Annotated in this window: 54 protein-coding genes and 2 pseudogenes (1 of these 56 cut by a window edge); 32 read left to right on the forward strand and 24 right to left on the reverse strand. The window is 72.2% G+C overall.

The genetic code is table 11. From position 1 onward, the window contains the following. On the reverse strand, positions 1-1,151 hold the 5' portion of the coding sequence (locus tag OG352_RS01135; protein WP_329213331.1) for a M4 family metallopeptidase. It extends 1,249 nt beyond the left edge of the window; only the first 1,151 of its 2,400 coding nucleotides appear in the window; it begins with the start codon at positions 1,149-1,151; its stop codon lies off the left edge, out of view. 495 nt (positions 1,152-1,646) lie between these two features. Here OG352_RS01135 and OG352_RS01140 point away from each other — a divergent pair, with 495 nt between their 5' ends. Next, positions 1,647-2,474, forward strand: a complete 828-nt coding sequence (locus tag OG352_RS01140; protein ID WP_329213334.1) for an MHYT domain-containing protein — start codon at positions 1,647-1,649, stop codon at positions 2,472-2,474. 93 nt (positions 2,475-2,567) lie between these two features. Beyond that, complete coding sequence (locus tag OG352_RS01145) at positions 2,568-4,073, forward strand: metallophosphoesterase family protein (RefSeq protein WP_329213336.1); 1,506 nt, start codon at positions 2,568-2,570, stop codon at positions 4,071-4,073. 131 nt (positions 4,074-4,204) lie between these two features. Here the strand turns inward: OG352_RS01145 and OG352_RS01150 are convergent, their stop codons facing one another. Further along, complete coding sequence (locus OG352_RS01150; protein ID WP_329213338.1) at positions 4,205-5,200, reverse strand: TauD/TfdA dioxygenase family protein; 996 nt, start codon at positions 5,198-5,200, stop codon at positions 4,205-4,207. Positions 5,201-5,331: 131 nt separating this feature from the next. Between OG352_RS01150 and OG352_RS01155 the strand changes: the two genes are divergently transcribed. The 4 genes from OG352_RS01155 to OG352_RS01170 all read left to right on the forward strand — a co-directional run bounded on the left by OG352_RS01155 (position 5,332) and on the right by OG352_RS01170 (position 8,926). Continuing rightward, a complete protein-coding gene (locus OG352_RS01155) occupies positions 5,332-6,162 on the forward strand; it encodes an aldo/keto reductase (RefSeq protein ID WP_329223653.1) in 831 nt (276 codons plus the stop codon). Between the two features lie 162 nt (positions 6,163-6,324). After that, positions 6,325-7,902, forward strand: a complete 1,578-nt coding sequence (locus tag OG352_RS01160) for an eCIS core domain-containing protein (RefSeq protein WP_443072126.1) — start codon at positions 6,325-6,327, stop codon at positions 7,900-7,902. Between the two features lie 62 nt (positions 7,903-7,964). Then, on the forward strand, positions 7,965-8,444 hold the full coding sequence (locus OG352_RS01165) for a hypothetical protein (protein WP_329213340.1): 480 nt from the start codon (positions 7,965-7,967) through the stop codon (positions 8,442-8,444). 35 nt (positions 8,445-8,479) lie between these two features. After that, on the forward strand, positions 8,480-8,926 hold the full coding sequence (locus OG352_RS01170) for a cupin domain-containing protein (protein ID WP_329213342.1): 447 nt from the start codon (positions 8,480-8,482) through the stop codon (positions 8,924-8,926). Here the strand turns inward: OG352_RS01170 and OG352_RS01175 are convergent, their stop codons facing one another. The 4 genes from OG352_RS01175 to OG352_RS01190 form a co-directional block, all read right to left on the reverse strand. After that, positions 8,927-11,269 carry an ATP-binding SpoIIE family protein phosphatase gene (locus tag OG352_RS01175; RefSeq protein ID WP_329213344.1) on the reverse strand — a complete coding sequence of 781 codons (2,343 nt, stop codon included), beginning with the start codon at positions 11,267-11,269 and terminating at the stop codon, positions 8,927-8,929. Positions 11,270-11,344: 75 nt separating this feature from the next. Next, entirely contained in the window at positions 11,345-11,812 is a 468-nt protein-coding gene (locus OG352_RS01180; protein WP_329213346.1) for a peroxiredoxin, read from the reverse strand. Continuing rightward, positions 11,809-12,207: a DoxX family protein gene (locus OG352_RS01185; protein ID WP_329213348.1), complete on the reverse strand. Its 399-nt coding sequence runs from the start codon at positions 12,205-12,207 to the stop codon at positions 11,809-11,811. Before OG352_RS01185 ends, OG352_RS01180 begins: the two co-directional genes overlap by 4 nt. Positions 12,208-12,312: 105 nt before the next feature. Beyond that, positions 12,313-12,831 carry a MarR family winged helix-turn-helix transcriptional regulator gene (locus OG352_RS01190; protein WP_329213350.1) on the reverse strand — a complete coding sequence of 173 codons (519 nt, stop codon included), beginning with the start codon at positions 12,829-12,831 and terminating at the stop codon, positions 12,313-12,315. 135 nt (positions 12,832-12,966) lie between these two features. On the opposite strand from OG352_RS01190, the gene ligD reads away from it, so the two are divergent. The 5 genes from ligD (at position 12,967) to hemC (ending at position 16,945) form a co-directional block, all read left to right on the forward strand. Further along, on the forward strand, positions 12,967-13,947 hold the full coding sequence (gene ligD, locus OG352_RS01195; protein WP_329213352.1) for a non-homologous end-joining DNA ligase: 981 nt from the start codon (positions 12,967-12,969) through the stop codon (positions 13,945-13,947). Between the two features lie 180 nt (positions 13,948-14,127). Further along, complete coding sequence (locus tag OG352_RS01200) at positions 14,128-14,904, forward strand: NPP1 family protein (protein WP_329213354.1); 777 nt, start codon at positions 14,128-14,130, stop codon at positions 14,902-14,904. Positions 14,905-14,976: 72 nt separating this feature from the next. Further along, a complete protein-coding gene (locus OG352_RS01205; RefSeq protein ID WP_329213356.1) occupies positions 14,977-15,495 on the forward strand; it encodes a hypothetical protein in 519 nt (172 codons plus the stop codon). Then, positions 15,492-15,959, forward strand: coding sequence for a GNAT family N-acetyltransferase (locus tag OG352_RS01210; RefSeq protein ID WP_329213358.1), 468 nt, complete (start codon positions 15,492-15,494; stop codon positions 15,957-15,959). Before OG352_RS01205 ends, OG352_RS01210 begins: the two co-directional genes overlap by 4 nt. A 50-nt stretch (positions 15,960-16,009) precedes the next feature. Then, positions 16,010-16,945, forward strand: coding sequence for a hydroxymethylbilane synthase (gene hemC / locus OG352_RS01215; protein ID WP_329213360.1), 936 nt, complete (start codon positions 16,010-16,012; stop codon positions 16,943-16,945). Between the two features lie 54 nt (positions 16,946-16,999). Here the strand turns inward: hemC and OG352_RS01220 are convergent, their stop codons facing one another. From OG352_RS01220 to OG352_RS01235, 4 genes are all read right to left on the reverse strand, one after another. After that, complete coding sequence (locus OG352_RS01220) at positions 17,000-17,521, reverse strand: hypothetical protein (RefSeq protein WP_329213362.1); 522 nt, start codon at positions 17,519-17,521, stop codon at positions 17,000-17,002. Positions 17,522-17,712: 191 nt separating this feature from the next. Then, positions 17,713-18,573 (reverse strand): ABC transporter permease, encoded by an 861-nt coding sequence (locus tag OG352_RS01225; protein WP_329213364.1) that lies wholly within the window; start codon positions 18,571-18,573, stop codon positions 17,713-17,715. Then, entirely contained in the window at positions 18,533-19,420 is an 888-nt protein-coding gene (locus OG352_RS01230) for an ABC transporter ATP-binding protein (RefSeq protein WP_329213366.1), read from the reverse strand. The genes OG352_RS01225 and OG352_RS01230 overlap by 41 nt, the downstream gene beginning before the upstream one ends. Next, the gene (locus OG352_RS01235; RefSeq protein ID WP_329213368.1) at positions 19,417-19,884 is read right to left on the reverse strand and encodes a MarR family winged helix-turn-helix transcriptional regulator; all 468 of its coding nucleotides are present in this window, start codon (positions 19,882-19,884) and stop codon (positions 19,417-19,419) included. The genes OG352_RS01230 and OG352_RS01235 overlap by 4 nt, the downstream gene beginning before the upstream one ends. A gap of 294 nt (positions 19,885-20,178) precedes the next feature. On the opposite strand from OG352_RS01235, the gene OG352_RS01240 reads away from it, so the two are divergent. Continuing rightward, positions 20,179-20,973 (forward strand): SigB/SigF/SigG family RNA polymerase sigma factor, encoded by a 795-nt coding sequence (locus OG352_RS01240; protein ID WP_329213370.1) that lies wholly within the window; start codon positions 20,179-20,181, stop codon positions 20,971-20,973. 3 nt (positions 20,974-20,976) lie between these two features. Here OG352_RS01240 and OG352_RS01245 read toward each other — a convergent pair whose 3' ends face one another. Beyond that, positions 20,977-21,312 carry an ANTAR domain-containing protein gene (locus OG352_RS01245; RefSeq protein WP_329213372.1) on the reverse strand — a complete coding sequence of 112 codons (336 nt, stop codon included), beginning with the start codon at positions 21,310-21,312 and terminating at the stop codon, positions 20,977-20,979. A gap of 106 nt (positions 21,313-21,418) precedes the next feature. Here OG352_RS01245 and OG352_RS01250 point away from each other — a divergent pair, with 106 nt between their 5' ends. Next, entirely contained in the window at positions 21,419-22,222 is an 804-nt protein-coding gene (locus OG352_RS01250; RefSeq protein ID WP_329213374.1) for a VOC family protein, read from the forward strand. Positions 22,223-22,250: 28 nt separating this feature from the next. On the opposite strand, the pseudogene OG352_RS01255 reads toward OG352_RS01250, so the two are convergent. Continuing rightward, positions 22,251-23,135: pseudogene (locus OG352_RS01255) on the reverse strand (hypothetical protein); the annotation flags it as partial. A gap of 44 nt (positions 23,136-23,179) precedes the next feature. Beyond that, entirely contained in the window at positions 23,180-23,692 is a 513-nt protein-coding gene (locus tag OG352_RS01260) for a pep a2 (protein ID WP_329213375.1), read from the reverse strand. A gap of 291 nt (positions 23,693-23,983) precedes the next feature. On the opposite strand from OG352_RS01260, the gene OG352_RS01265 reads away from it, so the two are divergent. From OG352_RS01265 to OG352_RS01320, 12 genes are all read left to right on the forward strand, one after another. Further along, positions 23,984-24,283, forward strand: coding sequence for a DUF5133 domain-containing protein (locus OG352_RS01265; protein ID WP_329213377.1), 300 nt, complete (start codon positions 23,984-23,986; stop codon positions 24,281-24,283). A gap of 75 nt (positions 24,284-24,358) precedes the next feature. Next, positions 24,359-26,314: an alpha-1,4-glucan--maltose-1-phosphate maltosyltransferase gene (locus OG352_RS01270; RefSeq protein WP_329213379.1), complete on the forward strand. Its 1,956-nt coding sequence runs from the start codon at positions 24,359-24,361 to the stop codon at positions 26,312-26,314. Positions 26,315-26,346: 32 nt separating this feature from the next. After that, positions 26,347-28,083: a maltose alpha-D-glucosyltransferase gene (treS, locus tag OG352_RS01275; protein WP_329213381.1), complete on the forward strand. Its 1,737-nt coding sequence runs from the start codon at positions 26,347-26,349 to the stop codon at positions 28,081-28,083. Between the two features lie 28 nt (positions 28,084-28,111). Next, positions 28,112-29,473, forward strand: a complete 1,362-nt coding sequence (locus OG352_RS01280; protein ID WP_329213383.1) for a maltokinase N-terminal cap-like domain-containing protein — start codon at positions 28,112-28,114, stop codon at positions 29,471-29,473. 5 nt (positions 29,474-29,478) lie between these two features. Further along, complete coding sequence (glgB, locus tag OG352_RS01285; protein WP_329213385.1) at positions 29,479-31,683, forward strand: 1,4-alpha-glucan branching enzyme; 2,205 nt, start codon at positions 29,479-29,481, stop codon at positions 31,681-31,683. Between the two features lie 70 nt (positions 31,684-31,753). Continuing rightward, on the forward strand, positions 31,754-32,848 hold the full coding sequence (locus OG352_RS01290) for a glutamate--cysteine ligase 2 (RefSeq protein WP_329213386.1): 1,095 nt from the start codon (positions 31,754-31,756) through the stop codon (positions 32,846-32,848). A gap of 198 nt (positions 32,849-33,046) precedes the next feature. Beyond that, a complete protein-coding gene (locus OG352_RS01295) occupies positions 33,047-34,954 on the forward strand; it encodes an AMP-dependent synthetase/ligase (RefSeq protein WP_329213388.1) in 1,908 nt (635 codons plus the stop codon). Between the two features lie 132 nt (positions 34,955-35,086). Then, entirely contained in the window at positions 35,087-35,533 is a 447-nt protein-coding gene (locus tag OG352_RS01300; protein ID WP_329213389.1) for an ATP-binding protein, read from the forward strand. A gap of 178 nt (positions 35,534-35,711) precedes the next feature. Next, positions 35,712-36,593 carry a SigB/SigF/SigG family RNA polymerase sigma factor gene (locus tag OG352_RS01305; RefSeq protein ID WP_329213391.1) on the forward strand — a complete coding sequence of 294 codons (882 nt, stop codon included), beginning with the start codon at positions 35,712-35,714 and terminating at the stop codon, positions 36,591-36,593. 46 nt (positions 36,594-36,639) lie between these two features. Further along, positions 36,640-37,029 carry an STAS domain-containing protein gene (locus tag OG352_RS01310; protein ID WP_329213393.1) on the forward strand — a complete coding sequence of 130 codons (390 nt, stop codon included), beginning with the start codon at positions 36,640-36,642 and terminating at the stop codon, positions 37,027-37,029. Between the two features lie 192 nt (positions 37,030-37,221). Beyond that, entirely contained in the window at positions 37,222-38,619 is a 1,398-nt protein-coding gene (locus OG352_RS01315) for an NAD(P)/FAD-dependent oxidoreductase (protein WP_329213394.1), read from the forward strand. A 23-nt stretch (positions 38,620-38,642) separates the two neighbouring features. Beyond that, a complete protein-coding gene (locus OG352_RS01320) occupies positions 38,643-40,892 on the forward strand; it encodes an FUSC family protein (protein WP_329223656.1) in 2,250 nt (749 codons plus the stop codon). A gap of 31 nt (positions 40,893-40,923) precedes the next feature. Here OG352_RS01320 and OG352_RS01325 read toward each other — a convergent pair whose 3' ends face one another. The 5 genes from OG352_RS01325 to OG352_RS01345 all read right to left on the reverse strand — a co-directional run bounded on the left by OG352_RS01325 (position 40,924) and on the right by OG352_RS01345 (position 44,713). Next, positions 40,924-41,355, reverse strand: coding sequence for a hypothetical protein (locus OG352_RS01325; protein ID WP_329213396.1), 432 nt, complete (start codon positions 41,353-41,355; stop codon positions 40,924-40,926). Between the two features lie 28 nt (positions 41,356-41,383). Beyond that, positions 41,384-42,220 carry a DUF1206 domain-containing protein gene (locus tag OG352_RS01330; protein WP_329213398.1) on the reverse strand — a complete coding sequence of 279 codons (837 nt, stop codon included), beginning with the start codon at positions 42,218-42,220 and terminating at the stop codon, positions 41,384-41,386. A gap of 5 nt (positions 42,221-42,225) precedes the next feature. Next, on the reverse strand, positions 42,226-43,146 hold the full coding sequence (locus OG352_RS01335; RefSeq protein WP_329213400.1) for an ANTAR domain-containing protein: 921 nt from the start codon (positions 43,144-43,146) through the stop codon (positions 42,226-42,228). A gap of 48 nt (positions 43,147-43,194) precedes the next feature. After that, entirely contained in the window at positions 43,195-44,040 is an 846-nt protein-coding gene (locus tag OG352_RS01340) for a SigB/SigF/SigG family RNA polymerase sigma factor (RefSeq protein WP_329213403.1), read from the reverse strand. 229 nt (positions 44,041-44,269) lie between these two features. Continuing rightward, positions 44,270-44,713, reverse strand: a complete 444-nt coding sequence (locus tag OG352_RS01345; RefSeq protein WP_329213414.1) for an ATP-binding protein — start codon at positions 44,711-44,713, stop codon at positions 44,270-44,272. Positions 44,714-44,855: 142 nt separating this feature from the next. Between OG352_RS01345 and OG352_RS01350 the strand changes: the two genes are divergently transcribed. Both OG352_RS01350 and OG352_RS01355 read left to right on the forward strand, forming a co-directional pair. Next, on the forward strand, positions 44,856-45,101 hold the full coding sequence (locus OG352_RS01350; protein WP_329213416.1) for a hypothetical protein: 246 nt from the start codon (positions 44,856-44,858) through the stop codon (positions 45,099-45,101). A gap of 347 nt (positions 45,102-45,448) precedes the next feature. Beyond that, the gene (locus tag OG352_RS01355; RefSeq protein WP_329213418.1) at positions 45,449-45,904 is read left to right on the forward strand and encodes a cyclic nucleotide-binding domain-containing protein; all 456 of its coding nucleotides are present in this window, start codon (positions 45,449-45,451) and stop codon (positions 45,902-45,904) included. A gap of 31 nt (positions 45,905-45,935) precedes the next feature. Here OG352_RS01355 and OG352_RS01360 read toward each other — a convergent pair whose 3' ends face one another. Further along, entirely contained in the window at positions 45,936-47,243 is a 1,308-nt protein-coding gene (locus tag OG352_RS01360) for an MFS transporter (protein ID WP_329213420.1), read from the reverse strand. Positions 47,244-47,332: 89 nt separating this feature from the next. After that, positions 47,333-47,674: pseudogene (locus OG352_RS01365) on the reverse strand (LysE/ArgO family amino acid transporter); the annotation flags it as partial. A 272-nt stretch (positions 47,675-47,946) separates the two neighbouring features. Between OG352_RS01365 and OG352_RS01370 the strand changes: the two are divergent. Then, positions 47,947-49,164, forward strand: a complete 1,218-nt coding sequence (locus OG352_RS01370; protein ID WP_329213422.1) for a saccharopine dehydrogenase family protein — start codon at positions 47,947-47,949, stop codon at positions 49,162-49,164. A gap of 101 nt (positions 49,165-49,265) precedes the next feature. Beyond that, positions 49,266-49,514 (forward strand): WhiB family transcriptional regulator, encoded by a 249-nt coding sequence (locus OG352_RS01375; RefSeq protein ID WP_329213424.1) that lies wholly within the window; start codon positions 49,266-49,268, stop codon positions 49,512-49,514. A gap of 197 nt (positions 49,515-49,711) precedes the next feature. Here the strand turns inward: OG352_RS01375 and OG352_RS01380 are convergent, their stop codons facing one another. Beyond that, the gene (locus OG352_RS01380; RefSeq protein ID WP_329213426.1) at positions 49,712-51,136 is read right to left on the reverse strand and encodes a M1 family metallopeptidase; all 1,425 of its coding nucleotides are present in this window, start codon (positions 51,134-51,136) and stop codon (positions 49,712-49,714) included. 172 nt (positions 51,137-51,308) lie between these two features. Here OG352_RS01380 and OG352_RS01385 point away from each other — a divergent pair, with 172 nt between their 5' ends. Beyond that, complete coding sequence (locus OG352_RS01385) at positions 51,309-51,668, forward strand: DUF488 domain-containing protein (RefSeq protein ID WP_329213428.1); 360 nt, start codon at positions 51,309-51,311, stop codon at positions 51,666-51,668. Between the two features lie 4 nt (positions 51,669-51,672). Here the strand turns inward: OG352_RS01385 and OG352_RS01390 are convergent, their stop codons facing one another. Both OG352_RS01390 and OG352_RS01395 read right to left on the reverse strand, forming a co-directional pair. Continuing rightward, complete coding sequence (locus tag OG352_RS01390; RefSeq protein WP_329213430.1) at positions 51,673-53,346, reverse strand: FAD-binding dehydrogenase; 1,674 nt, start codon at positions 53,344-53,346, stop codon at positions 51,673-51,675. Positions 53,347-53,382: 36 nt separating this feature from the next. After that, entirely contained in the window at positions 53,383-54,045 is a 663-nt protein-coding gene (locus OG352_RS01395; protein ID WP_329213432.1) for a TetR/AcrR family transcriptional regulator, read from the reverse strand. 238 nt (positions 54,046-54,283) lie between these two features. Here OG352_RS01395 and OG352_RS01400 point away from each other — a divergent pair, with 238 nt between their 5' ends. Together OG352_RS01400 and OG352_RS01405 are read left to right on the forward strand one after the other, a co-directional pair. After that, positions 54,284-55,033: an MBL fold metallo-hydrolase gene (locus tag OG352_RS01400; RefSeq protein WP_329213434.1), complete on the forward strand. Its 750-nt coding sequence runs from the start codon at positions 54,284-54,286 to the stop codon at positions 55,031-55,033. A 9-nt stretch (positions 55,034-55,042) separates the two neighbouring features. Further along, entirely contained in the window at positions 55,043-56,278 is a 1,236-nt protein-coding gene (locus tag OG352_RS01405) for a DUF4032 domain-containing protein (protein WP_329213436.1), read from the forward strand. 22 nt (positions 56,279-56,300) lie between these two features. Here the strand turns inward: OG352_RS01405 and OG352_RS01410 are convergent, their stop codons facing one another. Continuing rightward, complete coding sequence (locus tag OG352_RS01410) at positions 56,301-57,173, reverse strand: universal stress protein (protein ID WP_329213437.1); 873 nt, start codon at positions 57,171-57,173, stop codon at positions 56,301-56,303. Positions 57,174-57,190 lie beyond the last annotated feature (17 nt).

Consider the following 57,190-nt stretch of genomic DNA (forward strand, 5'->3'; position numbering starts at 1 on the left):
CCCGACTCACCGGAGTAGTCGAGCCCCGCCGTGTTGGAGGTGACGCCGTGGCTCATCTCGTGACCGGCGACGTCCAGCGAGGTCAGCGCGTGGGTGCCGCCGGAGCCGTCGCCGTAGGTCATGCAGAAGCAGTCGTCGTCCCAGAAGGCGTTGACGTACGACGAGCTGTAGTGGACGCGTGAGTACGCGGCCACGCCGTCGTTCTTGATGCCGCTGCGGCCGAAGGTGTTCTTGTAGAAGTCCCAGGTCTCCTGGGCGCCGTAGGCGGCGTCCGCGCCGGCCGTCTGGGTGTTGGAGCCGGCGCCGGTGCCCCACACGTCGTCGGAGTCCGTCATCAGGGTGCCGGTGCCCGACGTGCCGTTGTTCAGGCTGTACGTCTTGTGGCCGCCGCGCGTGGTGTCGTAGAGCTGGTACGTCGACCCGGACAGGGTCGACGACAGGCTGACGGTGCCGCTGTACTGCGTGTTGCCGGTGCCGGTCTCGACGCCCTCGTACTGGGAGAGCTTCGCGCCGGTGGCGGCGTCGGTGATGACGTGCAGCTTGCTCGGCGTGCCGTCGTCCTGGAGACCGCTGACGACCGTCTCCCAGGCGAGCTTCGGCGTGCCCTCGCCGGCCCAGATCACCTTGCGGGCGCTCTGCGCGGCTGGGTCCTTCGCGTCGAGCGCCTTGGCGGCCGTCAGGGCCTTGGTCTCGGCGGCCGTCTTGCTGTACGTGGCGGTCGTGGACCTGACCGAGACGGTACGGCGGTTGTTGTTGAACGTCGTGCTCACCGTGCCGGCGGCCACGGAGGCCGGGGGCGTGTGCACGACGAGGTCGCCGCCGAGGACGGGCAGCCCGGCGTAGGTGCGCTCGTAACGCGTGTGCACGGTGCCGTCGTTGTCCTTCACGACGTCCTTGACGACCAGCTTCTCCTGGGCGCCCAGGCCCAGGGAGTCGGCCGTCTGCGTCGTCTTCGCCTCGGCGCTCCTGATCAGCGTCGTACGCTGGGCGGGCGTGAGGTCGGCGGGCAGACTGCCGGTGCGCACGGGGCCGGGGTGCGGGGCTGCGGGCAGTGCGGTCGCCGGAACCGTCTGGACACCGAGGGCCAGGAGGGCGGCGCTGGAGAGCAGGGCCGCTCCGACCGTGGTCCGCTTGCGGGGGTTGGGTCTCACTCGTTCTCCTACTGCTGCGGCCGCGGGGTACGGCCGGTGACAGACCGGGCAGACGGGTGTGCTGTCCGGGACGAGCCGAGCTGTGCGGGAGCGAGAGGGGGTGGAGTCAACGTGCCGTTGGTGTGCGGCAGTTGGGAGGGAGAATGGCAGGCCTGTCGGTGGCATGTCATCCGGACAGTGGCGCTTCGAGGGTTATCCCTCGGTGCGGGACGCCCGCACGGACTTCACGCCCGTCCCGACTGTGCGTGAGCTGTGCGTTCACTGTCCGGGCGAGCCCGGCCTGGTCCGGCGAGGGGCGTTCGCGGTCACGGGCTATGGCTGAGACTGATCACGGCGAACACCATTGGCGACAGCCCGAATTCGCCTCGCCGCATACTCTTCCCGCATATGTCCGCGCGCGCTTCGCATCCAGGCGGACAGGCCTCGCTTGCTTTACCACTGCATTACACGTAGACCTTGCGCCACGAACTGCCATCACTCTGGGGGGAGTTGGCGATGCAGGGAACGATTGACGGGTTCCGGTACGGGGTGGTGACCCCGATCGCGGCGTTTGTGATGGCCTGCCTGGGAGGCGCGCTGGGGCTGCGCTGCATCGTGCGGACGCTGGTCAACACCGAGTCGTGGAAGCCGGGTTGGCTGGCGCTGGGGGCCGCGTCGATCGGCTGCGGCATCTGGACGATGCACTTCATCGCCATGATCGGCTTCCAGGTGGAGGAGACACGGATCGGCTACCACGTCGGCCTGACCGTGCTGAGCCTCGCCGTCGCGATCGTGGTGGTCGGCGTCGGCGTGTTCATCGTGGGCTACCGGGGCGCCGGCCGGGGGTCCCTGTCGCTCGCGGGGGTCGTCACCGGTCTCGGGGTGGCCGCCATGCACTACCTGGGCATGGCGGCGTTGCAGCTCAACGGGGACATCGAGTACGCCCCGCTCACGGTGGGGCTCTCCGTGCTGATCGCGGTGGTCGCCGCGACGGCGGCGCTGTGGGCGGCCGTCACGATCCGCGGTTTTCTGACCAGCCTGGGCGCCAGCCTGGTGATGGGCGTCGCCGTGTCCGGGATGCACTACACGGCGATGGCCGCGGTCAGCGTCCATGTGCACGGCGCGTCGTCGTCGTGGGCCGGCGACGCCCCGACCTCGCTGCTGCTGCCGATGCTGATCGGCCCGGTGATCTTCCTGCTGCTGGCCGGCGTGGTGGTGATGTTCGACCCGCTGCTCGTACTCGGCGACGGCGACTGGAACCGTCCCGCCCGGGCGGTCGGGGCCGACACGGCGCAGGAGACGGCCGGGCGGCCTGCCGCCGGCCGGTCGTGGAGCGACCGCTGACGCGTTCGCACCGGCCGGGAGGGCGAGGGAGACGGTCGTCATGGCCGGTCACCCGCCCGAAGGCGCGTTGTGGATCATTGCTACGGTGCACCGGTGTCTGACTCCTCACGCGATACCGCCGAAGGCGCCGGCTGGGGCGGCGCCGAGCGAGGCGCGTACCAACAACTCATGCCGGGCCGGGTCGAGAAGATCTCGTGGCTGAATCCCCGCACACTGTGGGCCGCCCGCAACGGCGTGCTGGCGTCCTGGTTCGGCGACCCGACGGGCCGGACGCGCGGCCGGTGGGTGGCGCAGCGGGCGGCGGCCGGCGCACCCGCCGACAAGGTGATCCGGCGTACGGACCCGGACACCTTCTCCTTCATGGTCATCGGCGACACGGGCGAGGGCGACGATCCCCAATACGCGGTCGTACCGGGCTTTCTGAGGGTAAGTCAGGACACGTCGTTCGCCGTCGTCGCCAGTGACGTCATCTACCCGGTCGGCAGCGCCGACGACTACGGCACCAAGTTCTTCCGCCCGTACCGGGACTACCGGGCCCCGATATACGCGATACCGGGCAACCACGACTGGTACGAGGATCTCGGCGCCTTCATGCGGGTCTTCTGCGGCGACGCCCCGCTCCTGCCCGCCGAGCCCGCCCGGCGCCCCCTGACCCGGGCCTGGCTGCGCTCCCTGCTGTGGCACCGGCCGCGCCCGACCGGCGGTCAACGCCTCGCCGAGACACGCGAGTCGAGGGCCGCTCCGGCCCAACAGGCCGTGCAGCCCGGGCCGTACTGGGCGATCGACACCGGGCCGGTGCGGATCATAGGCATCGACACCGGGCTGCTGGGCACCGTCGACGCCGAACAGGGCGCGTGGCTGCGCGAGGTGTCCCGGGGCCCGCGGCTGAAGATCCTCATCACCGGCTCGCCCCTGTACGTCGACGGCGAGCACCACCCGTGCCCCGTCGAAGGGGGCGGCACCGTCGACGACATCGTGAGCGCGCCCGAGCACCACTACGTGGCGGCCATCGGCGGCGACATCCACAACTACCAGCGTTACCCGGTGCGGCTGGCGGACGGCCGGACCCTGCAGTACGTGGTCTCGGGCGGCGGGGGCGCCTTCATGCACGCCACGCACACCATCCCCCGGGTGTCCGTCGCCGGCGTCACCGAGCGGGACTTCCGCTGCTATCCGCTGCGCGGCGACTCCCTCGCCTTCTACAGCCGCCTCTACGGGCACAGGCTGCGGCTGCGCCGTTTCTTCGCCCTCACGGAGGCCGAGGGCCAGGCGGTCGTCGCCGAGCGGCTGGGCATCGGGCCGACCCGGACGCCGGGCCCGGAGGTCCGGGTGACGCGGCGGATCCGGCTGATCGCCGGTCTGCTGGGCACCGGGAGCCGCCCGGACCGCCGCAAACGGTTCCGGCTGCCCGTGCGCAAGATCTACACCCAGTTGTTCTCGCCGGGCTCGGCGACGTACAGCCCGCCGTTCTTCAAGTGCTTCCTGCGGCTGGACGTCACCCCGGAGTCGGTCCGGCTGCGCTGCTACGCGGCCACCGGCAACCTCGCGCAGGAGCTGAACCCACCGGTCGAGGACGAGGTCACCATCCCGCTCACCTGAGGCCCCCTGGACAACCGCCGAGGAACAGGAAACCGGGGAACTGCGCGAAATACGGGGATTTCACGGCGAAGCGGCTGCCCCGTACGACCTCCCCGCAGCCCGGCACTCGGCCGGCTTCCGGGCGCCTGACCTCACCAGCGGCCCGGCTCGGTCCCCGTCACCGGCTGCGACGGCCTGCCGTCCACCCCGGCCGGCACGTCGCCGGTGAGCATCACCCGGTGCATGGTGCGGGGGATGCCGAGGTGAGCGTTGTCGCTCGGGGCGAGGTGGATGGTCGCGCGGTTGTCCCAGAAGGCCACGCTGCCCGGCTCCCAGCGGAAGCGGACCGTGTACTCGGGGCGGGTGGCCTCCGCGAGGAGCAGGTCCAGGATCGCCGCGCTCTCCGCCCGCGAGAGGCCGGTGATCTGCTCGACGTAGTAGCCGTTGACGTAGAGCACGCGCTCGCCCGTCTCGGGGTGGACGCGGACCAGTGGGTGCACCGAGGCGACCTGGTGGTCGAGGAGGTGGCGGACGTACGCGTCGTCGCCGGGGCGCGGCTGGTAGCCGACGCCGAGCCGGTGCTCGGCGCGCAGCCCGGCCACGAACTCCCGTACGGGCGCGGAGAGTCCGGCGTAGGCGGCGGCCAGGTTGGACCAGGTCGTGTCGCCGCCGTAGGGCGGCACGGTCTCGGCGCGCAGGATCGTCGCGGCCGGCGGGTCGACGCGGGCGCCGTGGTCGCAGTGCCAGCCGCGCAGGAGGGTGTGCCGGCGGCGCCGCAGCCACTCCTCGTGCTCCATGCCGAACTTCCCGCCCAGCTCCAGCCGGTCGGCGGTCGTCTCGACCTCCGGAAAGTCGGGCGGGGAGGCACTGCCGCGTCTGCGCGGCACGACGGGTTCGCCGAACCGGCGCGCGAACGCCACGTGCCCGGCGTGGTCGAGGCGCTGGCCGCGGAAGAACACCACCTTCCAGCGCAACACCGCCGCCCTGATCACGGCGACCTGGGCGGCGTCGAGGCCGGCGGCCAGATCGACGCCCTCGATGTCGGCGCCGATGTGCCCGGCGACCGGTCTCACCTCCAACCCGGCCGCCCCGGCGGCCTTCTCGTCCGCGAGGTCGTCGAAGTGGGTCGCCCGGCCGTCCGTCGTCATGCGCGCTCCGCTCGTCGTCACCCGTCTCACCGTCACCCGTCCGACCCCACCCCTGCCCGGCTCTCCGGTTGATCAATCCGCCCCCTGTCCCCGAGGCTGGGAGGACGACACAGTCGAGGGAAGGTCCGATGGTGATCAGCATCCCGGAGCACACGCTCAACGACGGCACGCGGCTCCCGGCCCTGGGGCTGGGCACCTGGCCGATGGACGACACGGAGGCGGAGGAGGCGGTGGCCGGGGCGCTCGGGCTGGGCTACCGGCTGCTCGACACGGCGACGAACTACCGCAACGAGAGCGGGGTCGGCCGTGGGGTGGCGCGTGGCGAGGTGGGGCGCGAGGAGATCGTGGTGACCACGAAACTGCCCGGCCGCCATCACGGGTACGAGGAGACCCTCGCGTCCTTCGAGGAGTCCCGTCGGCGGCTCGGCCTGGAGTACGTGGACCTGTACCTGATCCACTGGCCGCTCCCCCGGGTCGGCAGGTTCGTCGACTCCTGGCGGGCCATGATCAAGCTTCGTGAGGAGGGCCTGGTCCGCTCGATCGGCGTCTCCAACTTCACCGCCGAGCACATCGAGCGGCTGGAGAAGGAGACGGGCGTGCTGCCGTCCGTCAACCAGATCGAGCTGCACCCGCTCCTCCCGCAGGACGAGCTGCGCGCCTTCCACGAGGCCAAGGGCATCCGCACGGAGAGCTGGAGCCCGCTGGGCCGCGGTTCGGCGCTCCTGGACGACCTGGCCGTCGTCTCCGTCGCCGAGGCGCTGGGCGTGACTCCCGGCCAGGTCGTGCTGCGCTGGCACGTCCAGCTCGGCGCGGTGCCCATCCCGAAGTCGTCCAGCCCCGAACGGCAGCGCGCCAACCTCGACGTCTTCGGCTTCGAACTGGGCCCGTCGCAGATGGCGGTGATCGCCGAGCGGGCGCACCAGCGGCTGGGCGGGGATCCCGAGGTGCACGAGGAGTTCTGAGCAGGGCCCTGTGCATCGGCTCTGCAGGTCGGCTCCGTCCGCTGGTCCTGTCCGCCGGTCCTGTCCGCCGGGGCAGCGGAGTCTGCCCCCGCGTTCCTGTACGCGCCCGACGGCCGCCGTGTATGCAGAGGTGTACCGTCTCGCCCGCTTGGAAGGCACCTCGTGCGCACACCGCAGCCCAGCAGGACTCCCGACGACCCGGCCCGTCGGGGACCGGCGACCCCGGCGAAGGCCGGGGGGCCGCTTCACCGGCTCCTCGCCCTTCAGCGCGCCGCGGGCAACGCCGCCGTCGTGCAGATGCTCCGCGAGGAAGGCCACCCCCTGGCCCCGCTGTCGTCGGCGTCCCCGGCGCAGGAGTTGCACCGGCACGGCGCGGGCTGCGGGCACCAGAGCGCCACGGGGGCCGGGGCGGCTCCCGTACAGCGGTCGGCCGTCCACGAGGTGCTGCGCAGCGGCGGCCGGCCGTTGGACGACGCCACCCGCGGCGACATGGAGAGCCGCCTCGGCGCCGACTTCTCCGACGTGCGCGTCCACACGGACGCCGCGGCGAAGGCGTCCGCGTCCGAGATCGGCGCGCGGGCCTACACCTCGGGCAGCCATGTCGTCCTCGGCGACGGCGGGGGCGACAAGCACACCCTGGCGCACGAGTTGACCCATGTCATCCAGCAGCGTCAGGGGCCCGTGGCCGGCGCGGACAACGGTTCCGGGCTGCGGGTGTCGGATCCGTCGGACCGCTTCGAGCGGGAGGCGGAGGCCAACGCGACCCGCGTCATGCGCGCCCCGGCCCGCGCGAGCGAGTCCGACACCGGGGAAGCCCTGGCCCCGCAGCCGGGCGCCGCACACTCGGGGCCCGCGCAACCGTTCGTCCAGCGGGCGCTGAACCAGACCGCGGTGCCGACCGCCAGCAAGCACGAAGCGGTGCAGGACGGCCAGGGCCGGGCCGTCAGGTCCGAGATGCTCAACGACGGTTCCCTGCACGGAAGCTCGCCGTCGCAGGATCCGCCCGGCTACGACTACATCCGCTCGCTCAAACTCACCAGCCAGTGGATCCGCTTCCACTTGGTCAACGAGGTGGCGGGCGGCCCGGGCACCGCGAACAACCTGGTGCCGGCGGCGCAGTCGGACAACCAGAACTACGAGAAGAGCATCGAGAAGGACCTCAAGAGCGACGTGGCGGCCGCCAAAGCGACGCCCGGCGCCTACGTCTATTTCGGCGTCCAGGTGCACTACAACAACGCGGCCCCCTCCCAGGGCAGCGCCAGTCAGCTGAACTCGGCCCACGCCTTCCCCTCCAGCCTCACCATCACGCACAAGCTGTACGACCCGGCCGCGGGCTGGCAGGCCGGAAAGCACAACGGCGCCACCTTCGCCTTCCAGGTGGCGCAGCCGGCGGACAGCCGGGTCGCCCAGGCGATCAGCGGCATCGACCTCGCCACGCTGCGGCAGTACACCGGCTTCCCGCCGAGCTCCAAGGTCTGGGACACCCCCGACCTCGACTTCCTGAAGAGCATCGCCACGGGCGGCGGCCGCCAGGCGGAGTTCCAGGGGATCGTGGCGAACTACGGGGGCACGCTGAGCGAGCGGATCTTCCAGGCGTTCTACATGATTCCGTTCTCGCCGCCCCGGGTGGGCGGACGCCCCACGGCGAGCCAGGGCGCCACGATGTTCGCCGGGCGCATCGGGAACGAGGCCGCGCTCGAGGTGCTCGCCAACAACATGGGCACCGGGATGCTGACCTGAGACCGGGCCGGCCCCGCAGCCGCCCGTACTGTTCGTCAAGCACCTCTCAGCAGGAGTCCCGGATGTCGAGTCTTTGGAATGCCAGGGTCCAGGAGATCGGCGGTGGGACCGTCGTCCTCCGCCTCACCGCGATCCACCCGGACGCCGGTGAGCCGCCGGAGAGCGCCGCGTTCGCCGTCCGGCTCCTCGCCGACGGTCTGGAGCGGGCGGCCGGCGCCACGGAGCGGGCGAGCGCGCTCGACGCCCGGGCCGACGCCGGCACGGCCGGTGAGGTCGTCGCCGGGGTCTCGGTGACCGAGCGCCGGAACCTGCCCTTCAGCGAGCACGCGGCCAAGGAGCGCATCTACGCGGCTCTGCGCGAGCGCGGTCTGGACCCCGGCGACGCGTCCGCCTGGGACGCCGCCTTCCAGGCCGAGTGGCGTGCGCTGTGGCAGGACCCGTCGCGCGCCCCTCAGGCCACGCTGACGGTCCGGCTGCGGGAGGCCGGTCTCCTGGACGGCCTCACAGCCGGAGACAACTGGGAGTCGGCCGCCTACGGTTGAGCCGCAGGCGTGCCCGCGTCCACAGGAGGTCTCGTATGCGTACCGTGACCGTGCTCCGTACCGCCGCCCTCACCGGGGCGGCCGTCGCCGCCACCGCGCTCGTCGGCCCGACGGCCGCCCACGCGACCCCGCCGGGTCCCGGGGTCACCGCCCGGCTGATCGCCCAGAAGACCGTCGGGGACACGGACTACACGCTGCGGGAGATCACCGTCCCGCCCGGGCAGGGCACCGGCTGGCACTACCACGACGGGCCGCTGTACGCCGTCGTGAAGGCGGGCACCCTCAGTCACTTCGCCTCGACGTGCGCCTCCGACGGCGTCTATCCCCGGGGCAGCGTCGTCCAGGAGCCGGCCGGCGCCGGCAATGTGCACATCGGTCGGAATCTGGGTGCCACGCCGGTCGTCCTGGTGGTGCTGTACGTGCTGCCGCACGGCGCGCCGTTCTCCGAGGACGCGCCGAACCCGGGCTGCCCGTTTCAGTGATCACTCCGGTTCGAGGGTCTGTTCCGCCCAGATCGTCTTGCCCCGGTCCGTCTGCCGGCTGCCCCAGCGCTGGGTGAGCTGCGCGACGAGCAGCAGGCCGCGCCCGCCCTCGTCGGACTCGTGGGCGCGGCGCAGGTGCGGGGAGGTGGAACTGCCGTCGGAGACCTCGCAGATGAGGGTGCGGTCGCGGATCAGCCGGAGCTGGATGGGGGCCGCGCCGTAGCGGATGGCGTTGGTGACGAGTTCGCTGACGACGAGTTCCGTGACGAACGCGGCCTCCTCCAGCCCCCACGCGGTCAGTTGCTCGGTGGCGGCCTGCCGGGTGGCGGCCACGTGGGCGGGGTCCGGGATGACGTCCCAGGTGGCGACCTGGTCCGCGCCGAGCGCCCGGGTCCGGGCGAGCAGCAGGGCGACGTCGTCGCCGGGCTCCTCCGGGAGGACGGCCTTGAGCACGGTGTCGCAGAGGGCGTCGAGGGTGGCGGCGGGTGCGGTGAGGGCGTTGCACAGTTCGCCTGTGGCTCGGTCGAGGTCGCGGTCGCGGCCCTCGATCAGGCCGTCCGTGTAGAGGGCGACGACGGATCCCTCGGGCAGTTCCAGCTCGACGGCCTCGAAGGGCAGTCCGCCGACGCCGAGCGGGGGGCCGGGGGTCATGGCGACGAGGCGTGCGGTGCCGTCGGGCAGCACGACGGCCGGCGCGGGGTGGCCGGCGGCGGCGAGGGTGAGCCGGCGGCTGACGGGGTCGTAGACGGCGTAGAGGCAGGTGGCGCCCAGTTCGGCGACGTCGTCGCCGCCGTCGTCGTAGGCCGCCAGGTGGGTGACGAGGTCGTCGAGGTGGGTGAGGAGTTCGTCGGGCGGCAGGTCCACGTCGGCGAGGGTGCGCACGGCCATGCAGAGGCGGCCCATGGTGGCCGAGGAGGGGATGCCGTGGCCGACGACGTCACCGACGACGAGGGCGACCCGGCTGCCCGAGAGCGGGATGACGTCGAACCAGTCGCCGCCGATGCCCGCCGTGGAGCCGCTGGGCAGATAGCGGTGGGCGACCTCGACGGCCGCCTGTCCGGGGAGGCCGCGGGGCAGCAGGCTGTGCTGGAGGGCGAGGGCGGTGGTGCGTTCGCGGGCGAAGCGGCGGGCGTTGTCGATGCAGACGGCGGCCCGGCTGGCGAGTTCCTCGGCGAAGACGGCGTCGTCGGCCTCGTAGTCGTCGGGGTGGGCGACGCGGATGCCGACGGCGACGCCCAGGACGGTGCCGCGGGCCCGCAGCGGCACCGCGATCATCGTGTGGACGCCGTGCCGGTAGCGGCGCCCCTCGGGGGCGCTGGCGTCGCGCTCGGCGAACCAGCGCATGAAGTCCGGTTCACCCGCCTGGCTGAGGATCGCCCGCCCTTCCCGCAGGGCGCGCGCGGGCGCGCTGTACGGCGGGTAGGCGTCGGAGCCCCCGAGGCGGACGCCCGCCTCGGGGGCGCCGTCGCGCACGGAGCCGTGGGCGACGCGTCGCAGCACGATCTCGCCGTCGGGCACGGGGGGCGGTTCGTCCGCGCCGAGGACCCAGTCGAGGAGGTCCACGCTGGCGAAGTCGGCGAACTGCGGCACGAGGACGCCGATCAGTTCCTCGGCGGTGCGCACCACGTCCAGGGTGGTGCCGATGGAGGCCGCCGCCTCGTTCAGCAGGGCCAGGCGCTGGCGGGCGAGGTACTGCTCGGTGCTGTCGAAGGCCGCCAGGGCGACCCCGCTGACCTCTCCGGAGTCCTCCCGCACGGGCCACATCTCGATGCTCCAGGCGTGCTCCCGGTTGAGGGAGGGGGCGCCGGTGAAGCTCTCGTAGCGCACCGGGCGGCCGGTCTCGGTGACATGGCGGAGGTGCCAGTTGAAGCCCCGGCTGTGCTCGGCGTCCTCGACGGTCTCCGGGAAGGGGCGGCCGAGCAGGACGTCCTCGGAGACGCCCATGACCTTGCAGGCGACCTCGTTCAGGCGCAGATAGCGCTGCTGGGGGTCGAAGACCGACATCGACATGGACGCCTGCTGGAAGGCGCGCCCCGCCAGGGTCCGCTCCGGGGTGGGGGGCCGCTCGGCGGTGAGGGTGTATCCCGTGGGCCGGCCGTCGGGGCCCAGCAGCGGGCAGGCGGTCACGGTGAGGGGGACGGGGCTGCCGTCGCGGTGGCGCACGACGACCGGGCCCGTCCACGCACTGTCGGCGCGCGGCGGGGGGTCCTCGGCGAGCAGGTCGGCCGCCGCCCGGCCCACGGCCTCGGCGGCCGGGTGGCCCGTCAGCAGACGAGCACCCTCGCTCCAGCCCGTCACGATGCCCCGGGCATCGACGACCGCCGCAGCGACGACATGCTCCATGTCGTACAGAATGGTCCCTTTGGTCCGGCGCATCAACCTCGGCGGGCCGTCCGGGGGCGGACGGCCCGCCGGTGCTCAGGCGCGGTGGGCGCGCAGGGCGTCGAGGGCGCGGTCGGCGTGGGTGTTCATGCGCAGTTCGCTGCGCACGACCTCCAGGACGGTGCGGTCCTGGGCTATGACGTAGGTGACCCGCTTGGTGGGCGCCAGGGAGAAGCCGCGCTTGACGCCGAACAGCTCCCGCACCGCTCCGTCGGCGTCGGACAGCAGCGGCATGCCGAGCGTGTGCTTGCCGGCGAACTCCTGCTGGCGGTCGACGGGGTCCCCGCTGATGCCGACGGGACGGGCGCCGACGGCGGCGAACTCGGCGGCCAGGTCACGGAAGTGGCAGGCCTCGGCGGTGCAGCCCGGGGTCAGGGCGGCGGGGTAGAAGAAGAGGACGATCGGTCCGTCGGCGAGCAGGTCCGTGAGGCTGCGCACGGTGCCGGTCTCGTCGGGCAGGGCGAAGTCCTCGACGAGGTCGCCGGTCTCCAGAGTCTTGGTCACGCCTGCCCCTTCAGGGTCTGCGCGGTGTCGGCGCCGGCGGCGACGCTGCGGGCCCACAGCACGAGGGGTATCTGCAGCGGGAGACGGCCGACGGTGACGGCCCTGACCGGGGTGGGGCGGTGGCGGGCGTCCCACGCCATCTTGACGTTGGCGGGGAAGACGCCGACGAAGAACGCCGCCGTCGCGAGTGCCGCCGGCTTGCGGGTCCGCGGCAGCGCCACCGCGGCCGCCAGTGCCAGTTCGGCGACGCCGCTGGCGTACGTCCAGGCCCTGGGCGAGCCGGGAAGTGCGCGCGGGATGGTCGCGTCGAACGAGCGCGGCTTCGCGAGATGCGCGATCCCGGCGGTGGCCAGCAGACCCGCCAGCAGCAGGGGTGAACGTTCGGACCGGGACACGGTTCCTCCTCTGATGATCTGGCGCCCGACATTACTGGAGGGTAGGCGGGGCCTCCGAGGCGGGGTGCGCGGCTGGGCGATACGGACGGCGCGAGCGTCTGGGGGTCACGCGCCGGAGGGCGTGGCCGGCTGCTCGGGCTCCTCGTCGGCGGAGTGGGAGAGGAAGTCGTCGACCATGCGGTGGAAGAGGGTGGCGAGCCGGCGCAGTTCCTCCGGGGACCAGTCGGACAACGCCTGTTGCATCCCCCGGGCGCCCGCGTCCCGGACCTGGTCGACGGCCGCGCGGCCGGTGTCGGTGAGCTCGATCCGCTGGGCCCGGCCGTCCTGCGGGTCGGGGACCCGGGTGACGTACCCGGACTTCTGGAGCTGCTGCACCGTGCGCGTCACGTGGGAGGCCTCCACGCCGAGGCGCTGGGCCAGCTCCCCCGGCCGCAGCGGCTCGGAGTCGGCGATCTGCCGCAGCAGCGCGACGGCGGCGCGGTCGAGGGGGACGCCGGCCAGTGCCATCAGCCGCTCGTGCCGGCGGGCGCGGGTGCTCAGGTAGGTGATGCGCGTGAGCGCGCGCTCGATCTCGATCACTTCCCGAGAGGCGGCGGAGGACGTGGGGAGTGGTTCGGTGGGCATGCGCCCGACCTTACCATCTCGTTGCGTAACTCAAGTAATTCACTGTGGACGCGCACCCCCGTGACCACAGCGCCGTTCAGGCGAACCCGGCGCGTCTCCCGCGTGCGCGGGTGCGGGCGGGTCCACAACTCCTCCGTGACCCTCCCGCTGATCGCCCCCATGCTCGCCACCCCTGGCCGGCTGCCGCCCGTCGCCCAGGACACGCGCTGGGCCTACGAGACCAAGCAGGACGGGCAGCGGGCCGTGGTGTACCTCGCCGGGGGCGGAAGCGTCGTCCTGCGCGCCCGCTCGGGCGAGGACATCACCGCCGCCTACCCCGAGCTGCTACCGCTGGGCGACGCGCTCGGCGGCACGCCGGCCGTGCTGGACGGCGAGATCCTCGCCCTGGACGAACAGGGCCGGGCCGACTTCCAGTTGCTGCAGTCCCGGATGGGGCTTGTCCAGGCGCCGGGCAGGGCCGCGCGGCTGGCGGCGACGGCGCCCGTCCACCTCGTGCTGTTCGACGTGCTGCACCTCGGCGGGCGCTCCCTGCTCCGGTCGCCCTACCTGCGGCGCAGGTCCCGGCTGGAGGAACTGGCGCTGGCGGGGCCGTGCTGGTCGACGCCGGGGGCCCTGGTCGGACACGGGCGGGAGGCCCTGGAGGCGACCCGCGCCCATGGCCTGGAGGGGCTGGTCTGCAAGCGGCTGGACTCGGCGTACGAGCCGGGCGTGCGCTCCCGCGCCTGGATCAAGATCCGCAACATGCGGGTCGCGGACGTCCTGGTCGGCGGCTGGCTGCCCGGCAAGGGGCGGCTGACCGGGCTGCCAGGCGCCCTGCTCGTCGGGCAGCGGTCCGGAACCGGCCTGCGGTACGTCGGCGGGGTGGGCACCGGCTGGAGCGAGGCCGAGCGGACCGAACTCGCGGCGCTGCTGCGGGCCGCCGCGACCGACGCGTGCCCCTTCGACTCCGTACCGCGGTCGGCGGACGCGCGCTGGGTCGTGCCCCGGCTGGTCGGCGAGGTCCGCTACAGCACCCGCACCCGGGCGGGGCTGCTGCGCCAGCCGTCCTGGCTGCGGCTGCGGCCGGACCTGACGCCCGAGGAGTCGGCGGCCGACCTCCCGGACATTTCCCCCTGACCTCGCCTCACCTCTCCTCAGCGACCGAAATATTGGGCTGCGATTCACCACTGATACGCCTGCGACCCCTTGGCGCGGATGGGAAAACCGGGGAAGCTGAACTGCTTTTCAACTCCCCCTGTTCAACTCCCCTTCCCCACACAGCCGTTCGGCTGCGCCCGGAACCCCTAGGAGGACGCAGTGTCGTCACCGAAGTTCAAGGCCCACCGCAGGAGGTGGCTCACCGGACTCGCCGGCGCCGCCGCGCTCGTCGTCGCGCTCCCGTCGGTCGCCTTCGCCGCCCCGCCCGCGGCGCTGCCGTCCAACGCCGAGGCCGCCGAGCTGACGTACCAGCCCGCGTTCGACTACGACACGGACGGCTGCTACCCGACCCCCGCCATCGGCCCCGACGGCACGATCAACGGCGGTCTGAAGCCCTCCGGTTCGGTCAGCGGCGACTGCCACGACGCCTCCGACCTGGACAACACGAACACCTACTCGCGCTACAAGTGCAACAACGGCTGGTGCGCGTACATGTACGGCCTGTACTTCGAGAAGGACCAGGCGGTGGGCGGCAGCGGCATAGGCGGGCACCGCAACGACTGGGAGCACGTCGTGATCTGGGTGCAGAACGGCTCGGTGCAGTACGTCTCGACGTCCAACCACGGCTCGTTCACCGTCACCGCGGCCTCCGGCGTCCGCTTCGAGAACACGCACGCGAAGATCGTCTACCACAAGGACGGCATCGCCACGCACTGCTTCCGACTCGGCAACCCCAATGACGAGCCGCCGGAGAACGCCAAGGGCACCTGGCAGTACCCGCCGCTGGTCGGCTGGAACGGCTACCCGTCGGGGCTGCGCGACAAGCTCAGCGCGTACGACTTCGGCAGCGCCAACTTCGGCCTGAAGGACGCCAACTTCACCAACCACCTCACGTCGGCCAAGCCGTCGGGGATCGCCTTCGATCCCGCCGCGTGAACCCGGGCCGCCGTCCGCGCCGATCTCTCCTCGGCCGTGGACGGCGGCGCACGCAGCCCCCATGATGTCCGGATGGATCTTCACGACGAACTGCCGTCGGCCGTCCGGGCGAAGGCGCTGCACACGCTCGCCGAGGGCCACCACGCCCGCGCCGTAAGTCCGCTCGGCACCCACGAGGTCGCCGGGCATCTGGTCAAGACGTACGCGATCGAGGCGCCGGGGCGGACGGTGACGGACCGGGACGCCCAGGAAGCGTTACGGATCGCCGCCGGCCACCTGGCCCTCGGGGAGCTGCGGGGATCGCTCGGCCTGGCCGTCGTGCTGGCGCACGCGGGCGGCGACGGGGACTACGTGCTGGTCCACACCTGGATCGAGGGCCACATGTCGGACCTGGTGGTGTTCACCGGTCCGGCGGGCCGGCCGCAGGAGCTGCGGCCCGGGCGGGCGGGGCTCGCGCCCTGTGTGTGGGAGGCGGCCGTCCTGGCCCACGAGCGCGACGCCTTCACCCGGCAGATCCTCGACCGCACCGGCCCGCTCGGGGAGCGGCTGGCCGCGTGGGGCGCGGACACGGTCGAGGGAGACGTCAGGTGACCGCCGTCGCCCGGGTACGGGCCGCCGAGCGTTCCGACCTTTCCCGCGTCGCCGAACTGGCCGCCGCGCACGCGGAGTACGAGCGCGCCGCCCCGCCGGTGCCCGACCTCGCCGAGCGCCTGGCCGTGCTCCTCTTCGACACCCCCGCGCCCCGGCTGTGCTGTCTGGTGGCCGAGACGGCCGGCGGCGAGGTCGTCGGCTACGCGACCTGCTCGCCCGAATTCTCCACCTGGGAGGGCCGCGAGTACCTCTACCTGGACTGTCTGTTCCTCACCCCCGGCCACCGGGGTCTGGGGCTCGGCGCGCTGCTGATGGACGCGGTGACGGACCGCGCCCGCGACCTGGGCCTGTCCGAGGTGCAGTGGCAGACGCCCGCCTGGAACGACGGCGCGATCCGCTTCTACGCCCGCCTCGGCGCCCTCGGCACGGACAAGCGGCGTTTCAGCCTGCACGTGAGCTCGTGAAACCGGCGAGCGGCACGGCGCACGGGTCGTGAGGGTTTATCGTTTTCCGCATGTCCGTTCCGGAACTGATCCGTATCGTCTCCCGCGACTCGCCCATGGCACTGGCCCAAGTGGAGCGCGTGCGCGCGGAGTTGACCGCCCTGTATCCCGGTGTGCGCACCGAGGTCGTCCCCGTGAAGACGACCGGCGACAAGTGGATGGGCGACCTGTCCCAGGTCGAGGGGAAGGGCGCGTTCACCAAGGAGGTCGACGCGGCGCTGCTGGCCGGTGCGGCGGATCTCGCGGTGCACTGCGTCAAGGACGTTCCGGCCGACCGGCCGCTGCCCGCGGGCACGGTGTTCGCCGCGTTCCTGAAGCGGGACGACATCCGCGACGCCCTCGTGCACCCGGGCGGCCGCACCCTGGACGAACTGCCGGCCGGGACGCGCATCGGCACCTCCTCGGTGCGCCGGGTCGCCCAGCTCGCCGCCACCCATCCGCACCTGGAGTGCGTGCCGTTCCGCGGCAACGCCAACCGGCGGCTGGAGAAGCTGGCGGCGGGCGAGGCGAACGCGCTGCTCCTCGCGGTGTCCGGTCTGGAGCGCATCGGCAGGACTGACGTGATCAGCGAGGTGTTGTCGCCGGAGACGATGATGCCGCCGATCGGCGCGGGCATCCTCGCCCTGCAGTGCCGGGAGGGCGACAGCGACCTCATCGACGCGGTCAGCGGGCTCGGCGATCCGGCCACCCACCGGGAGGCCACGGCGGAGCGCATGTTCCTGCATGTGCTCCAGGGGCACTGCAACAGCCCCATCGCCGGGTACGCACAGGTGGACCGCAGCGGTGAACTGTCTCTGCGGGCCTGTGTGTTCACCCCGGACGGCAAGGTCCGGCTGAACGCCCACGAGTGGGCGGGCCGCCTCGACCCGGCGACGCTCGGCACGTCGGTGGCGGTGGCGCTGCTGCGTCAGGGCGCGCGCGAGATCATCGACGGCATCCCGCACTGACCGTGCGGTGACGCCCGGCGACCGCCCGGTGGCCGGGCGAGGGGGCGGCGCCGGTCAGGCGGTGCCCTCTTCGGCCTGGTCCCGCAGGAAGTTGCTCACCTGACGGGCCAGGCTGTCGCGTACCGTGCCGGCCTGGGCGACGCCGGTGCCCTCGTGCAGCCCGATGCCGCCCGTCCACAGCCGGCGGTCGGCCCAGTCGTCGTCGGCCCGCAACTGGATCTGGACGTCCACCTGGCTCAGCGCGGCCTCGGGGCCCGCCGCGTAGAGCACGGCGGTGACCCGGCGCAGCGGGTGGACGTCGAAGCCCTCGATGAACTGCGAGTTGCGCCAGTCGATGAACGCGCTCTCGCCGTCGGGCCCGAGCCGTACGTCGATCTGGCCGTCCTCGAGGTGGATCGTGGGCTGCAGGGCGCCCCGGTTCTCGACGGTCACCCGGAGGCAGAAGTACGTCAGCCCCTCGGCCGCGTCGTCGCGCCCCCGCGGCGGCTCGCTCAGCTCCAGGCGGTGGACGCGGACCCGCAGACCGGCATGCTCGTCGTACTCGTGCCAGTCCCCGACCACGTTCGGCTCGTACACAGTCCACCTCTCGACTTCTACCGGGCTGCTTCCTATCCGTGTGCCGATCGCACTGTCAAATGAGCGGAATGCACTGTGGCCAGGGAGTTCACCCCTTTTGATCGCTGATCAAGCCGTGCGCAGGCACAACTCGCCGGCGGGTCCAGAAAGGGCTTGCCGGGGCGTGCCGCACATCACGTCCCGGGGCAAGATCAGCGGGCCAGCCGGCCCAGCAGCGAGGACGCCGCGGTGATGCCGAGCGCGGCGGCCACGACCAGCACCCCGAAGTCCAGGGCGAGGTGCGCGGGCGTGCCGAGGAGCAGCCCGCGCAGGGCGTCCACCTCGTAGCTGAGGGGGTTGCCCTTGCTGACGGCCTGGAGCCAGCCCGGCATGACGGCTACGGGGTAGAGGGCGTTGGAGCCGAAGAACAGCGGCATGGTGATCGCCTGGCCGATGCCCATGAGGCGGTCGCGGCTGAGGACGATGCCGGCGATGGTCATCGACAGGCAGGAGAAGAAGGCCGAGCCGAGGACGACGAGCGCGGCGACACCGAGCAGCTTGAGCGGGTTCCAGGTCAGGGCGACGCCGAGCAGGGCGGCGATGACGACCACGACGACCGCCTGGACCACCGACTTCACCCCGGCCGCGAACGCCTTGCCGGTGATGAGCGCGGAGCGCGGAGTCGGCGTGACGAGCAGCTTGTTGAGGACGCCGGCGTCGCGCTCCCAGATGATCTGGATGCCGTAGAAGATGGCGATGAACATCGCGGACTGGGCGATGATGCCGGGCGCCAGGTAGTCGATGTAGGGGATGCCGCCGGTCGGGATCGCCTTGATGCGGGTGAAGGTCTGGCCGAAGATCAGCAGCCACAGGGCGGGCTGCACGGCCCGGGTGTACAGCTCGGTGCGGTCGTGGCGCAGTTTCTGCAGTTCGACGGCGCACAGGGCGCCGATCCGGGCGGGCAGCAGCCGCCAGCCCTCGCGGGGGCGGGGCGGCCGCAGCAGGAGGTCGATGCCCTGCGCGCGGGCGGGGTCAGCCGACGCGCTGAGCGGTGCGGCGGGTGCTTCGGACATCGCGGAAATCTCCTGCCTGCTCGTCGAGGCCGCTGCCCGCGACCTCCCGGAAGACGTCCTCCAGGCTCGGCAGCGGGTCCGTGGCCGGCGCGCCCTCGGCACGCCGGCGTTCCCCGAGCCCCTGGCGGAGTTCCTCGGGGGTGCCGAGGGCACGGATCCGGCCGCGGTGCATCAGGCCGACGCGGTCGCAGTACTGGTCGGCCTCGTCCATGTAGTGGGTGGTCACCAGGACCGTCATGCCGGTGGCCTCGCGTACGGCGGTGATGTGCTCCCAGACACCCGTTCGGGCGATCGGGTCGAGGCCGATCGTCGGCTCGTCGAGGATCAGCAGCCGGGGCGCGCTGACCAGGGCCTGGGCGAGTTCGAGCCGGCGGACCATGCCGCCGGAGTAGGTGCCGGCGAGCCGGTCGGCGGCGCCGGTGAGGCCGACGGCGGCCAGCGCCTGGCCGACGCGGGCGGCGCGTTCGCGCCGGGGCACGTCGAAGACGCGGGCGAACAGGGAGACGTTCTCCCGGCCGGTCAGGCCCGCGTCGGCGGACAGTTGCTGCGGGACGTAGCCGAGCAGCCGGCGTACGGCCATCCGGTCGCCGGCGGTGTCGTGGCCGAAGACGCGCACCATGCCGGACGGGACCGGCAGCAGGGTGGTGATGCAGCGGATGGCGGTGGTCTTGCCGGCCCCGTTGGGTCCGAGCAGGCCGAAGACCTCGCCCTCCCGGACGGTCAGGTCGAGCCCGTCGACGGCCTGGGTGTCGCCGAAGGCGTAGGCGAGCCGGGTGCAGGCGACGGCGTCCGGGGCGTCGACGTCGGTGGTGTCACTGTCGCTGTCAGTGTCGGTGTCGGTCGTCATGACTCCTCGGCCTCCTCGTGCAGGGTGACGGCGAGCGCGCGCAGGGCGGGCAGCGCCGCGTGCAGGGCCTGGCGGTCGGCGGCGTCGAGGCGGGCGACCTGGCGGGCGACGAGCGCGGCGCGGCGCTCCTTCCACGCCCGCAGCCGGGCCTCGGCCGCGTCGGTGAGCAGCAGGCGGGCGGCGCGCCGGTCGGCGGGGTCGGTCTCCCGCACCAGGTAGCCGTCCTTGACCAGTTGGTTGACGAGGGTCGAGACGGAGTTGCCCGCGAGGTACAGCTCCTTGGCCGCGTCCGAGACGCCGATGCCGGGCCGTCCCTCGACGAGGCGCAGCAGCTCGACCTCGGCGCCGCGCAGCCGCGGCACGGTCAGACCGGCCCGCAGCCGCCGTCTGAGCAGCCGCTGGACGCCGACGAGTGCGTCGGCGAGCTCTTCCGGGAAGGTCTCTTCGTCCGCGTCGTCGTCCACACCGTCGAGATTACCTCTGTGTCAGAGACAACCGGACCAAGGGAAGGCCAAGAAGGCGGGCGGCGCGGAGAGTCGGCGGAGAGTCAAGCGCGACACGGGGCAAGCATGAATAAACAGGGGCAATTCGTTTCAGAGAGCCTGGCCCTGGGCATCTGCACGGCAGTGCTTCGGACCGGAGGCACGTCCGTGGGACCCGCCGCGCGGCCGGCCCCGGGTGCTCCGCGAACCGTCCGGGTGAGCGCTTCCCACGGTGTCCGCCCATTCATCGGCACCCTCCCGAGGGAGGCGCGCGTGATGCGTAGCACCACCGTCCGAACCCAGCAGCACCCCCATGACGACGCCCCGGACACCGCCGAGTCCTTCGTACGGTTCGCCGGGCTGCCCGACGGGCCGCAGCGCCAGGCGCTCAAGGACGAGCTGGTCCGGCTCTGGCTGCCGATGGCCGAGCGGATCGCCGTCCGCTTCCGGGGGCGCGGCGAGGCCCTCGAGGATCTGTACCAGGTGGCGGCGCTGGGGCTGGTCAAGGCCGTCGATCACTACGATCCGGACCGCGGCCGTGCCTTCGAGGCGTACGCGGTGCCGACGATCACGGGTGAGATCAAGCGCCACTTCCGCGACCACATGTGGACGCTGCACGTGCCGCGCCGGGTCCAGGATCTGCGCAACCGGGTGCGGCACGCCGCGAAGGAGCTGTCGCAGACGCCTGCGGGCCGGCCGCCGACCGTCGCCGAGATCGCCGCGTACGCGCAGCTCAGCGAGGACGAGGTGCGCACCGGCGCGGAGGCTCTGGAGTGCTTCTCCGCGCTGTCGCTGGAGGCCGAGCTGCCCGGCACCGACGGCTACGCGCTCGAGGACGCCCTCGGCGACACCGATCCCGGCTACGACACCGTCGTCGACCGGGTGGCCGTGGCGCCCTGTCTGCGGGCGCTGCCGGAACGCGAGCGGACCATCCTGTACCTGCGGTTCTTCGCGGGGATGACGCAGAGCCGGATCGCGGAGCAGTTGGGCATCTCTCAGATGCATGTCTCGCGGCTGCTCAGCGGCTGTTTCGCGCGACTGCGTGAGGAGATCGCCGCCGAGGCCGGATGACGTTCACTCCAGCGGGGGTGCGCCGGGGATCTGGCGGGGGCCGTGCCGGTCGAGGAGGTCCTCCAGTTCCGTTCGGATCTCCTCGGGCAGGTCTCCGGTGCGTCCCCAGACGAGGATCAGGTCGGCCACGCTGCGCAGTCTGACGTTCGTGTGCTGGGAGGCCTCGCGCAGCACGATCCAGCCCTCGTCGGGCGTCATCCGCCCCAGCGCGACGACCACGCCGATCGCCTGGTCCACCACCGCGTGGGCGGCGACCGCCTCTTTCAGCTGGGCGTTCTCCGCCTCGAGTGCGAAGATCCGAGCCGTTTCGTCGTCGGGTCCGCGCGGTACTCGTGCCATCACTCCATCGTGCCACCGGGTCGCTCGGCAGGCGCTCGGAACGGTTACGGCCGGACACTGGGGGGAGGTCGCGCCCGTCGGCCGAGAGAGCAGGAACGCGAGTGCCATGAACCACCACCACCCGTCATCCGCCCGTGCGAGAAGGTCCCTGTCCACGGACTCCGTGTTCGGGGCGCCCTGCTGGGTGAGCCTGACCAGCCGCGACCTCGGGGCCACGCAGGAGTTCTACGAGGCGGTGCTCGGCTGGGAGTGGCGTCGCGGAGTGCTCGGCGACCACTTCCGTACGGCGCTGGTCGGGAACGTGCCCGTCGCGGGGGTGGCCGCCGTCGCCTCGATGTGGCAGATGGCGGTGGCCTGGACGCCGTACTTCGCGGTGTCCGACGCGGACGAGGCGGCGTCGCGGGCCCGGGAGCGGGGCGGGACCGTGGCCGTGGGGCCGATCTCGCTGCCGCCGGGCCGGGCGGCGCTGCTGGCCGACCGGGACGGCGCGACGTTCGGCATCTGGGAGGGGGAGCTGATCGGCAACTGGGAGGCCTGGCGGCAGGCGGCGCCCGCCTTCATCAAGCTGCACACGCGCGACGCCTTCGACTCCGCGATCTTCTACGGCGAGCTCCTCGAGTGGGCCACGGACCGCCCCGGCGGCGTCGAGGTCCGCTACGAGGGCGGTGAGGTCGTGCTGCGCAGCCGGGGCGACGTGGTGGCCCGGATCGAGTCGGGCGCGCTGGAGGCGGCGCCCGATCCGACGATCCGTCCGCACTGGCAGGTCCACTTCGCCGTCGCGGACGTGGCGGCCTGCGCGCGGGCCGCGGAGAAGCACGGCGGCAGCGTGCTGGTGGAGTCCGATCACGAGGCGGTGCTGCGGGATCAGGACGGCGCCCAGTTCACGGTGACCTCGCACCACGCGCGCTGAACCCGCTCTCACTCCTGGCGGCGCGGGGCCAGAATCGGCGCCGCCGCAGTACGGGGTGGGCGGCGCGCAGGGCGAGCAGGCGCCGGCAGAAGTCGGTGAGGCGCCGCTGTTCGCCGGTCAACCGCCAGTCGGTCCAGGAGACTTCGTTGTCCTGGCAGTAGGCGTTGTTGTTGCCGCCCTGGGTGCGGCCGAGTTCGTCGCCGTGGGAGAGCATCGGGATGCCCTGCGACAGCAGCAGCGTGGCGAGGAGGTTGCGCTGTTGCCGGGCACGCAGGGCGAGGACCGCGGGTCGCTCGGTGGGGCCCTCGGTCCCGCAGTTCCAGGAGCGGTTGGTGCTCTCGCCGTCCCGGTTGCCCTCGCCGTTGGCCTCGTTGTGCTTGCCGTTGTACGAGACGAGGTCGCGCAGGGTGAACCCGTCGTGCGCGGTGACGAAGTTGACGCGGGCGGCGCCTGCTGTGGGCGTACAGGTCGGATGAGCCGGTCAGCCGGGAGGCGAACTCGCCCAGCGAGCCGGGTTCGGCCCGCCAGAAGTCGCGTACGGCGTCGCGGTAGCGGCCGTTCCACTCCGACCACAGGGGCGGGAAGTTGCCCACCTGGTAGCCGCCCTCGCCGACGTCCCAGGGTTCGGCGATGAGTTTGACGCGGCTGATCACCGGGTGCACCGGTGGCCGGAGGCCGGGTTCCACGGCCCGTGCACCCGGAATCCGTAGCGCTGCCCGGGGCCGACCCCGGGCAGGTGGGCGTGCCAGACGAAGCCGTCGACCTCGGCCAGCGGGACCTCGCGGGCGGTGCCGTCCTCGGCGACGAGGACGAGGTCGACGCGGTCGGCGACCTCGCTGAACAAGGCGAAGTTGGTGCCCTGTCCGTCGAAGTCGGCGCCCAACGGGTAGGGGTGCCCGCTCCAGGCGGGCACCCCTGCACCGTGGTTCGGCCGGTGCGGCCGGTTCGGCCGTGAGGTCACCGGGCGGCCACCAGGACGCCACGCGCCTCGCCCGCCGGGGCGGCCAGGGCCGCCGCCGGCAGTTCGCGGGGCACCTGGCGCACCTCGCGCAGGGTGGGCGCCGGACCGAGGTGCACGCGGGGGACGCGCTCGCCGGCGCGGGCCCGCTGGGAGAACCAGATGACCTTGCTGCCGGTGGCGGTGGTGCAGCACCCCCAGCCGTCGCTCATCACGGCGATGCGCTCCAGGCAGGCGCGCAGGTCCAGGTCGGGGCGCAGATGGCGGTCGTCGCCGCCGATCGCCGTGATCAGATGCTGGCCGTTCCACCACATCTCGATCGACGTGTGCTTGTCGGTCGCGTGTTCGTCGATGGCCTTCAGAAGCATCTCGACGCCACGGCAGACGGGCTCGACGAGCGGGTCGAGGTCCCAGTGGTTCAGATGAGCGGCCAGGATGCGCCTGACCTGTCCGACGCGTTCCGGACTGACGTCCACATCGAGGTGGTAGTAGCAGGGGACTGCGGTCTTCATCGTCGTTGGCTCCTCACCGGCGAGGCTCCGCTCCTCCTCGGCCCGACGGACCGAGTCGTAAATACGAAGCGTGAGCGGTAATCGCTTCTGAGTCACAACCACAGTGCGGCTGCTACGCCATTCGTGCAACACGAGCACACCACAACCAAGATCCAACAGGACGTTGGGTGATGCGCCGTGCACCATAAGTGAAGGCCTCGGGAGGTTGGACGCATTCGCGCCTCTGCGAAAGGGCCGGCCCGCTCGTTTCGAGCGGCGTACCTCTTGGACTCCCGGAAGGTGAACAGCGCGATGCTGCAACCAGCGAAGACCGAAGTCGCCAGAGCCCTGGGCAGTTACCGGTCCTGGGAGCGGGCCATGCTCGCGCGCCCGGGCGACCGCACGGTGCGGTCCACCTTCGAGGACTGCGGGTACACCCTGTGCGTGCTGCTGGGCAAGCGCTGCGCGCGCGAGGCCGCGGACGCCGCCGAACAGTATCTGCGGGCCGCTACGGACGCCCGTCAACGGGAGCGCAGGGGACCGATCCGCCGCACAGGTGTCGCACGGCTGTCCGTGACGCGGTCCCTCCCCTTGGCTCCGGCGGAGATGTAGCGCTCGGGCGCCGGTGCAGTCAGGTCGCCCAACACCGGGCGATGGAAGCCAGTTTCAGCAAACGGAGGTGCAGAGGTGAAGTCCACCAGGGCGATCGGCCGTGTTCCGGTACGGGACGTCGAACCGCGCGTGGAGTGCGGCAGGCGGCCGGCGAAAGCCGTGACCGGGGAGACGGTGCGGATCTCCGCGACGGTGTTTCGCGAGGGCCACGACGCCATCGGCGCCAACGTGGTCCTCAAGGGCCCGGACGGCGGCCGCGGCCCGTGGACACCGATGCGCGAACTCGCCCCGGGCAGCGACCGCTGGGGGGCCGAGGTGACCCTGGAGGCCATGGGCCGCTGGACCTACACGGTGGAGGCCTGGAGCGACCCGGTCGCCACCTGGCGCCGGCACGCGGAGATCAAGATTCCGGCGGGCATCGACACGGGTCTGGTCCTGGAGGAGGGCGGCCGGCTCTACGAACGGGCGGCGGCCCGCGCCCCGCGCGGCCCGGAGCGCACCCTGCTCCGGGACACGGCGAAGAGGCTGCTCGACGACACCCTCCCGGTGGCCGAGCGCTACGCGGCGGCTTCGGCGCCGGAGGCGGCCGCCGTCCTCGCCCGGTATCCGCTGCGCGAACTGGTCACCGCCGCCGAGCCGCTGCCCCTGCTCGTGGAGCGGCAACGCGCCCTGTACGGCGCGTGGTACGAGTTCTTCCCGCGCTCCGAGGGGACACCGGAGCGCCCGCACGGCACCTTCCGCACGGCCGCCCGCAGACTCCCCGCCATCGCCGCGATGGGCTTCGACGTCGTCTACCTCCCGCCGATCCACCCCATCGGCACGACCTTCCGCAAGGGCCGCAACAACACGTTGAACGCCGAGCCGGACGACGTGGGCGTGCCCTGGGCGATCGGCTCGGCGGAGGGCGGCCATGACGCCGTCCACCCCGACCTGGGGACGATCGAGGACTTCGCCTGGTTCGTGAAGCGGGCGCGGGAAAACGGCCTGGAGATCGCCCTCGACTTCGCCCTCCAGTGCTCCCCCGACCACCCGTGGGTCCACAAGCACTCCGAGTGGTTCCACCACCGGCCCGACGGCACGATCGCGTACGCCGAGAACCCGCCGAAGAAGTACCAGGACATCTTCCCCGTCGCCTTCGACGCCGACATGAAGGGGCTGGTCTCCGAGACCCAGCGCGTCCTGCGGCACTGGATGTCGCACGGGGTGCGGATCTTCCGCGTCGACAACCCGCACACCAAGCCGGTCGTGTTCTGGGAGCGGGTCATCGGGGAGATCAACCGCACCGACCCCGACGTGATCTTCCTGGCCGAGGCCTTCACCCGCCCCGCGATGATGCACGCCCTCGCCCAGGTCGGCTTCCAGCAGTCGTACACCTACTTCACCTGGCGCAACACCAAGGAAGAGCTCACCGAGTACCTCACCGAACTGTCGGGCGAGTCCGCCTCGTACATGCGGCCCAACCTGTTCGCCAACACCCCCGACATCCTGCACGCCTACCTCCAGCACGGCGGCCGCCCCGCCTTCGAGGTCCGCGCCGTCCTCGCCGCCACCCTCTCCCCGACCTGGGGCATCTACAGCGGCTACGAACTCTGCGAGAGCACCCCGCAGAAGGAAGGCGGCGAGGAATACCTCGACTCGGAGAAGTACCAGCTCACACCCCGTGACTGGGCGGCGGCCGAGCGCGATGGCCGCAGTCTCGCCCCGCTCATCACGAAGCTCAACGAGATCCGGCGGGCGAACCCGGCCCTGCACTGGCTGCGGAACCTCCGTTTCCACGGCACGGACAACCCTTCGGTGATCGCGTACAGCAAGCGCGCGGGTGCGAACACGGTGGTGGTGGTCGTCAACCTCGACCCCCACCACACCCAGGAGGCGACGGTGTCGTTGGACATGCCGCAACTCGGCCTGGCCCACGGCGCATCCCTGTCCGTGCACGACGAACTGACGGGTGAGACATACGCCTGGGGCGCCGCGAACTACGTGCGCCTGGAGCCCGGCCGGACGCCTGCCCACGTGTTCCACGTCCGGTGACCCGCACCGCCGATCGGAGGCTCCAGCCCGCCATGACCGTCAACTCACCTGTTCCGGACACCTTCGAGGACACTCCCGCCAAGGACCGCGATCCCGAGTGGTTCAAACGCGCCGTGTTCTACGAGGTCCTCGTCCGCTCCTTCCAGGACAGCAACGGCGACGGCGTCGGCGACCTCAAGGGAATCACCGCCAGACTCGACTACCTGCAATGGCTCGGAGTCGACTGCCTCTGGCTCCCGCCGTTCTTCAAATCACCGCTCCGCGACGGCGGATACGACGTGTCCGACTACACCGCGGTCCTCCCCGAATTCGGCGACCTCGCCGACTTCGTGGAATTCGTCGACGCCGCCCACCAACGTGGCATGCGCGTCATCATCGACTTCGTCATGAACCACACCAGCGACCAGCACCCGTGGTTCCAGGAATCGAGGAAAGACCCCGACGGACCCTACGGCGACTACTACATGTGGGCCGACGACGACAAACAGTACGCCGACGCCCGCATCATCTTCGTCGACACCGAAGTCTCCAACTGGACCTTCGACCCCGTCCGCAAGCAGTACTTCTTCCACCGCTTCTTCTCCCACCAACCGGACCTCAACTACGAGAACCCGGCCGTGCAGGAGGAGATCCTGGCCGCCCTCCGGTTCTGGCTGGACCTCGGGATCGACGGCTTCCGGCTGGACGCGGTGCCCTACCTGTACGCGGCCGAGGGCACGAACTGCGAGAACCTGCCCGCATCGCACGAGTTCCTGAAGCGGGTCCGCAAGGAGATCGACGCCCACTACCCGGACACGGTGATCCTCGCCGAGGCCAACCAGTGGCCCGAGGACGTCGTCGACTACTTCGGCGACTACGCCTCCGGCGGCGACGAATGCCACATGGCGTTCCACTTCCCCGTCATGCCCCGCATCTTCATGGCCGTACGCCGGGAATCCCGCTATCCCGTGTCGGAAATCCTCGCCAAGACGCCCGCCATCCCGTCGAGTTGTCAGTGGGGCATCTTTCTTCGCAACCACGACGAGCTGACCCTCGAAATGGTCACCGACGAAGAACGCGACTACATGTACGCGGAATACGCGAAAGACCCGCGTATGCGCGCCAACATCGGCATCCGCCGCCGCCTCGCCCCGCTCCTCGACAACGACCGCAACCAGATCGAGCTGTTCACCGCCCTGCTCCTGTCCCTCCCCGGCTCACCGATCCTCTACTACGGCGACGAGATCGGCATGGGCGACAACATCTGGCTCGGCGACCGCGACGCCGTCCGCACCCCCATGCAGTGGACGCCCGACCGCAACGCGGGCTTCTCCTCCTGCGACCCGGGCCGGCTGTCCCTCCCCGCGATCATGGACCCCGTCTACGGCTACCAGGTCACCAACGTCGAGGCGTCGATGTCGTCGCCCTCGTCGCTGCTGCACTGGACCAGGCGGATGATCGAGATCCGCAAGCAGAACCCCGCCTTCGGCCTCGGGACATACACCGAGCTGCAGTCGTCCAACCCGGCCGTCCTCGCCTTCCTGCGCGAGGCCCCCCTGACCGGGGAAGGAGGGGACGACCTGGTGCTGTGCGTGCACAACTTCTCGCGCTTCGCACAGCCCACCGAGCTCGACCTGCGCCGGTTCGACGGCCGCCATCCCGTCGAGCTGTTCGGCGGAGTCCGTTTCCCCGCCATCGGTGAACTGCCCTACCTGCTCACCCTCGCGGGCCACGGCTTCTACTGGTTCCGGCTCACCAGAGCCGCGTCCCGGATCGGCCGCCGCCCGTGAGCGTGCGCCGAGGAAAGGATGGGTCACCGTGACGAAGACCGCACCCCTGCGACCGGGCAGCGCGAGCGGCGTCCGCTCCGTCGGGCCGCTCGCCGCGCTGCTGTGCGAGTGGCTGCCGCGGCAGCGCTGGTTCGCCGGCAAGGACCGGCCCCTCACCGATCTGCGCATGCTGTCGATGACCGAGCTGTATCCGGGCTGTCTGCATCTGCTCGTGCACGCCGACCAGTCGGGCGTCCCGACGCCCGGGAACACTCCCCCGGCCGGTGACTGCTACCAGTTGCTCCTCGGCGTCCAGGAGCATCTGTCGCCCCGGCTGGGCCGTGCGCTGATCGGCAGGGTGGAGGACGGTCCGATGGCGGGGCTGACGGTGCATGACGCGCTGCAGGACCCTCGGTCGGCGCACCTGCTGCTGGAGCGGATGCGGCATCCCGGCACGCTGGGCCCGCTGACCTTCGAGTCGGACCCGTCCGTGTCACTGCCCCCGGGGCTCGCGCCCAGGCTGCTGGAGGCCGAGCAGTCCAACACCTCGCTGGTCTACGGGGACGCGTTCATCCTGAAGATCTTCCGGCGCATCCAGCCCGGCGTGAACCCCGATCTGGAGGTGCCGGTCGCGCTGGCCGGGCAGGGGTGCCGGCGGGTTCCCGCGCCCGTGGCCTGGTTCCGGACGACGCATCCGCAGGAGGCGACGCTCGGCGTGCTCCAGCCGTTCCTGCCCGACGCCTCCGACGGCTGGACGCTGGCACTGCGGGCCCTCGCCCGCGGGGAGGACTTCACGGCGGAGGCCGAGGAGCTGGGGCGGGCCACGGCGGACGTCCACCTGGCGCTGGCCTCCGCCCTCCCGGCCGGTCCGCACGCCGAGGACGGGCGTACGGCGGCGGCGATGACCGAGCGGCTGGAGGCGGCCGCGCACCATGTGCCGGCGCTGCGCCCGTTCGTGCAGGGCCTGACCACCGCCTTCGGCGCGCTCTCCGTCTGCGACGCCGGGCCGGCCGCCCAGCGCATCCACGGCGACCTGCACCTCGGGCAGGTGCTGCGCGCCGGGCGCGACTGGTTCGTCATCGACTTCGAGGGCGAGCCGTCCCGTCCGCTGGCCGAGCGGCGCAGCGCCCACTCCCCGGTCCGGGACATCGCCGGGATGCTGCGCTCCTTCGACTACGCCGCCCGCCAGCGCCGCCCGTGGCGGCCGGAGTGGGCGCGCCGCTGCCGCGAGGCCTACTGCGCGGGCTACGCGGCCCGCGCGGGCTGGGACCCCCGTAAGAAACATGCCCTGTTGCGTGCCTACGAGACGGACCGCGCCGTGTACGAAGTGCTGTACGAGGCCCGTAACCGTCCCGACTGGCTGCCCGTACCCATGGCGGCGATCGAGCGACTCGCCGTCCGAGGAGGCTGACCCCTGTGGCCCTGCGTGATACTTCTCCGCCCGAGTCGGCCGGTCCCCGCCCGCGCACGGCGCCCGCGCTCGACGCGGCCGACCGCGGGCGCCTGCTCTCGGGCGCGCACCACGATCCGCACGCGCTGCTGGGCGCGCACCCGGTGCCGGGCGGGATCCTCTTCCGTGCCCTGCGGCCCTTCGCCGACTCGGTGAGCGTCGTGATCGACGGCGATCCCACCCCGCTCGTCTCGGAGGGCGACGGTCTCTTCGCCGTCGTCCTGCCGCTCGCCGCGGTGCCCGCGTACACGCTGCTGGTGTCGTACGAGGGCGCCGAGCACAAGGTGGACGACCCGTACCGCTTCCTGCCGGCCCTCGGCGACCTCGATCTGCATCTCATCCGTGAGGGGCGGCACGAGGAGCTGTGGACGGCGCTCGGCGCGGAGCCGATGGCGCACCAGGGGGTGATCGGCACCCGGTTCACGGTGTGGGCGCCGAACGCCCAGGGGGTGCGGGTCGCCGGCGACTTCTGTTTCTGGGACGGGACGGCCTTCCCGATGCGGTCGCTGGGGTCGTCCGGGGTGTGGGAGCTGTTCCTGCCCGGGATCGGCGAGGGCGCCCGGTACAAGTTCGAGATCACCTCCCGCCACGGTCACCGCTTCCTCAAGGCCGACCCGATGGCACGGCGCGCGGAGGTGCCGCCGGACACCGCGTCGATCGTGCACGCCTCGCACTACGAGTGGGCGGACGAGGAGTGGATGGCGCACCGGGGCGATGTTCCCGTGCACGTGGCGCCGTTCTCCGTGTACGAGGTCCATCTCCCGTCCTGGCGGCCCGGATTGACGTATCGTCAACTGGCCGAGGAGCTCCCGCCGTACGTCAACGATCTCGGCTTCACGCATGTGGAGTTCATGCCGGTCGCCCAGCATCCGTTCTCGGGCTCCTGGGGCTATCAGGTCACCGGTTTCTACGCGGTGACCTCGCGGCTCGGTACGCCGGACGACTTCAAGTTCCTCGTGGACGCCCTGCACCGGGCCGGGATCGGCGTGATCGTGGACTGGGTGCCGGCGCACTTCCCCAAGGACGACTGGGCGTTGGGCCGGTTCGACGGGGAGCCGCTGTACGAGCCCGGTGACTCGCGGCGGGCCGAGCATCCGGACTGGGGGACGTACGAGTTCGACTTCGGGCGGGTCGAGGTGCGCAACTTCCTGGTGGCGAACGCGACTTACTGGTGCGAGGAGTACCACGTCGACGGGCTGCGGGTGGACGCCGTCGCCTCCATGCTCTATCTCGACTACTCGCGGGACTCCGGACAGTGGACGCCGAACGTGTTCGGCGGCCGGGAGGACCTGGACGCGAAGGCGTTCCTCCAGGAGATGAACGCGACGGTGTACCGGCGCAATCCGGGGGTCGTGACGATCGCGGAGGAGTCGACGGCCTGGGAGGGGGTGACCCGGCCGACCGACGGCGGCGGTCTGGGGTTCGGGCTGAAGTGGAACATGGGCTGGATGCACGACTCGCTCCAGTACATCGGCAAGGAGCCGGTGCACCGCAAGTACCACCACCACGAGATGACCTTCTCGATGGTGTACGCCTACAGCGAGAACTACATCCTGCCGATCTCGCACGACGAGGTGGTCCACGGCAAGCGGGCACTGGTCTCGAAGATGCCCGGCGACTGGTGGCAGCGGCGCGCCGACCACCGGGCCTATCTGGGCTTCATGTGGGCCCATCCCGGCAAGCAACTCCTCTTCATGGGGCAGGAGTTCGCGCAGGGCGCGGAGTGGTCGGAGGCCGCGGGGCCGGAGTGGTGGCTGCTGGACCCGGGGTACGCCTCCGCGGGCGATCACCGGGGGGTGCGGGACCTGGTCCGTGATCTCAACGCGGTCTACCGGGCGACCCCGGCGCTCTGGGAGCGCGACACCGACCCGGCCGGTTTCCGGTGGGTGGTCGGCGACGCCGCGGACGACAACGTCTTCGCGTTCCTGCGCCACGACGCGCAGGGTGCTCCGCTGCTCGCCGTCAGCAACTTCTCCCCCGTCGTCCGCCACGACTACCCGCTCGCCGTCCCCGGCGACGTCCCGGCCTGGCGCGAGGTGCTCAACACCGACGCCGAGCGCTACGGCGGCAGCGGTGTCGTCCGCTGCGCCCCCGTCGCACCCGGGCAGGGGCGGCTCCGGCTGACGCTGCCGCCCCTGGCCACGGTGTGGCTGACGCCGTCGTCCGTGTGAACCGGGGCCGGACGGGGCAGTCGGGTGCGTGTCACCCGCCCGAGAAGGCCGCAGAGAAAGGCCGTATCCCGTGCGCACCGTCGGAGTGGAGGAGGAACTCCTCCTGGTCGACCCGAAGACCGGGGAGCCGCGGTCCCTGTCCGCCGCCGTCCTCGCCCGCGCCTCGCGGTGCGAGAAGGCGGAGGAGCCGCCGGTCTTCGAGAAGGAACTGCACAACCAGATGCTCGAGTTCGCCACCCACCCGCAGTCGGCCATGGCCGACCTCGGCGCGGAGATCGTGCGCATCCGCGGGGAGGCGGCCCGGCACGCCCGGGAGGCCGGGTGCGCGGTCGCCGCGGTCGCCACGTCACCGCTGCCGGTGCGGCCTTCCATCAGCATGAACCGGCGCTACCAGTGGATGGCGGAGCAGTACGGCATCGCGACGCGCGAGCAGTTGGTGTGCGGCTGCCATGTCCATGTGTCCGTCGGCTCGGACGAGGAGGGCGTCGCGGTCGTCGACCGGATCCGGCCCTGGCTGTCGGTGCTGTCGGCACTGAGTGCCAACTCGCCGTTCTGGCAGGGCCGGGAGACGGACTACAGCAGCTATCGCAGCCGGGTGTGGCAGCGCTGGCCGTCGGCGGGTCCGACCGAGCTGTTCGGTTCGGCGGAGCGCTACCACGGGCGGGTGGCGGACATGGTGGCCACGGGCACGATCCTCGACGAGGGCATGGTCTACTTCGACGCCCGGCTGTCGGCGCGCTATCCGACGGTGGAGGTACGGGTGTCGGACGTCTGTCTGCACGCGGACAGCGCCGTGCTGATCGCCACGCTGGTGCGCGGGCTCGTCGAGACGGCCGCCCGGGACTGGGAGGCCGGCCGGCAGCCGGCGGACCACAGCGTGAGCCTGCTGCGGCTGGCCGGCTGGCGCGCCGCCCGCTCGGGGCTGACCGCGGATCTGCTGCACCCGGCGACCATGCGGCGCACCCGCGCCGAGACCGTCGTGGGGGCGCTGCTGGCGTATGTCGAGGACGCGCTGGCGGACAGCGGGGACCTGGAGCGGGCCCGCGTGTCCTGTGCCGAGCTGCTGCGGCTCGGCAACGGTTCGCAGATCCAGCGCGAGGTGTGGGAGCGCACCGGCAGTCTGCGCGAGGTCGTCACCACCTGTGTGCGGCACACCCAGAGCTGAGGCGACGAGCCGAGGCGACTCCGCGCCCCGCCGGGGTCGTCCGGCGGCGGGGCCGGGGTCGTCCGGCGGCGAGATCATCAAGGCGGATTACTTATTCGTTCCCGGCCATAACCGGTCTTTCCTGGGCTAGATTCGACCACCGTCGATGACAGTTCCGGTCGGCGGAGTCACGGCCCGTACACGTCACAGGAGCAGCGCATGCGCGACTTCGCCCTCGCTCCCCGCACCACCCCGCCGCTGACCGGAGGGCTCGCCGACAGCGTCTTCGAGACGGCCGCCCGCACTCCCGCGCTCCCGGTGCTCTCCCGTCGCCGCCCGGACGCCGGCTCGGCCGGCTGGGCGGAGGTGACGGCCGTCGAGCTGCGGAACGAAGTGGTCGAGCTGGCCAAGGGGTTCGTGGCCTGTGGGATCAAGCCGGGGCACCGCGTGGCGATCATGGCGCGCACCCGGTACGAGTGGACGGTGCTCTCTCACGCGCTGTGGGCGGTGGGCGCCGAGGTCGTCCCCGTCTATCCGACGTCCTCGCGCGAGCAGGTCGAGTGGATCCTGCGGGACGCGGCCTGTGTGGGCGTGGTCGTCGAGGACGAACAGAGCGTCATGACCGTGGGATCGGTGTGCGCGGCCCTGCCCGCGCTGCGGCACGTCTGGCAGTTGGACGCGGGCGCGCTCGAACAGCTGCGGCAACGCGGCAAGTTGGTGCCGGCGACCACGGTGGACTCGCTGCGCCGGATCGTGCTGCCCGACTCCACCGCGGTGATCGCCTACACCTCCGGCACCTCGGGCCGGGCGCTGGGCTGCGCGCTGACCCACCGCGGTCTGGCCAGCCCCTGCGACACGCTCCTGGCCGGCTGGGGGCACACGGCCGCGGCCCCGGGACAGCGGCCGAGCGTCCTGGCCTTCCTGCCGTTCTCCCACGTGTACGGCCTGATGATCCAGGGCCTGTGCCTGCGCGGCGGCATCCTGATGGGCCACGAGCCCGATCTCGGCGGGGACGCGCTCTCGGAGTCGCTGCGCACGTTCCGTCCGACGTATCTGTACGCGGTCCCGTCGGTGTTCGAGAAGATCTACAAGAACTTCCTGCGGGCGGCCGAGGAGGCGGGCCGCGGGGCGCTGTTCGAGCGGGCGGCGGAGACGGCCCGGGACTTCGCGGCCGCCGCCGAACGCCACCGGCTGGGCCGCGGCTCCGGGCCCGGTTTCGACCTGCGGCTCCAGCACGCCCTGTTCGAACGGACGGTGTACCGCAGGCTGCGGGCCTCGCTGGGCGGCCGCGTCCACCGCGCGACCTCGGGCGGCTCCCCGCTGCACCGCGACCTGTCCCTGTTCTACGAGGGCATCGGCGTCTACGTGCACGACGGCTACGGCCTGACCGAGACCAGCGGCGGGATCACGATGCAGCCGCTGGGCCGGGAGAAGTCGGGCACCGTCGGACAGGCCCTGCCGGGCATGGACATCCGGGTGGCGGAGGACGGGGAGATCCTGGTGCGCGGCCCGTCGGTGTTCCAGGGCTACGTCAACGACGACACCGCGACGCGGGCCGCGCTGTGGGGCGGCTGGCTGGCCACGGGCGACCTCGGGGCCCTGGACTCCGACGGCTACCTCTCGATCACCGGCCGCAAGAAGGACGTCATCATCACCAGCAGCGGAAAGAGCGTCGCGCCGAGCGCGCTGGAGCAGCGGCTGCGGATGCATCCGCTCGTGCACCAGGCGGTGGTCGTGGGCGACAACCGGCCCTGTGTGGGCGCGCTGATCACCCTGGACCCCGATTTCGTGGCGCACTGGCGCGGGAGCCTGACGCTGCACGGCGACTCCCGGAGCCGGGAGGCCCGCGAGGAGAACGCCCTGCGGGAGGAGGTCGGCCGGGCGGTGGCCGCGGCCAACAGCACGGTGTCCCGCTCGGAGTCGATCCGGGCCTTCCGCATCCTGCCGCAGCCGTTCGACCAGGCCAACGGTCTGCTGACGCCTTCGATGAAGCTGCGCCGCGACTCGATCGTGGCGCACTACGCGACGGAGATCGAGGCGATGTACCAGGCACGGGCCCGCCTGCCCCGCCCGAGCGCCCCGGAGGAGATCCTGAGCTGGGACGACACGGACGACGTGTTCCGCTGAGCCCCTCGTAGGGACGCGGGTGTGCGGCGGACGCGTAGCCTGCGCGGGCTCGGGAACCCTGGAAGGGGCGACGCCTGAGAGCCGTACGAGAAAGGACGACGGTCCCGGCAGCAGCGGGGCCGCACTGACGACATGGCAACCGAGCCGCGTGGTAACGACGCACTGTCCTTCTGGGCGATTCCGGGCCGTTCAGCCCGTTTCGCGGGTGAACCGCAGGATGTGACGGGTGCGCGGCTGGTCGCGGAGGAGTTCCTCCGTGAGCTGGCGCGGGCCTCACCGCCTTCGGCGCCGGAGTGCTGGCACGACATCGTGCTGATCGTCACGGAGCTGGCCGCGAACGCGGTCCAGTACGCGCCGGGGCCCTTCGAGCTGCACCTGCGCCCCACCTTCGACGGGGTGCACGTCACGGTCCACGACACCAACAGCACCCCGCCGACGCCACGGCCGTTCCGTCCCGACGACGGGGGCGGCGGCATCGGCTGGTATCTGGTGCACACGCTCTGCAGTCAGGTGAGCGTGGTGCGGAACGAGCAGGGCCAGGGTGAGGGGAAGGACGTCCACGTCTTCCTGCCGTGGTGACGTTGGGGTGTGCGGCGCGATGTGCGCCCGCTCCCTTCTCGTGTCCCCCGAAGCGCCAACTACCCTGCCGCGGCAGCCGCATTCGGTGAGAAGTCTGTGGGGGACTCCCCGCATGAGACGCGGATGCGTGGGCAGACGGACTCCGTCATCGACCGGCTCGACGAACGGAGTGAGCGGCATGGATGCCGTGACGGCACAGGCAACGACGGCCACGGCAGAGCAGGCGGGCACCGGGGACCCGCGAGGAGGGGTTCCGCTCATCGACGCACCCGCCCAGGTGAGTCCGAGGGACGCGCGGGAGCTCTCGCGCCGCTTCTTCGACCGGCTGGCCGTCGTGGAGGAGGGCACCCACGAGTACCAGTACGTGCGCAACACCCTGATCGAGATGAACCTGTCGCTCGTGCGGTACGCGGCCTCCCGCTTCCGCGGCCGGGGCGACTCGATGGAGGACATCGTCCAGGTCGGCACGATCGGGCTGATCAAGGCCATCGACCGGTTCGAGCTGTCCCGTGAGGTCGAGTTCACCTCGTTCGCTGTGCCGTACATCGTCGGCGAGATCAAGCGTTTCTTCCGGGACACGAGCTGGGCGGTGCACGTGCCGCGCCGGCTTCAGGAGGCGCGGGTCGAACTGGCCAGGGCGAACGAGGAGTTGCAGACGCGGCTGGGCCGGATGCCCACCACGCGCGAGCTGTCGGAGCTGATGCAACTGTCGGAGGGGGAGGTCATCGAGGCGCGCAAGGCGTCCAACTGCTACACGTCCGCCTCGCTCGACGCGGCGCTCACCTCCGAAAGCGGCGCGGACGGCGAGTCGGTGCTCGCCGACTTCATCGGTGCGGAGGAGCCCGCGCTCGAACTGGTCGAGGACTTCCACTCGTTGGCGCCGCTCATCGCCGAACTCGACGACAGGGAGCGGCGGATCATCCATCTGCGGTTCGTCGAGGAGCGCACGCAGGCGGAGATCGGCCATGAGCTGGGCATCTCCCAGATGCATGTGTCCCGGCTCCTCAGCCGCCTGGTGCGGCGCCTGCGGGTCGGCCTGCTGGGCGCCGAACTCGCCTGAGATCCCTTCCCCCCCGCTCGCCCGCTCCCGGATTTCGGAGGTACCCGTGTCCATCGCCCAGAACCCCCTGTCCGTCGAGGTCACCCTGCCCCGCGAGGACGTCGCCCTGGTCACCGTCGAAGGCCATCTCGACCTCGACACCGCGACCGAGTTCCAGGCCCATCTGGCCAACCAGCTCCACCACGGCCGACGGCACTTCCTCATCGACCTCAGCGCGGTCCCGTTCATGGACTCGTCCGGCATGAACATCATCCTGCGGGTGTACCAGGAGGCCCGCGGCCTGCCGGGGAGCGTGCACGTCATCAACCCGACGCCCCCCGTGCGCCGGGTCCTGGACCTCACCGGGGTCAGCCTCACGGTTCCGGTCTCCGCGAAGGTGGACGAGGCGCTGGCCCTCGTCGACGGGACCGCGCCGCCGAAGGACGCCCGGGACTGAGAGCGGCGCGGCACAAGGGCACGGACGTATGGACGGACGGGCGTACGCGGGCCGTTCGGCGGGTACCACGGTGGCCTCAGGAGAAACGTTCGTCTGCATGGCTCGTCCGGCTGGCGCGACCGGTTCGGTCACGGTGGGATCGACGGGATCGACGGGGCAGACCGCCTGGAGCCGCAGAAAGGGAAGGACATCGTGACACGACCCAGGATCCTGGTGGTGGGCGCGGGCTTCGCGGGGGTGGGCTGCGTTCGGCGTCTGGAACGCGAACTCGCCGCCGCGGAGGCCGACGTCACTCTGGTGACGCCGTTCGCCTACCAGCTCTATCTGCCGCTGCTCCCGCAGGTCGCCTCCGGGGTGCTGACGCCCCAGTCGATCGCCGTCTCGCTGCGCCGCAGCAGGAAGTACCGCACCCGGATCATCCCGGGCGGCGCCGTCGGCGTGGACCTCGCGTCGAAGGTCTGCGTCGTGCGGACCATCACCGACGAGATCGTCAACGAGCCGTACGACTACATCGTGCTGGCTCCCGGCAGTGTCACCCGCACCTTCGACATCCCGGGGCTGACCGACCACGCCTTCGGGATGAAGACCCTCGCGGAGGCCGCTTACATCCGCGACCACGTCATCACCCAGCTGGACCTGGCCGACGCGAGTCACGATCCCGCCGAGCGGGCCTCGCGGCTGCGGTTCGTGGTCGTGGGCGGCGGCTACGCGGGCACCGAGACCGCCGCCTGTCTGCAACTGCTCACCCACAACGCGGTCAAGCGGTATCCGCGACTGGACCCGGGCCTGATCAAGTGGCACCTGATCGACATCGCCCCGAAGCTGATGCCGGAACTCGGCGACAAGCTGGGACGCAGCGCCCAGGAGGTGCTGCGCAAGCGGGGGATCGAGATCTCGCTGGGCGTGTCCATCGCGAAGGCTGGCCCGGAGGAGGTCACCTTCACCGACGGGCGGGTCGTCCCGACCCGGACCCTCATCTGGACGGCGGGCGTCGTGGCGAGCCCGCTCATCGCGACGCTCGGCGCGGAGACGGTCCGCGGGCGGCTCGCGGTCGAAGCGGAGCTGAACCTGCCCGGGAACGACGGGGTGTTCGCGCTCGGGGACGCCGCCGCCGTACCCGACCGGGCCAAGGGCGAGGCGGGCGCGGTGTGCCCGCCGACCGCGCAGCACGCGATGCGGCAGGGCAGGGTCGTCGCCGACAACGTCATCGCGACGCTGCGGGGCCGGCCGATGCGGCCGTACGTGCACAAGGATCTCGGACTGGTCGTCGACCTCGGCGGCACCGACGCCGTCTCCAAGCCGCTCGGCGTCGAACTGCGGGGCCTGCCCGCGCAGGCCGTGGCCCGCGGCTACCACTGGTCGGCGCTGCGCACGGGCGTGGCCAAGGCCCGGGTGCTGACGAACTGGACGCTCAACGCGGTCGCGGGCGACGATTTCGTGCGCACCGGCTTCCAGGCGCGCCGGGGCGCGAAGCTGAAGGACTTCGAGTACACGGACAGCTATCTGACGCCCGAGCAGGTGCGGGCGCACCTCAAGGGCTCGGGCCTCGAGGGCCCGGGCTCCGAGGGCTCGGGCTCCGACCAGGAGTGAGGCCGGCGGCGGAGCGCGGCGGGGTGCGGGCGGCGGCACGGTCGTCCGGTGCGCGGTGGCGGGATCGGGTCGCGGCGTCCGATCCCGGGCTGCTGCGGCTGGCGGCCGGGCTGCGGACGGTCGGCGCGATCGCCCTGATGCTGGCCGCGCTCTCACTGCTGGGCGCGGACGTCTCGCATCTGGTGGCGGGGGCCATCGCGGCGATGGTCGCCACGTTCGCCATCCGCGAGAAGGAGCGCGACCGGCAGGCCGTCACGCTGGCGCTGGGCCTGCCGGTGGCGCTGGCCTCGGTGTCGCTGGCGGCGCTGCTCAGCTCCCGGGTGCTGGCCGGGGACGTCTTCTTCGTCGCCCTGATCTTCTGCGCGGTCTACGGCCGCCGGTTCGGCGACCGGGGCACGGCGCTCGGGCTGATCGGGTTCCAGGTCTACTTCCTGGCCCTGTTCGTCGATGTCGGGACGTCGACGCTGCCGGGGTACTACGGGGTGCTCGCCGTCGCCTTCGCGTGCAGTGCGGTGGCGCGTTTCGTGCTGGTGCCCCAGACGCCGACCGGGATCCTGGAACGGCTGCGGCAGGCCTTCCGGGCGCGGCTCGCGCAGTTGCTCGACGCCCAGCTCGAACTGCTCGACGCCGGCCCGGACGACGCGGACCGGGCGCTCGCCCAGGTGCGCGAGGGCACCGCCCGGCTGCACGAGACGGCCATGATGATCCAGGGCCGGCTGGCGGAGGGCACTCCGGACGAGGCGGTGGCCGGGCTGGTGCAGCGCCGGATCGCCGAGGCCGAGATCACCGCCGAACGGCTGGGCCTGCTCCTGCTGACGGCCCGCAGCGCCGAGCGAGCCCACACCCTGACCATGCACCTGCCGGGCGCGCCGCTGCCGGAGGGCGGCCGTCTGCCCTGGCGGGACGAGGCCCTGGACACCCTGCGCCGCGATCTGCGGGCGCTTCACCTGCTCGTACGGCATCCCGCGGCGGAGGTGTCGGGGACCGCGTCGGCGCTGATGCGCAACCGGCTGCTGGGGTACCGGGACGAGGAGAACCTGCCGAAGGCGTCGCCGGCCGTGCAGGACGTCTTCCGCGGCGTCGGGGAAGCGGCGCGCGCGGTGCTGGGGCTGCGGATCGCGCTCGACGGGCCCCAGGACGAGTCCGGCGACAGCCCCGAGACGGCCCGCTCCCGGGAGGAGCTGGACGCGGAGGACGCCGCGATCGGCGCCGAGGCCGAGGAGGACGCCGACGCGGCCGAGGAGGCCACGGGGCTGCGGCGGCCGACCACCCGTGCTGCCGTGCAGGTCGCCGTCGGGTCGTCGCTGGCCATCGTCGGCGGCGAGCTGCTGTCCGCGCACCGCTGGTACTGGGCGGTGCTGACCTGCTGGATCGTGTTCCTCAACACCGCGTCCACCGGGGAGATCCTGGTCAAGGGCTACCGGCGGCTGCTGGGCACGATGCTCGGTGTGGTCGCGGGCATCGTGCTGGCGGGGCTGGTCGGGCAGCACACCTGGACGGCGTTCGCGGTGGTGCTGCTGTGCGTGTTCGCGATGTTCTACACGGCGCCGCTGTCGTACACGCTGATGTCGTTCTTCGTGACGGCGGCGCTGGGCGTGCTGTACACGCTGCTGCACACCTACAGCCTGTCGGTGCTGGTGCTGCGGGTGGAGGAGACGGCGCTGGGCGCGGCCTGCGGGATCGTCGCGGCGGCGCTGGTGCTGCCGGTGCACACGGACCGGCGGACGAACGAGCTGCTGACGACCGTGCTGGACCGGCTGACCGACGTCACCGGGGCGGCCGTGGAGCAGCTCAGCGGCGGTCCCCCGGCCGACCTGCTGGACCGGGCCCGGGACCTGGACCAGGCGCTGGCCGACCTGCGGGCCGCCACGCAGCCCCTGACGCATCCGGTCACACCGTTGCGGACCCGGCGCGACACCGCTCGCTATGTCGTCGCGCTCCTGGAGACCTGTGCCTACCACGCGCGGTCCCTGGCGGCCACGGCCGAGCTGCTGCCGACGCATCCGTCGATCGCGGCGGACCCGCGGCTGCGCCGGGCCGGGCAGCGCATCCTGCACAACACCGGGGCGATCGCCGCGCGCGTCGCGGACGAGCGGAGCGCCGCCGAGGTACTGACCGGGCCGAGCATCGCCGCGCTGCTGAAGCCGGGCGTGCCGGGCACACCGCGCTACGGCCGGGTGACCGACCGGGTGCTGCGGCATCTGCAGCGTCTGGACGAGGCGGTGGTCGGCCTCGCGCGCCCGCTCGGGGTGCCGGTGGCGGCGCCGAAGTGAGCGCCGGGTCCGGCCGGGCTCGGAACTCCGTTCAGAACTCCGTGGGCATGCCGCTCGCCTCGGCGATGCCGCGCAGCTCGTCGGCGTCCTGCTGGCGCTGCCGGATGCAGCCGGCGATCTCGGCGAGGCGGCTGGGGTCGGACGCGGTGGCCGCGTCGGTGACCACCCGGACCGGGCCGGTGCCGTCGACCTGTATCTCCACGAGCTGGTTGTCCAGCCGGCCGGTGACCGCGGTGGCGATGACCAGCGCGGCCTCGTCGCGGATCTCCTGGGGCAGGTGCAGGGTGTCCTCCGGGTCGAGGGCGAAGTCGAGCTTGCCCGGTGGCTGCTGTTCGAGGGCGCGCAGCGCGGGTGCGACGACCTTCAGCAGGAGCTGGTAGTCCTCGCTGTCCATGCGGACGCGCAACAGGTCGAGGTACTTGTCCACGGGCTGTCCGTCGGGCGGGAACTCTGGTTCGTTCATCTGGTCCGTGTTCCCACGCAGGCGGAGGTCAGACCTTGCGCCAGCGTGCCATCGCGAACGAGAACAGTCCGAAGAGCACGAGCCCGGCGGCGACGCAGGCGAGCAGGCCCGGTCCGGCGGGCGTTTCGGCGAACGAGCGCAGGGTGTCGTCCAGCCCCTTCGCCTTGTTCGGCCGGTAGTCGACGGCGGCCCGTACGGCGAAGGCCCCGGCGGTGGCGAACACCAGGCCGCGGGCCGCGCCACCGCCCACGCCGGTGACGTCCACCAGGCGGCGCACGCGCGGGGACGTCTCCCCCAGCCGCAGGTTCTCGCGGTAGCTCCGCAGGACGGCGCGGGCGCCGATCCACACGCCCGCGCCGACGATCCCGACGCCGGCCGCGCCCACGATCCACTGGCCCCCGGGAAGGCCGAGCACCCGGGCGGTGACGTCCCGGGACTGCTCGTCGCTCGAACCGCCGCCGTCGCCCGATCCCGCGGCGAAGGCGAGGACGGAATAGGCGACGAAGGAGTAGAAGACGCACCGGGCGACGGCCGCCAGCCGCTTCCGGGCGCCGCGCCCGTCGGTTCCGGCCCCGCCGAAGACTGCTTCGGACAGCCGCCACAGGGCCATCCCGGCCAGCCCGATGCCCAGCGCCCACAGCAGTACGGCGCCGAAGGGGCGCTCCGCGATCTCGCCGAGCGCGCCCCGGCGGTCGGCCTGCCGCCGGCCGTCGCCGAAGGCGATCTGCAGGGCCAGCACACCGACCAGCAGATAGATCACGCCGCGGGCGGTGAGCCCGGCCTTGGCGGCGCCCTTCGTCACCGACCCGCGCGCCGCCCGCTCCGCCTCGGCCCGGCCGTCGCGCGCCGCGGCGCTCGTGTCCACGGCGTTCACGCTCCCGCCGGTCGGGTGCCCCGGGCGCGGCCGAGGGCGTGGAGGTATTCCAGGGCGTCGAGGAGCACCGTGCGTTCGTGCCAGGCGAGCCAGCGGCCGGCCTGGGCGCCGAGGGCGTCCAGTGTCTTCAGCTCGGACGGGCGCAGCTCGCGCAGGGGGTGTTCGACGTGGGCGGAGACCATGCCGACGCACAGGCCGGCCGCCGAGGTCAGGGGCACGCTGTGGCAGGCCCTGCTGCCGGCGGCGAGGACGGCCGCGCGGGCCGGCTCGCTGAACACCGGGTCGCTCGCCACGTCCCGTACGGTGACCTGCGCGAGGTCTCGGGCGGCCTTCGCGCAGGACGTGCCCGTCTCGCCGACGCGCTCGAAGAAGTCGACGAAGTCGTCCGTGAGGCCGGTGTGCCGTTCGATGCGCAGGCCGCCGCGCACCCGGTCGACCGTCTGCACGTTGCCCATGTCGGTGTCGACCACGGCGAGCGTGCGGCCCAGCACGGCGCCGAGCACCGCGCCCCGGCTGTGGCCGTGGCCTCGGCCGCCCGCCGGGTGGTCCGGCAGGAAGCCGAGGGCGGGCTCCGGTCTGCGGACCCGGCGGGGGAACCACAGCACGGTCCGCCCGTCCGGGCGCGGGGTCGTGACCAGGACGCCGGCCAGGGTGCGCATCTTGATGTTGAAGCGCTGCGAGACCTGCCGCATGAGCGTGAACGCGCCGTCGGCGTCGGGCAGGGCGTAGCGCTCCTGGAGCATGCCCTGCGCCTGGGAGATCAGCGGGCGGGCGCGGGACCGGGCGCGCAGGTCACGCACCTCGGCGCGCAACCGCTCCAGCTCGGTGCGCTCCGGTCCGGTGCGCTCCGCTTCGTTGCGTACCGGTTCGGCACGTTCCGGATCCTCGTCCGTCGTTCCGGATGCGGCCGTGGTCATGAAACCTCCGTGAGGTCGGAACGTGCGGACGGGATGGCTGTCCTGCGGTCAGCCCAGCGCTTGCCGGCGCACGCGTTCGCAACTGCGGTTGATGAGCCGGGAGACGTGCATCTGGGAGATGCCCAGGCGGTCTGCGATCTTGCTCTGTGTCATGTCCTCGAAGAAGCGCATGTAGAGGATGGTGCGCTCGCGTTCCGGCAGCCGGCGCAGGCCTTCCTTCGCCGACTCGCGGTCGACCACGATGTCGAAGGAGGAGTCGGGGCCGCCGAGGGTGTCGGCGAGGCTGTAGCCGTCGTCGCCGGCCGGGAGTTCGGCGTCCAGCGAGAGGGTGCTGAAGCTCTCCAGGGCCTCCAGGCCGGCGTTCACCTCGTCCTCGGTGAGCCCGGTGTGGGCGGCGACGTCGGCGACCGAGGGCTCGGCCGCACCCGGGTTCTGGGTGAGTTCGCGGCGGGCGACGCGCACCTTGTTGCGCAGGTCCTGCACCCGGCGGGGCACCCGCAGCGCCCACATCCGGTCCCGGAAGTGCCGCTTGATCTCGCCGGTGACGGTGGGCACGGCGTAGCTCTCGAAGGCCCCGCGCTCGGGGTCGAAGCGGTCGACGGCCTTCACCAGTCCGAGGGCCGCCACCTGCCGCAGGTCCTCGACCGCCTCACCGCGGTCGCGGAAGCGGCCGGCGATCCGGTGGGCCATGGGCAGCCAGGCGGTGACGATCTCGTCGCGCACGGCGTCCCGCTCGGGCCCCGCCTCCAGGGTGACGAGGCGGGCGAACCGGCTCGTGGTGTCGGGGGCGTCGGCGTGGGTGCGGCGGAGCTGCGCGGTGGTGGGGGCGGATGCGGCGGCGGGCGCTGATGCGGCGGATGCGGCGGGATGGCTTGTCGACATGTCGATAGGCATGCGGGATCTCTCCTGAACGGTCGTTTCAGGGATTTGGCGACGGGAGGGCCTCTGCCACCCGGGGCACGTGCAGCGCCCCGGAGCGGCCATACCGCTCCCGTCGGCGCGCCTCCGGTCCGAAGCACGAACCTCCATCTGCCCTGCCTCCGGAGGTACAAACTCCGCCTGGGGAAAGGCGTTTGAGGGGATCGCCGGTCCGCGTCCCGGGCCGGCCGGAGGCGCGGACGGGTCAGAACACGGGGACGAGGACGGTGATGCGCTTGCCGCCGGAGGGCAGCTCGGCCACCCGGACGTCGCGGGCCAGCCGGCAGACGATCGGCCAGCCGCGGCCCCCGGTACGCCATCGCCCCTCGTCGTCGACCGGGCCGGTGCTGACCGGCAGCCGGTCGCTGCGGTCGCTGACGGAGACGCGCACGGCCCGCCCGTCCACGTCGACGTCGAATCCGGTGATGCCACCGCCGTGCAGGATGGCGTTGGTCGTGAGTTCCGAGGCGACGAGCAGCGCGTCCGAGAGGGCCTCCTCGTCGTACGGGCGGCCGGTGGCCCCGCACCGCCCGGTCACCGCGCGGCGCACGGCGCAGCGGACGTCGGCCGGTCGGCACTGCTCGCCTCCCCCGCGCCGGAACGCGCCGTCCGGCACGTCCACGTGGTCGGTCGAGTCCTTCGCAGGCATCCCTTCGCTCCCTTGGCAGTCGCCGACTGGGTCGGTTGCCGACTGGTCGATGGTCGTCTCCTTTTCGGCTGGCCCCTTCAGCGTCGGCCAAACCTCTCGGACAGGGAGCAATCGACCGGCCCGGACGGGGTACGTGAAGTACATGACCGATGTCGTGGACGCGGGCGAACTGCTACGGCGCATCCAGCGGGCGAGGGCCTGCGCCCGGGAGGAGGCGCTGGCCTGGCGGGTCCGGAGCGCGGACCTCGCCCGGGCCGACGCGGACGGGGCGGACGGGGCAGACGGGGCGCGTGACGCCCGGGTGCGGGCGCTCGCCTACGAGGCCGTGCTCAGCGTGCTGGACGAGATCCTGACGCCCGGCCGACCCCACGAACTGCCCCGGCGGTGAGAACTGAGAGCGGGGTCCGAGAGCGGGATCCGGCAGCGAGAGCGAGATCGAGGTGAAACAGGTCACGCAACCGGCTTTTCTCTCCACACAACCTCCTTGAATGGTTTACCGTTTATTCATACGTGGTGGGCGGAGTCCGACGGCACTCCTCCTCCGTGCGCCACTCCTTTGCCGCCCTGGCTGGCCTCCCCCGTCCAGCCAGGGCTTCTCCATGCCCTCCTGCGGAAAATGCCGTCCGCCGAGGTGCCCGGGGCGGCGGCAGCGGCTGAAATGGGAAGAGGACAGCACTCCGAGCAGCACCCCCAGGAAGCCCTCCCCCATCGATCGCCGGCGAGGAGCCCCGCGCCATGACCAGAGCGACCAGACTGCTGACCGCCCTCCCCCCGCCCCAGCGCCAGCGCCTGATGGGGCTCGCCCGCGAGGTCTCCTTCGCCGAGGACGCCCGGATCTTCGAGGCGGGCGGCACGGCCGACCGTTTCTGGGTCGTCCGCTCCGGCGCGGTCTCGCTCGTGCAGCAGGTGACGTCCGTGCGCCGGGTCACCGTCGCGAGCCTCGGCGCCGGCGACCTGCTGGGCTGGTCGTGGCTGTTCCCGCCGTACCGGTGGGACTTCGGCGCGGAGGCCTTCAGTCCCGTACGCGCCTACGAGTTCCAGGCGCAGCCCGTGCAGAAGCTGTGCGAGGAGGATCCGGCGCTCGGGATGTCGCTGGTGCGGATCGTGGCCGAGATCCTGGCCCACCGGCTGGAGATGACCCGCGGCCGGCTGATGGAGCAGTACGGGACGCACCGGCGCGGGGTGCTGTAGCCCCCGCCCACGACGGCCGCGCGGTAGCGGCTCAGATGCGGTAGCGGCGCAGTGCGGGCACCGCGACCGCCAGGCCCAGCATCGTCGCGACGACCAGCAGGCCGCCGCCCGCGACGGCCGCGCGGGGTCCGAAGGCGGCGCCCGCCGTGCCGTGCAGGACGTCGGCGAGGCGCGGGCCGCCCACGACGACGACCGTGAAGACGCCCTGCATCCGGCCGCGCATCTCGTCGGTGGCGGCGGAGAGGAGGATCGCTCCCCGGAAGACCATCGACACCATGTCGGCGAGGCCGGCGACGGCCAGGAACACCACGGCGAGCCACAGACTGCCGCTGAGCCCGAACCCGGTGATGGCCGCGCCCCAGGCGACGACCGCGCCGATCACCATCCAGCCGTGCCGGCGTGCCCGGGAGAACGTCCCGGAGAACAGTCCGCCCAGCACCGCGCCGACGGGGATCGCCGCGAACAGCAGGCCGAGGGCGAGCCCTTCGCCGTAGGGGGCGTACGTCTCGGCGGCGAGCTGCGGGAACAGGGCGCGGGGCATGCCGAAGACCATGGCGATGACGTCGGCGAGGAAGGACAGCAACAGGACCTTGTGCCGGGATATGTAGCGGAACCCCGCCACGATCTCGCGCACCCCGGCGCGCCGGGCGGTCGTGCTCGCCGGCGGGGGCAGCGCCGGCAGCCGGAACACGGCCCACAGCGTCGCGCACAGCGCGACGGCGTCGAGCAGGTACAGCTCGGGCAGGCCGATGACGGGGATCAGGGCGCCCGCCAGCAGCGGGCCCGCGACCAGGCCGGTCTGCATGACCGTCGAGCCGAGGGCGCCCGCGGCGGCGAGTTCGTCGGCGGGGACCAGCCGGGCGATGGAGGCGTTGCGGGCGGGCGAGTTGAGGCCGAAGAACGCCTGCTGGACGGCGAGCAGCACCATGAGCACGGCCACCGAGTCGAGTCCCGAGACCGCCTGGAGCCAGAACAGCACCGAGGTGACGGCGATACCGCCGTTGGTGATCAGCAGCAGCTTGCGCCGGTCGACGGTGTCGGCGACCGCGCCGCCCCACAGCGCGAACACCACCATCGGCACGAGTCCGGCGAGGCTGGCGTAGCCGACCCAGGCGGAGGAGCCGGTGATGTCGTAGATCTGCTTGGGCACGGCGACGGCGGTGAGCTGGCTGCCCACGGCGGTGACGATGGTCGAGGACCACAGCCGCCGGTAGGCCGGCCGGCGCAGTGGGCGGGTGTCCATCGCCCAGCGGCGCCAGCCGCGCCGGGGCCGGTCCTGCGGGCTCGGGTCGGCCTCGTCGTCTGCCGTGGGTGCGGTACTGCTGTCGCTCGCGTCCACACGCTTCCTGGTTGTTCGTTACATCTTTCGGGTCCGGGGGGTCACTATCCCACCCGTATGCCGGGCTCCGGCCGCCGGGTTCCCGCGTTTCAGGCCCCCGCGAGGAGGGTCACGCCGAGGGCGATCATCGTGGCGGCGACGAGGGCGTCCAGGGCGCGCCAGGCGGCGGGGCGGGTCAGGAAGCGGCTGAGCAGTCGGGCGCCGAAGCCCAGCGCGGCGAACCAGCACACGCTGGCGAGCACGGCTCCGAGGCCGAAGGTCCAGCGCAGCGGGCCGCGGTCGGCGGCGATCGAGCCGAGCAGGAAGACGGTGTCGAGGTAGACGTGGGGGTTGAGCCAGGTCAGCGCCAGACAGGTCGGCACGGCCCGTCGCCGCGAGCCCGCCACCTCCCCCTCCGCCGCCAGGGCGCCCTGGGGCCGGACGCGGTGACGGCAGCGGCGGCCCGGTCCCCCAGAACCTGATCGGCGCGCTGTCCAGGAACGTATCCAGCGCCGGGTCCCCGGTGGGTGAGGTGCGGGAAGGTGACACTCCCGCACCGAAGTGTCACCTTCCCCCATTGACCTTCGGTCGGCGCGCGGCGTCGCATCAACGGCAGGCCTTTCGTGTACCTCTGCACTGATCTGTAAAGATCAGTACCGCTCTATAGAGCTCGGTACCTGTTCACGCAGATTCGTTCACGGTCTCAGTCGAGGGAGTTCTCGTCATGCGTGTCCTGCTCGTGGGCGCCGGTGGTGTGGGCACCGCCGTCACTCGGATCGCCGCCCGGCGTCCGTTCTTCGAGGCGATGGTGGTCGCCGACCACGACCCCGCCCGTGCCGATGCCGCCGTCGCCGCACTCGACGGCGACGACCGGTTCCACGCCGAGCGGGTCGACGCCGGCGACGAGGCGGCCGTAGGCGGGCTGCTCGCCCGCCACCGCTGCGACGTCCTGCTCAACGCCACCGACCCGCGGTTCGTGATGCCGCTGTTCCGTGCCGCGCGCGGCGCCGGGGCCACCTATGTCGACATGGCGATGTCGCTGTCACGGCCGCACCCGGAGCGTCCCTACGAGGAGTGCGGGGTCAGGCTCGGCGACGCGCAGTTCGCCGAGGCAGACGACTGGGCCGGGGCGGGCGTCCTGGCCCTGGTCGGCATGGGGGTCGAGCCGGGCCTTTCGGACGTCTTCGCCCGGTACGCCGCCGACGAACTCTTCGACGAGATCGACGAGATCGGCGTCCGCGACGGCGCGAACCTCACCGTCGAGGGCCACGACTTCGCGCCCTCCTTCAACATCTGGACCACGATCGAGGAGTGCCTGAACCCTCCGGTGGTCTACGAGGCCGACCGCGGCTGGTTCACCACCGCGCCGTTCAGCGAGCCCGAGGTGTTCGACTTCCCCGCCGGCATCGGTCCGGTGGAGTGCGTGAACGTCGAGCACGAGGAGGTGCTGCTCGTGCCGCGCTGGGTGAAGGCGCGCCGGGTCACCTTCAAGTACGGCCTGGGCCGGGAGTTCGTCGAGACCCTGAAGACGCTGCACCGCCTGGAACTGGACCGCACGGTGCCCGTGACCGTGCCGAGCGCGCACGGGCCGGTGCCGGTCTCGCCCCGGGACGTGGTCGCCGCCTGTCTGCCCGACCCGGCGACGCTGGGCGCGCTCATGCACGGCAAGACGTGCGCCGGCACGTGGGTGCGGGGTGTGAAGGACGGTGCGCCGCGCGAGGTGTACCTGTACCACGTGGTCGACAACCAGTGGTCGATGGCCGAGTACGGCAGCCAGGCGGTGGTGTGGCAGACCGCCGTCAACCCGGTGGTCGCCCTCGAACTGCTCGCCACGGGCGCGTGGTCGGGCGCGGGCGTCCTGGGCCCCGAGGCGTTCCCGGCCCGCCCGTTCCTCGACCTGCTGACGGCGTACGGCTCGCCGTGGGGCCTGCGGGAGCAGTGAACTCTTTGCGGTCCCGCGCTGTTTCACTCCGGCCCCTCCGGTGACCCGACCGGGAGCAGACATCCGGAACAGCACGTACGACTTGATCGCAGGTGACTTCGATGGACGACTGGCGACAGCACGCCGCGTGCCGCCACCAGGACCCGGACCTCTTCTTCCCGATCGGCACCTCGGGGCCGGCGCTGCTGCAGACGGAGCAGGCGAAGGCGGTCTGCCGACGCTGCCCCGTGCGGGAACCGTGCCTGGAGTGGGCCATGGAGACCGATCAGACCCTCGGGGTCTGGGGCGGCACGAGCGAGGCGGAACGGCGCGCCCTCAGGCGGCGCATCAGGGCACGGCGCGGTTCCTGACCCCAGTCGGCCCGACCTCCCGCCCCGACCCTCGCACCCCATGGGCCCTTGCGCCGGCGCTGCCGCGACGCCGCCGCCGCATCCGGTGAACAGGAGGGACGCGGCGAGCAGCGCGGCACGGTGGCGGTGCGTGATCATGAGTCGGCCTTGGCCCACAGATGTCTGGAACTCGTCAGGTTCCGGGGCCGGTTCGGGCGCTACGGCTTGCCGGGCTTGCCCTTGCCGTACAGCCAGGTCCGCAGCAGCGGGCCGAGGTTCCTCCCGGACTCCAGCTCGGCGAGCCGCTCGAACTGGGCGGTGGTGCCGTGGCCGTAGCGGTGCTGGGCCGCCCAGGCGCGCAGGATGCGGAAGAAGGCGCGGTCTCCGACGGTGGTGCGCAGGACGTGCAGGGTCATGGCGCCGCGGGCGTAGACGGGGGTGTCGAAGATGTTCGCGCCGCTGCCGGGGTCGCCGGGCGGGAACGCCCAGAGGCCGTCGGTCGCGGGGCGGGCGTACAGGGCGTCGAACGTCTTCTGCGCGCTGTCGCCGCCGTGCTGCTCCGCGTAGAGCCACTCGGCGTAGGTCGCGAAGCCCTCGTTGAGCCAGATGTCCTTCCAGGAGGTGAGGGAGACGGAGTCGCCGAACCACTGGTGGGCGCTCTCGTGGACGAGCGTGCTCAGGCCGGGGGCGCTGTCGTACACGGGCCGCGACTGGGTCTCCAGGGCGTAGCCGACGTTCGGGGCGTGGTCGACGATGGAGCCGGCGGCGCGGAACGGGTAGGGCCCGAACAGCTTGCTCTCCCACTCCAGTACGGACGGCAGCTTCTTCAGGACGGGGGCGGCGGCCGTGGCCTCGCGGGGGTCGACGGCGTCGTAGACCTTGAGGCCGTCGCGGGTCGTGTACTGCTTGACCTGGAACTTTCCTACGGTCGCGGTGGCGAGGTAGGCGGCCATGGGCTCCGTCTGGCGCCAGCGGAACGTGGTCTTCCCCTTCGTCGTGCGCTGTCCGAGCAGGACGCCGTTGGCGACGGCGGTGCGGTCCTTGGGGACGGTGATCGTGAAGTCGTAGGAGGACTTGTCGAGGGGGTGGTTGTTGGCCGGGAACCAGGTCATGGCGCCCTGTGGCTCACCGGCGACGAAGGCCCCGTCGTCGGTGGGGATCCAGCCGTCGAGGGAGCCGTCGGGGTCGGTGACCGGGCCGGGGGTGCCGTTGTAGGTGACGGTGACGCGGAACAGCTCGCCCTTGCGCAGGGCGCGCTTCGGGGTGACGACGAGTTCCTGGCCGTCGCGCTTGTACGCGGCCTTGACGTGATCGACCGTCAGGCCGGTGACCTTCAGCCCCTTGAAGTCGAGGTCGAAGCGGGTCAGCCGCTGGGTGGCGCGGGCGGTGAGGACCGCTGTGCCGGTGAGGTGACGGCTGCCCGGGTCGTAACCGAGCGTCAGACCGTAGTGAGAGACGTGGTAGCCGCCGTTTCCGGCGAGCGGGAAGTAGGGGTCGCCGACGCCGGACGTGCCCGTCGGACCGGCCGCGGTGGCGGGTCCGGCCGCCATGAGCAGCGCCGCCACGGCTACGGGGACGGTGGCGGCGACCGCTTCACGGCGGAGGAGGGTGGTGGTAGTGGTCCGGCTGCGGGGGTGTCTCACGTGCGCTCCTGGGGGGTGGCGAGTGATCAAACATCCTCAGCGTAAGGACCGGGCGCCACGGTTTCCTCCTCGTTCAGGCTCATTCAGGTCAAGCCGAGCGGTGCCGGCCGTCATCTCCGGCCTACGCTCGACACCACCCGCCGAACCCGCCCAACCCGAGGACGGCCCGCCCATGAGTGTCCGCGTACGCCGCGTCTACGACCCGCCCGAGCCCGGCGACGGTGTGCGGGTCCTCGTCGACCGGCTGTGGCCGCGCGGTGTGTCCAAGGACGCGGCGCACGTGGACGAGTGGCCGAAGGGCCTCACCCCGTCCACCGAGCTGCGCCGCTGGTACCACGCGGGCGAGGGGACGTTCGAGGAGTTCGCGCGGCGCTACGAGTCGGAGCTGACCGCTCCGGAGGCGGCCGAACTCCTGGATCGTGTCCGGGAATTGACCGCAGAGGGGCCGGTGACGCTGCTGACGTCCGCGAAGTCCCCGGAGCAGAGTCACACGGCGGTGCTGGTCCGCCTGCTGGAGGCGGACCGCCGCTGAGCGCTCAGCCGGTCTGCTTCGCCGCCGCCCGCCCCGCCGCCCGCCCGGAGAAGAGGCAGCCGCCGAGGAAGGTGCCTTCGAGAGCGTTGTAGCCGTGGACGCCGCCGCCGCCGAAGCCGGCGACCTCGCCCGCCGCGTACAGTCCCCCGACCGGCTGTCCGTCGGCGCCCAGGGCGCGCGAGTCGAGGTCGGTCTGGATGCCGCCGAGGGTCTTGCGGGTGAGGACGTGCAGCTTGACGGCGATCAGCGGGCCGGCCTGGGGGTCGAGGACGCGGTGCGGGGTCGCGACGCGGCCGAGCCGGTCGCCGATGTAGCGGCGGGCGTTGCGCATCCCCTGGACCTGGGAGTCCTTGCTGTACGGGTTGGCGATCTGGAGGTCGCGGGCCTCGATCTGGCGGCGCAGGCCGGCCACGTCGAGCAGCGGTTTCCCGGTCAGCCCGTTCATCTTCTCGACGAGCCGGTCGAGGGTGTCGGCGATGACGAAGTCCGCGCCCTTGTCCAGGAACGCCTGCACCGGCGCCGGGGCGCCCTTGCCGAGGAGCCGGTCGCGCAGGACGGCCTTGCGGTCCTTGGCGGTGATGTCGGGGTTCTGCTCGGAGCCCGACAGCGCGAACTCCTTCTCGACGATCTTCCGGGTGAGGATGAACCAGGAGTGGTCGTACTCGGCGATGTCCTCCGTCGTGCGCAGGTACTTGAGGGTGTTGAGGGTGTCGTAGCCCGGCAGGCACGGGTCGGGCAGCCTGCGGCCGAGGGCGTCGAACCACAGGGAGGACGGGCCGGGCAGGATGCGGATGCCGTGGCCGGGCCAGATCGGGTCCCAGTTCTGGATGCCCTCGGTGTAGTGCCACATGCGGTCCCGGTTGACCAGCCGGGCACCGGCGTCGGCGCTGATGTCGAGCATGCGGCCGTCGACGTAGGCGGGAACCCCGGTGATCATCTCGGCGGGCGGGGTGCCGAGGCGCTCGGGCCAGTACCGGCGCACGGTCTCGTGGTCGGCGCCGATGCCGCCGCTGGTGACGATCACGGCCTGGGCGGTCAGTTCGAAGTCGCCGACGCGGTCGCGGCTGGAGGCGACGCCGCGCGCGGAGTCGTCGGCGGCCAGGACCGTGCCGCGTACGCCGCGGGCGGCGCCGTCCTCGATGACCAGCTCGTCCACCCGGTGCCGGTGGTAGAAGGTCAGCAGCCCGTCCTTCGCGGCCTGCTTGGCGTAGCGCGCGAACGGCTCGACGACGCCCGTGCCGGTGCCCCAGGCGACGTGGAAGCGGGGCACGGAGTTGCCGTGGCCGTCGGCGCGCAGGTCGCCCCGCTCGGCCCAGCCGACGGTGGGCACGAAGGAGATGCCGTGCCCGGCGAGCCAGGTCCGCTTCTCCCCCGCCGCGAACTCGACGTAGGCGCGCGCCCAGCGCACCGCCCAGGAGTCCTCGTCCTCGGTCCGGTCGAACTGCGCGCTGCCCTGCCAGTCGTTCCAGGCGAGGTCGAAGGAGTCCTTGATGCCCAGGCGGCGCTGCTCCGGGGAGTCGACGAGGAACAGCCCGCCGAAGGACCAGAACGCCTGGCCGCCGAGGTTCGCGGCGTTCTCCTGGTCGACCAGGGCGACCCGTCGGCCCCTGCTGGTGAGTTCGTGCGCCGCGACCAGGCCGGCGAGACCCGCTCCGACGACGATGACGTCCGCGTCCATGGCGTCCGTTGCCTTTCTTCTGATCTTCTGAGGAGGTCAATCCGGAAGAGGTGGTTCCGGGGTGGTGCCGCTGCCGTCCGTCAGCAGCGCGGTGAGCAGGTGCTTCAGCCAGACACGAGCGCCCTCGACGTCCTTGTCCAGCAGCAGTTGGGTGGTGACTCCGTCGTAGGCGGCGACCACGGCGTGCGCCGCGCTGTCGGCGTCCCCGAGCACGGCCGGCGGCTGCGCGAGCCCCGGGGAACGGGCGAGCCGGTCGGCGATCGCGCGCCGCAGCCGGGCCCGGTGCTCCAGCAGGGTCTGCGCCACGTCGGGGGCGCGGGCGGCGTGCACCAGGAAGTCCGTCTTCACCAGGAGCCAGTCCAGGTCGAGCAGGAGCACCTCGGTGACGCGGTCGACGGCGGAGGGCAGGTCGAGGTCGGGTCCGTCGAGGGCGAGGGCGCCGGAGACCTGCTCGGCGATCAGGTCGGCCCGTTGCCGGTAGAGGGCGAAGAACAGTTCGTCCAGGCTGTCGAAGTTGGAGTAGAAGGCGCCCCTGCTGTAGCCGGCGGCCTCGCAGACCTCCTCGATGGAGACCCGCCCGAAGCCCTTGCCGGCGAACACGGCGAAGGCGGCGTCCAGGAGGTTGGCCCGCGTGTGGACCCGGCGCCGCGTGCCGCGCCCCGTCGCCTGGTGCGTCTGGTGCGTCTGTTGCGCGGCCATGGTCGGACCTCCGTTCGATACGTGAATGTATCGGATACATCGATGCATCGAAAGAGCCGGATGCCGATGCCCTTCCTCGTCGCCGGTCCTGGTGCCCGGTACTCGATGAGTACGGGGTGCGCCGGAGGCCGGTGACGAGGTTCCTGTTCGGCATGCACGGAACCCCGCCGTCCGCATCCACCCGATGATCTGCTTGGCTGTCCCCGAAGATCACGAATCTCGAGGACACGGGACGGCCATGCGGGCAGACGTACGGCAAGTGGCGGACGGCACCTACCTGGTGCATGGCAGCAACACCAACTGGGTGATCCTGACCGACGGGGACGCCCTCACCCTGATCGACACCGGCTACCCCGGCGACCGCGAGCTGGTCCTCGACTCCCTTGCCGCCGTGGGCGGTTCGCCGGAGGCGGTCACCGCCGTGCTGATCACGCACGCCCACAACGACCACCTGGGCTCCGCCGAACACCTGCGTGCGACGTACGGCACCCCGGTCTATCTTCACGAGGCCGAAGTACCGCACGCCCGGCGGGAGTTCCTCCAGCAGGTGACCGTCGGCGAGGTGCTGAAGAACGCCTGGCGTCCCGGTGTCCTGCCGTGGATGGTGCACGCGCTGCGCTCCGGCGGCACCGAGCAGCACCCGGTCACCGCACCGGAGGCGTTCCCGGTCGCCGACGGCGCGCTCGACCTGCCCGGGCGGCCCGTGCCGGTGCACACCCCCGGCCACACCAGCGGCCACGCCGTGTACCACCTCCCGGACGCGGGGATCGTCGTCTCGGGCGACGCCCTGGTCAGCGACCACCCGACCTCGCGCCTGCGGGGCCCGCAACTGCTGCCGGACATGTTCCACCACGAGCGCGCCCGCGCCGTGGCGTCGCTGGACGTGATCGAGGGACTGACGGGCGACCTGCTGCTGCCCGGGCACGGACCGCTGCACCAGGGCTCCGTGAAGGCGGCGGCGCAACAGGCCCGCGAGCGCGCGGTCTAAGGTCGGGCCATGGCTTTGCAGATCAGCGCCACCACCCCGGAGCACCCGGTACTCCTGCTGGAGCTGCCGTGGCACCTGCCCCTGGAGGAGTGGCCCGAGGAGATCCTCGTCCCGCTGCCGCGCGGCATCTCCCGCCACGTGGTGCGCTACGCCCGGGCCGGCGACGAGGTGATCGCCGTCAAGGAGCTCGCCGAACGCCCGGCGCTGCGCGAGTACGAGCTGCTGCGCGACCTGGACCGGCTCGGCATCCCCGCCGTCGACCCGCTGGCCGTGGTCACCGGCCGCACCGCGCCCGACGACACCCCGCTGGAGTCGGTGCTGGTCACCCGGCATCTGGGCGGTTCGATGCCGTACCGCTCGATGTTCGAGACGACGATGCGCCCGGCGACCATGCACCGGCTGATGGACGCCCTCGCCGTGCTGCTGGTGCGGCTGCACCTGGCCGGGTTCGCGTGGGGCGACTGCTCGCTGTCCAACACGCTGTTCCGGCGGGACGCGGGCGCCTACGCCGCCTACCTCGTCGACGCCGAGACCGGCGACCTGCACCCCCAGCTCAGCACCGGGCAGCGCGACTACGACCTCGACCTCGCCCGCGTCAACATCAGCGGCGAGCTGCTGGACCTGGAGGCGTCCGGGGCGCTGCACCCGTCGGTGGACGCGATCGAGTTCGGCAGGGAGATCTGCGCCCGCTACGGGGCGCTGTGGGAGGAGCTGACCCGCACCTCGGTGTACCCGGCGGGCAAGTACCACTACATCGAGCGGCGGATCCGGCGGCTGAACGAGCTGGGTTTCGACGTCGCCGAGATGCAGATCGAGCACTCCTCCAACGGCGACACGGTCACCTTCGTGCCGAAGGTCGTCGACGCGGGCCACCACCAGCGCCAGTTGCTGCGCCTGACCGGCCTGGACACCGAGGAGAACCAGGCCCGGCGGCTGCTGAGCGACCTGGAGAGCTGGATGGCCACCCAGGACGACTACGCCCCGGGCGACCCCCTCGCGGCCCGTCCCGAGGTGCTGGCGCACCGGTGGGTGCGGGACGTCTTCCGGCCCACCGTGCGCCTGGTGCCCCTCGAACTGCGCGGCTCCATGGACGCGGCGGAGATCTATCACGAGCTCCTCGAACACCGCTGGTACCTGTCGGAGCGCGCGCAGCACGACATCGGGCTCGACACCGCCGTCGACGACTACGTCAGGAACATCCTGCCCACGGCGCGGGAGACCCTGGAGCCGACCGTCCCGGAGTGAGTACGGCCGAGTCCGCGGGGCGTCAGGCGTGGGGCACGACGGCGACCGGGCAGTCCGCGTGGTGCAGGACCCCGTGCGCCACGGAGCCGATCCGGGCGCCCACGGCCGTGCGGTGGGCGCGGCGGCCGACGACCGTCAACTGCGCCCGGCCGGCCACCGACAGCAGCACCTGCCCCGCGCTGCCCATCTCCACGTGCTCCACCACCGGCACGTCCGGGAACCGCTCCCGCCACGGCTCCAGGGCATCCGCCAGCGCCTTCTTCTCGTACGGTTCCAGGCCGCCGGCGTCGTCGAGGAGCTTGAGCGAGCCGGGGCTGTAGGCGAACACCGGCGGCAGCGTCCAGGCCCGCACCGCGCGCACGCTCGCGCCCCGCGCGGCGGCCGTCTCGAACGCGAACCGCAGGGCGGGGGCGCTGTCCTCGGGCTCGCCGTGCTGGCCGACGACGATCTCGTGGCCGGCCACCTCGGCCGACGGCTGGTCGCCGGCCCGGACCAGCACGACCGGGCACGCTGCCTCGGCGATCACCTGCTGGCCGACCGAGCCCAGCAGGAACCCGACGACCGGGCCGTGCCCGCGCGAGCCGAGCACCAGCAGTTCCGCGTCCGCCGCGGCGGCGACCAGCGTCCCGACCGGCCCGCCCTCCCGGACGTCGGTGGTGACGGTCAGTCCCGGGTGCCGTTCGGCGAGCGCCGCGACGGCCTGCCGTACGGAGTCCCGCACCCAGCGCTCCTGCGCGTCCCGGTCCGCCACGTCGGCCGCCGCGTTCGGCTGGAACCGCCAGGCGTGCACCACCCGCAGTTCCAGGTCGCGCCGGACGGCCTCGCGGGCCGCCCAGGCGAGCGCCGCGAGGCTCTCGTCCGTCCCGTCGACCCCTGCCGTGATCGGGACCGTCATCCCGTCGCCTCCTCGTG

Source organism: Streptomyces sp. NBC_01485 (assembly GCF_036227125.1).
Lineage (GTDB): Bacteria > Actinomycetota > Actinomycetes > Streptomycetales > Streptomycetaceae > Streptomyces.

Coding starts and splice junctions, on each gene's coding strand:
- OG352_RS01335 (WP_329213400.1), bottom strand. CDS start 43,146: ATGACCACGGCCGCATCCGGAACGACGGACGAGGATCCGGAACGTGCC.
- OG352_RS01170 (WP_329213342.1), top strand. CDS start 8,480: ATGCGTACCGTGACCGTGCTCCGTACCGCCGCCCTCACCGGGGCGGCC.
- treS (WP_329213381.1), top strand. CDS start 26,347: ATGACCGTCAACTCACCTGTTCCGGACACCTTCGAGGACACTCCCGCC.
- OG352_RS01340 (WP_329213403.1), bottom strand. CDS start 44,040: ATGCCTATCGACATGTCGACAAGCCATCCCGCCGCATCCGCCGCATCA.
- OG352_RS01345 (WP_329213414.1), bottom strand. CDS start 44,713: ATGCCTGCGAAGGACTCGACCGACCACGTGGACGTGCCGGACGGCGCG.
- OG352_RS01165 (WP_329213340.1), top strand. CDS start 7,965: ATGTCGAGTCTTTGGAATGCCAGGGTCCAGGAGATCGGCGGTGGGACC.
- OG352_RS01240 (WP_329213370.1), top strand. CDS start 20,179: ATGCGTAGCACCACCGTCCGAACCCAGCAGCACCCCCATGACGACGCC.
- OG352_RS01400 (WP_329213434.1), top strand. CDS start 54,284: ATGCGGGCAGACGTACGGCAAGTGGCGGACGGCACCTACCTGGTGCAT.
- OG352_RS01175 (WP_329213344.1), bottom strand. CDS start 11,269: ATGGAGCATGTCGTCGCTGCGGCGGTCGTCGATGCCCGGGGCATCGTG.
- OG352_RS01305 (WP_329213391.1), top strand. CDS start 35,712: ATGGATGCCGTGACGGCACAGGCAACGACGGCCACGGCAGAGCAGGCG.
- OG352_RS01375 (WP_329213424.1), top strand. CDS start 49,266: ATGGACGACTGGCGACAGCACGCCGCGTGCCGCCACCAGGACCCGGAC.
- OG352_RS01325 (WP_329213396.1), bottom strand. CDS start 41,355: ATGAACGAACCAGAGTTCCCGCCCGACGGACAGCCCGTGGACAAGTAC.
- OG352_RS01230 (WP_329213366.1), bottom strand. CDS start 19,420: ATGACGACCGACACCGACACTGACAGCGACAGTGACACCACCGACGTC.
- OG352_RS01190 (WP_329213350.1), bottom strand. CDS start 12,831: ATGCCCACCGAACCACTCCCCACGTCCTCCGCCGCCTCTCGGGAAGTG.
- hemC (WP_329213360.1), top strand. CDS start 16,010: ATGTCCGTTCCGGAACTGATCCGTATCGTCTCCCGCGACTCGCCCATG.
- OG352_RS01150 (WP_329213338.1), bottom strand. CDS start 5,200: ATGACGACGGACGGCCGGGCGACCCACTTCGACGACCTCGCGGACGAG.
- OG352_RS01405 (WP_329213436.1), top strand. CDS start 55,043: ATGGCTTTGCAGATCAGCGCCACCACCCCGGAGCACCCGGTACTCCTG.
- OG352_RS01300 (WP_329213389.1), top strand. CDS start 35,087: ATGGCAACCGAGCCGCGTGGTAACGACGCACTGTCCTTCTGGGCGATT.
- OG352_RS01350 (WP_329213416.1), top strand. CDS start 44,856: ATGACCGATGTCGTGGACGCGGGCGAACTGCTACGGCGCATCCAGCGG.
- OG352_RS01140 (WP_329213334.1), top strand. CDS start 1,647: ATGCAGGGAACGATTGACGGGTTCCGGTACGGGGTGGTGACCCCGATC.
- OG352_RS01390 (WP_329213430.1), bottom strand. CDS start 53,346: ATGGACGCGGACGTCATCGTCGTCGGAGCGGGTCTCGCCGGCCTGGTC.
- OG352_RS01355 (WP_329213418.1), top strand. CDS start 45,449: ATGACCAGAGCGACCAGACTGCTGACCGCCCTCCCCCCGCCCCAGCGC.
- OG352_RS01370 (WP_329213422.1), top strand. CDS start 47,947: ATGCGTGTCCTGCTCGTGGGCGCCGGTGGTGTGGGCACCGCCGTCACT.
- OG352_RS01395 (WP_329213432.1), bottom strand. CDS start 54,045: ATGGCCGCGCAACAGACGCACCAGACGCACCAGGCGACGGGGCGCGGC.
- OG352_RS01385 (WP_329213428.1), top strand. CDS start 51,309: ATGAGTGTCCGCGTACGCCGCGTCTACGACCCGCCCGAGCCCGGCGAC.
- OG352_RS01265 (WP_329213377.1), top strand. CDS start 23,984: ATGCTGCAACCAGCGAAGACCGAAGTCGCCAGAGCCCTGGGCAGTTAC.
- OG352_RS01410 (WP_329213437.1), bottom strand. CDS start 57,173: ATGACGGTCCCGATCACGGCAGGGGTCGACGGGACGGACGAGAGCCTC.
- OG352_RS01260 (WP_329213375.1), bottom strand. CDS start 23,692: ATGAAGACCGCAGTCCCCTGCTACTACCACCTCGATGTGGACGTCAGT.
- OG352_RS01205 (WP_329213356.1), top strand. CDS start 14,977: ATGGATCTTCACGACGAACTGCCGTCGGCCGTCCGGGCGAAGGCGCTG.
- OG352_RS01295 (WP_329213388.1), top strand. CDS start 33,047: ATGCGCGACTTCGCCCTCGCTCCCCGCACCACCCCGCCGCTGACCGGA.
- OG352_RS01250 (WP_329213374.1), top strand. CDS start 21,419: ATGAACCACCACCACCCGTCATCCGCCCGTGCGAGAAGGTCCCTGTCC.
- OG352_RS01245 (WP_329213372.1), bottom strand. CDS start 21,312: ATGGCACGAGTACCGCGCGGACCCGACGACGAAACGGCTCGGATCTTC.
- OG352_RS01225 (WP_329213364.1), bottom strand. CDS start 18,573: ATGTCCGAAGCACCCGCCGCACCGCTCAGCGCGTCGGCTGACCCCGCC.